The 55221-nt window shown below is 63.8% G+C and carries 56 protein-coding genes and 1 pseudogene (1 of these 57 only partly in view); 4 read left to right on the forward strand and 53 right to left on the reverse strand.

All coding sequences use genetic code 11. The features are described 5' to 3' along the window. Nucleotides 1-78: 78 nt before the first annotated feature. The 5 genes from ACVNHC_RS22025 to iolG are packed head-to-tail and all read right to left on the reverse strand — an operon-like array spanning nt 79 to nt 5432. Nucleotides 79-1203: a Gfo/Idh/MocA family protein gene (locus tag ACVNHC_RS22025; RefSeq protein WP_457169483.1), complete on the reverse strand. Its 1125-nt coding sequence runs from the start codon at nt 1201-1203 to the stop codon at nt 79-81. Further along, nucleotides 1193-2158, reverse strand: a complete 966-nt coding sequence (locus ACVNHC_RS22030; RefSeq protein ID WP_457169485.1) for a hydroxyacid dehydrogenase — start codon at nt 2156-2158, stop codon at nt 1193-1195. Before ACVNHC_RS22030 ends, ACVNHC_RS22025 begins: the two co-directional genes overlap by 11 nt. Then, a complete protein-coding gene (locus ACVNHC_RS22035; RefSeq protein WP_457169487.1) occupies nt 2158-2973 on the reverse strand; it encodes an HpcH/HpaI aldolase family protein in 816 nt (271 codons plus the stop codon). The genes ACVNHC_RS22030 and ACVNHC_RS22035 overlap by 1 nt, the downstream gene beginning before the upstream one ends. Nucleotides 2974-2983: 10 nt before the next feature. Beyond that, nucleotides 2984-4420 carry an NAD-dependent succinate-semialdehyde dehydrogenase gene (locus tag ACVNHC_RS22040; RefSeq protein ID WP_457169489.1) on the reverse strand — a complete coding sequence of 479 codons (1437 nt, stop codon included), beginning with the start codon at nt 4418-4420 and terminating at the stop codon, nt 2984-2986. Nucleotides 4421-4424: 4 nt separating this feature from the next. Then, nucleotides 4425-5432 (reverse strand): inositol 2-dehydrogenase, encoded by a 1008-nt coding sequence (gene iolG, locus ACVNHC_RS22045; protein WP_457169491.1) that lies wholly within the window; start codon nt 5430-5432, stop codon nt 4425-4427. 105 nt (nt 5433-5537) lie between these two features. On the opposite strand from iolG, the gene iolD reads away from it, so the two are divergent. Genes iolD through ACVNHC_RS22060 form a run of 3 tightly spaced genes read left to right on the forward strand, consistent with a single transcriptional unit; the run spans nt 5538 to nt 9119 of the window. Beyond that, entirely contained in the window at nt 5538-7397 is a 1860-nt protein-coding gene (gene iolD / locus ACVNHC_RS22050; RefSeq protein WP_457169493.1) for a 3D-(3,5/4)-trihydroxycyclohexane-1,2-dione acylhydrolase (decyclizing), read from the forward strand. A 5-nt stretch (nt 7398-7402) separates the two neighbouring features. Next, entirely contained in the window at nt 7403-8302 is a 900-nt protein-coding gene (iolE, locus tag ACVNHC_RS22055; protein ID WP_457169495.1) for a myo-inosose-2 dehydratase, read from the forward strand. A gap of 1 nt (nt 8303) precedes the next feature. Continuing rightward, nucleotides 8304-9119, forward strand: coding sequence for an SDR family oxidoreductase (locus ACVNHC_RS22060; RefSeq protein WP_457169497.1), 816 nt, complete (start codon nt 8304-8306; stop codon nt 9117-9119). A gap of 185 nt (nt 9120-9304) precedes the next feature. Here the strand turns inward: ACVNHC_RS22060 and ACVNHC_RS22065 are convergent, their stop codons facing one another. The 34 genes and pseudogenes from ACVNHC_RS22065 to ACVNHC_RS22230 all read right to left on the reverse strand — a co-directional run bounded on the left by ACVNHC_RS22065 (nt 9305) and on the right by ACVNHC_RS22230 (nt 38936). Beyond that, on the reverse strand, nt 9305-10138 hold the full coding sequence (locus ACVNHC_RS22065; RefSeq protein ID WP_457169499.1) for a TIM barrel protein: 834 nt from the start codon (nt 10136-10138) through the stop codon (nt 9305-9307). Between the two features lie 22 nt (nt 10139-10160). After that, nucleotides 10161-11372: a sugar ABC transporter permease gene (locus tag ACVNHC_RS22070; protein WP_457169501.1), complete on the reverse strand. Its 1212-nt coding sequence runs from the start codon at nt 11370-11372 to the stop codon at nt 10161-10163. 41 nt (nt 11373-11413) lie between these two features. After that, nucleotides 11414-12229 carry an ATP-binding cassette domain-containing protein gene (locus ACVNHC_RS22075; RefSeq protein WP_457169503.1) on the reverse strand — a complete coding sequence of 272 codons (816 nt, stop codon included), beginning with the start codon at nt 12227-12229 and terminating at the stop codon, nt 11414-11416. Nucleotides 12230-12296: 67 nt separating this feature from the next. Beyond that, a complete protein-coding gene (locus ACVNHC_RS22080; RefSeq protein WP_457169505.1) occupies nt 12297-13376 on the reverse strand; it encodes an ABC transporter substrate-binding protein in 1080 nt (359 codons plus the stop codon). Between the two features lie 269 nt (nt 13377-13645). Then, nucleotides 13646-14500 (reverse strand): MurR/RpiR family transcriptional regulator, encoded by an 855-nt coding sequence (locus ACVNHC_RS22085; protein WP_457169507.1) that lies wholly within the window; start codon nt 14498-14500, stop codon nt 13646-13648. A 212-nt stretch (nt 14501-14712) separates the two neighbouring features. Then, on the reverse strand, nt 14713-15663 hold the full coding sequence (locus ACVNHC_RS22090; RefSeq protein WP_457169509.1) for a substrate-binding domain-containing protein: 951 nt from the start codon (nt 15661-15663) through the stop codon (nt 14713-14715). Between the two features lie 38 nt (nt 15664-15701). Then, entirely contained in the window at nt 15702-16718 is a 1017-nt protein-coding gene (locus tag ACVNHC_RS22095) for an ABC transporter permease (protein WP_457169511.1), read from the reverse strand. Then, nucleotides 16711-18207, reverse strand: a complete 1497-nt coding sequence (locus tag ACVNHC_RS22100) for a sugar ABC transporter ATP-binding protein (protein WP_457169513.1) — start codon at nt 18205-18207, stop codon at nt 16711-16713. Before ACVNHC_RS22100 ends, ACVNHC_RS22095 begins: the two co-directional genes overlap by 8 nt. A 390-nt stretch (nt 18208-18597) precedes the next feature. Continuing rightward, nucleotides 18598-18858 carry a DUF2274 domain-containing protein gene (locus tag ACVNHC_RS22105; protein ID WP_457169515.1) on the reverse strand — a complete coding sequence of 87 codons (261 nt, stop codon included), beginning with the start codon at nt 18856-18858 and terminating at the stop codon, nt 18598-18600. Then, complete coding sequence (locus ACVNHC_RS22110) at nt 18846-19001, reverse strand: DUF2274 domain-containing protein (RefSeq protein WP_457169517.1); 156 nt, start codon at nt 18999-19001, stop codon at nt 18846-18848. Before ACVNHC_RS22110 ends, ACVNHC_RS22105 begins: the two co-directional genes overlap by 13 nt. 2 nt (nt 19002-19003) lie before the next feature. Further along, entirely contained in the window at nt 19004-20158 is a 1155-nt protein-coding gene (locus ACVNHC_RS22115) for a TrbI/VirB10 family protein (protein WP_457169519.1), read from the reverse strand. Then, nucleotides 20155-21219 (reverse strand): P-type conjugative transfer protein TrbG, encoded by a 1065-nt coding sequence (gene trbG, locus ACVNHC_RS22120; RefSeq protein WP_457169521.1) that lies wholly within the window; start codon nt 21217-21219, stop codon nt 20155-20157. The genes ACVNHC_RS22115 and trbG overlap by 4 nt, the downstream gene beginning before the upstream one ends. Next, nucleotides 21216-21905, reverse strand: coding sequence for a conjugal transfer protein TrbF (gene trbF, locus ACVNHC_RS22125; protein WP_457169523.1), 690 nt, complete (start codon nt 21903-21905; stop codon nt 21216-21218). Before trbF ends, trbG begins: the two co-directional genes overlap by 4 nt. After that, nucleotides 21902-23284, reverse strand: a complete 1383-nt coding sequence (trbL, locus tag ACVNHC_RS22130) for a P-type conjugative transfer protein TrbL (RefSeq protein WP_457169525.1) — start codon at nt 23282-23284, stop codon at nt 21902-21904. The genes trbF and trbL overlap by 4 nt, the downstream gene beginning before the upstream one ends. A gap of 3 nt (nt 23285-23287) precedes the next feature. After that, nucleotides 23288-23575 (reverse strand): putative entry exclusion protein TrbK-alt, encoded by a 288-nt coding sequence (trbK-alt, locus tag ACVNHC_RS22135; RefSeq protein ID WP_457169527.1) that lies wholly within the window; start codon nt 23573-23575, stop codon nt 23288-23290. Between the two features lie 10 nt (nt 23576-23585). Then, nucleotides 23586-24350 (reverse strand): P-type conjugative transfer protein TrbJ, encoded by a 765-nt coding sequence (gene trbJ, locus ACVNHC_RS22140; protein ID WP_457169529.1) that lies wholly within the window; start codon nt 24348-24350, stop codon nt 23586-23588. After that, nucleotides 24347-26803: a conjugal transfer protein TrbE gene (gene trbE, locus ACVNHC_RS22145; protein ID WP_457169531.1), complete on the reverse strand. Its 2457-nt coding sequence runs from the start codon at nt 26801-26803 to the stop codon at nt 24347-24349. The genes trbJ and trbE overlap by 4 nt, the downstream gene beginning before the upstream one ends. A 13-nt stretch (nt 26804-26816) precedes the next feature. Then, on the reverse strand, nt 26817-27098 hold the full coding sequence (locus ACVNHC_RS22150; protein WP_457169533.1) for a VirB3 family type IV secretion system protein: 282 nt from the start codon (nt 27096-27098) through the stop codon (nt 26817-26819). Further along, nucleotides 27098-27444, reverse strand: a pseudogene (locus tag ACVNHC_RS22155) (TrbC/VirB2 family protein). The gene ACVNHC_RS22150 and the pseudogene ACVNHC_RS22155 overlap by 1 nt, the downstream one beginning before the upstream one ends. After that, nucleotides 27441-28421, reverse strand: a complete 981-nt coding sequence (trbB, locus tag ACVNHC_RS22160; RefSeq protein WP_457169535.1) for a P-type conjugative transfer ATPase TrbB — start codon at nt 28419-28421, stop codon at nt 27441-27443. Before trbB ends, ACVNHC_RS22155 begins: the two are co-directional and overlap by 4 nt. 187 nt (nt 28422-28608) lie before the next feature. Beyond that, a complete protein-coding gene (locus tag ACVNHC_RS22165) occupies nt 28609-29037 on the reverse strand; it encodes a CopG family transcriptional regulator (protein WP_457169537.1) in 429 nt (142 codons plus the stop codon). A 5-nt stretch (nt 29038-29042) separates the two neighbouring features. Then, a complete protein-coding gene (locus tag ACVNHC_RS22170; protein WP_457169539.1) occupies nt 29043-31028 on the reverse strand; it encodes a conjugal transfer protein TraG in 1986 nt (661 codons plus the stop codon). A gap of 24 nt (nt 31029-31052) precedes the next feature. Further along, a complete protein-coding gene (locus tag ACVNHC_RS22175; protein ID WP_457169541.1) occupies nt 31053-32792 on the reverse strand; it encodes a relaxase/mobilization nuclease domain-containing protein in 1740 nt (579 codons plus the stop codon). Between the two features lie 243 nt (nt 32793-33035). Beyond that, on the reverse strand, nt 33036-33803 hold the full coding sequence (locus ACVNHC_RS22180) for a lytic transglycosylase domain-containing protein (protein WP_457169542.1): 768 nt from the start codon (nt 33801-33803) through the stop codon (nt 33036-33038). Nucleotides 33804-33805: 2 nt separating this feature from the next. Further along, complete coding sequence (locus ACVNHC_RS22185; RefSeq protein ID WP_457169544.1) at nt 33806-34192, reverse strand: DUF736 domain-containing protein; 387 nt, start codon at nt 34190-34192, stop codon at nt 33806-33808. Further along, nucleotides 34189-34734 carry a S26 family signal peptidase gene (locus ACVNHC_RS22190; protein ID WP_457169546.1) on the reverse strand — a complete coding sequence of 182 codons (546 nt, stop codon included), beginning with the start codon at nt 34732-34734 and terminating at the stop codon, nt 34189-34191. The genes ACVNHC_RS22185 and ACVNHC_RS22190 overlap by 4 nt, the downstream gene beginning before the upstream one ends. Continuing rightward, nucleotides 34731-35252: a DUF2840 domain-containing protein gene (locus ACVNHC_RS22195; RefSeq protein ID WP_457169548.1), complete on the reverse strand. Its 522-nt coding sequence runs from the start codon at nt 35250-35252 to the stop codon at nt 34731-34733. The genes ACVNHC_RS22190 and ACVNHC_RS22195 overlap by 4 nt, the downstream gene beginning before the upstream one ends. Continuing rightward, nucleotides 35249-35503 carry a hypothetical protein gene (locus ACVNHC_RS22200; RefSeq protein WP_457169550.1) on the reverse strand — a complete coding sequence of 85 codons (255 nt, stop codon included), beginning with the start codon at nt 35501-35503 and terminating at the stop codon, nt 35249-35251. The genes ACVNHC_RS22195 and ACVNHC_RS22200 overlap by 4 nt, the downstream gene beginning before the upstream one ends. Next, the gene (gene parA, locus ACVNHC_RS22205) at nt 35500-36153 is read right to left on the reverse strand and encodes a ParA family partition ATPase (protein ID WP_457169552.1); all 654 of its coding nucleotides are present in this window, start codon (nt 36151-36153) and stop codon (nt 35500-35502) included. Before parA ends, ACVNHC_RS22200 begins: the two co-directional genes overlap by 4 nt. Beyond that, nucleotides 36150-37331 (reverse strand): replication initiator protein A, encoded by a 1182-nt coding sequence (locus ACVNHC_RS22210; RefSeq protein ID WP_457169554.1) that lies wholly within the window; start codon nt 37329-37331, stop codon nt 36150-36152. Before ACVNHC_RS22210 ends, parA begins: the two co-directional genes overlap by 4 nt. 18 nt (nt 37332-37349) lie before the next feature. Beyond that, nucleotides 37350-37631 (reverse strand): helix-turn-helix transcriptional regulator, encoded by a 282-nt coding sequence (locus tag ACVNHC_RS22215; protein ID WP_457169556.1) that lies wholly within the window; start codon nt 37629-37631, stop codon nt 37350-37352. Nucleotides 37632-37772: 141 nt separating this feature from the next. Next, nucleotides 37773-38099, reverse strand: coding sequence for a DUF2285 domain-containing protein (locus ACVNHC_RS22220; RefSeq protein ID WP_457169558.1), 327 nt, complete (start codon nt 38097-38099; stop codon nt 37773-37775). A 205-nt stretch (nt 38100-38304) separates the two neighbouring features. Continuing rightward, entirely contained in the window at nt 38305-38655 is a 351-nt protein-coding gene (locus tag ACVNHC_RS22225) for a transcriptional regulator domain-containing protein (protein WP_457169560.1), read from the reverse strand. Then, a complete protein-coding gene (locus ACVNHC_RS22230; protein WP_457169562.1) occupies nt 38655-38936 on the reverse strand; it encodes a DNA -binding domain-containing protein in 282 nt (93 codons plus the stop codon). The genes ACVNHC_RS22225 and ACVNHC_RS22230 overlap by 1 nt, the downstream gene beginning before the upstream one ends. A gap of 190 nt (nt 38937-39126) precedes the next feature. Between ACVNHC_RS22230 and ACVNHC_RS22235 the strand changes: the two genes are divergently transcribed. Then, complete coding sequence (locus tag ACVNHC_RS22235; RefSeq protein WP_457169564.1) at nt 39127-39378, forward strand: helix-turn-helix domain-containing protein; 252 nt, start codon at nt 39127-39129, stop codon at nt 39376-39378. Nucleotides 39379-39509: 131 nt separating this feature from the next. Here ACVNHC_RS22235 and ACVNHC_RS22240 read toward each other — a convergent pair whose 3' ends face one another. The 14 genes from ACVNHC_RS22240 to ACVNHC_RS22305 form a co-directional block, all read right to left on the reverse strand. Further along, a complete protein-coding gene (locus ACVNHC_RS22240; RefSeq protein WP_457169566.1) occupies nt 39510-39911 on the reverse strand; it encodes a single-stranded DNA-binding protein in 402 nt (133 codons plus the stop codon). An 802-nt stretch (nt 39912-40713) separates the two neighbouring features. After that, nucleotides 40714-41841: a hypothetical protein gene (locus tag ACVNHC_RS22245; protein WP_457169568.1), complete on the reverse strand. Its 1128-nt coding sequence runs from the start codon at nt 41839-41841 to the stop codon at nt 40714-40716. A gap of 254 nt (nt 41842-42095) precedes the next feature. After that, complete coding sequence (locus ACVNHC_RS22250; RefSeq protein WP_457169570.1) at nt 42096-42512, reverse strand: hypothetical protein; 417 nt, start codon at nt 42510-42512, stop codon at nt 42096-42098. Between the two features lie 165 nt (nt 42513-42677). Then, on the reverse strand, nt 42678-43613 hold the full coding sequence (locus tag ACVNHC_RS22255; protein WP_457169572.1) for a DUF2493 domain-containing protein: 936 nt from the start codon (nt 43611-43613) through the stop codon (nt 42678-42680). 329 nt (nt 43614-43942) lie between these two features. Continuing rightward, nucleotides 43943-44986 (reverse strand): DUF7146 domain-containing protein, encoded by a 1044-nt coding sequence (locus ACVNHC_RS22260; protein ID WP_457169574.1) that lies wholly within the window; start codon nt 44984-44986, stop codon nt 43943-43945. Further along, on the reverse strand, nt 44986-49344 hold the full coding sequence (locus tag ACVNHC_RS22265) for a strawberry notch-like NTP hydrolase domain-containing protein (protein ID WP_457169576.1): 4359 nt from the start codon (nt 49342-49344) through the stop codon (nt 44986-44988). The genes ACVNHC_RS22260 and ACVNHC_RS22265 overlap by 1 nt, the downstream gene beginning before the upstream one ends. A gap of 147 nt (nt 49345-49491) precedes the next feature. Further along, a complete protein-coding gene (locus tag ACVNHC_RS22270) occupies nt 49492-49899 on the reverse strand; it encodes a hypothetical protein (RefSeq protein ID WP_457169578.1) in 408 nt (135 codons plus the stop codon). 67 nt (nt 49900-49966) lie between these two features. Next, entirely contained in the window at nt 49967-50239 is a 273-nt protein-coding gene (locus ACVNHC_RS22275; RefSeq protein WP_457169580.1) for a hypothetical protein, read from the reverse strand. Between the two features lie 10 nt (nt 50240-50249). Beyond that, nucleotides 50250-50798 (reverse strand): hypothetical protein, encoded by a 549-nt coding sequence (locus ACVNHC_RS22280; RefSeq protein ID WP_457169582.1) that lies wholly within the window; start codon nt 50796-50798, stop codon nt 50250-50252. A 198-nt stretch (nt 50799-50996) separates the two neighbouring features. Continuing rightward, complete coding sequence (locus tag ACVNHC_RS22285; RefSeq protein WP_457169584.1) at nt 50997-51161, reverse strand: hypothetical protein; 165 nt, start codon at nt 51159-51161, stop codon at nt 50997-50999. A gap of 510 nt (nt 51162-51671) precedes the next feature. After that, the gene (locus ACVNHC_RS22290; RefSeq protein WP_457169586.1) at nt 51672-51941 is read right to left on the reverse strand and encodes a DUF6117 family protein; all 270 of its coding nucleotides are present in this window, start codon (nt 51939-51941) and stop codon (nt 51672-51674) included. A gap of 71 nt (nt 51942-52012) precedes the next feature. After that, on the reverse strand, nt 52013-52489 hold the full coding sequence (locus tag ACVNHC_RS22295; RefSeq protein WP_457169588.1) for a hypothetical protein: 477 nt from the start codon (nt 52487-52489) through the stop codon (nt 52013-52015). A 102-nt stretch (nt 52490-52591) separates the two neighbouring features. Next, entirely contained in the window at nt 52592-54739 is a 2148-nt protein-coding gene (locus ACVNHC_RS22300; RefSeq protein WP_457169590.1) for a ParB/RepB/Spo0J family partition protein, read from the reverse strand. Nucleotides 54740-54918: 179 nt separating this feature from the next. Beyond that, nucleotides 54919-55221 carry the 3' portion of a JAB domain-containing protein gene (locus ACVNHC_RS22305; RefSeq protein ID WP_457169592.1) on the reverse strand. Its footprint extends 186 nt past the window's final position, so 303 of the gene's 489 nt are visible here — the last part of the coding sequence; the start codon falls outside the window, past its right edge; its stop codon occupies nt 54919-54921.

Genomic DNA, 55221 nt, shown 5'->3' on the forward strand with positions numbered 1-55221 from the left:
TATGACCGCAAGCGATCCGGAGCACCTGCGAACTTAAACCTTGCGACCACGGGGCCGTCCACATATGGATCCCCGGTATCACTCGACGCTAGTCCACCTACCTTCGTCGGCCGAACGGTGGATTGTCTCCACAAGTTGCTGAACGCGAAAACCGGCACGGAAATTAAATGGCTCCGCGTGTTTGCCAGCGATTGCTTCCACGAAACGCGCGACCTCAATCGCCTTCAGGTCGTTGAAGCCGAGCTGATGGCCGGGGGCGACACAGAACAGGCCGTAAGGGTCATGATCCGGCCCCGCCTCGATACGGCGGAAGCCACGTCGGCCACTTGCGTCGGCGGTGCTGTAGAAATGCAGTTCGTTGAAGCGCTCTTGAGTGAAGACGAGCGCACCCTTGGTGCCATAGACCTCGAAGTCATGCTGCATCTTTCGGCCGGTTGCGATCCAGCTGGCTTCGATCGTCCCGGAGGCGCCGTTGGCGAACCGCAGGAACGCGCGGCCGATATCGTCAACCTCGACGGAGCGGCGTCCGCCCTTGCCGTCGGGACGGCTCTTGATCGCGGTGACAACGTCGCCCATCACCCGTTCGATGGGTCCAAGCAGGAATTCCGCTGTGGCGAGAGCATGGCTGCCCAAATCAGCAAGCGCACCGCCGCCCGCCGGATCATGACGGAAGGTGAAGGGGCTCGCGGCATCCATCATGTAGTCTTCGGCATGAACACCGCGATAGCTGCGGATTTCGCCGAGTTCACCGCTCGCGATCATCTCGCGCGCAAGCGCGAACATGGGATTGCAAAGATAGTTGAAGCCTACCTGGGTCTTGACGCCCTTGGCCTCTGCCGCGTCTGTCATCTGTCGCGCATCGACGGCCAGTGGGGCGAGAGGCTTCTCGCAATAAACATGTTTTCCTGCGGCGATGGCCGCCAGCGCCATTTCCTTGTGGAGGGCATTTGGAGCCGTGATATCGATCACGTCGACCTCTGGATCCTCGATCAGGCTCCTCCAATCGCCACTTGAGCGGGCGAAACCGAGCATGCGCGCCGCTTGAGCCGCGAGCGCCTCGGTCTGGTCGGCAACAGTATGCAGGATCAGGTCGTAGGGCAGATCAAAAACACGTTGGGCCGCCGCAAATCCGAACACATGAGTCTTGCCCATGAAGCCGGTGCCGATCAGGCCGATCTTGAGTTGAGGCTTATTACTTGCCATTCAGTTGGGCTCCATTGACCACGAGCGCCGGGTCGATCCTGCCGGCGAAGAAATCCAGAACGTTCTGTACCGAGGAGACCGCCATCCGCTCACCGCACTCGGCAGTCAGGCCGGCGATGTGTGGACTCAGGATCACTTGATCCAGGGCAAAGAAGGGATTGTCAGCCGCCGGCGGTTCCTCGTCGAAGACGTCAATACCAGCCGCAGCGATGCGACCGTCCTGCAGCGCCGAAATCAGCGCAGCCTCATCCACGACGCCACCGCGCGCGGTGTTCACAAGGATGGCGGTCGGCTTCATCACCGCAAGCTCCTCCGCGCCGATCACCGGCCGCTCAGCTTTCGGCACGTTGACGGAAACCGCATCGGCCCAGCCAAGCCCTTCGCGTAGGTCCCTCGCCGGCGCAACCGGACCCTCAGGCCAGCCCTGCTTTTCGAGAAACGGATCATGCGCTCGCACTTCCATGCCGAACGCTGCGGCCATGCGTGCGAGGTGTCGTCCTATGCGGCCATACCCGATGACCAGAAGCCGTCCGCCCGAGAGTTCACAAGCCTCCAAGCCGTTCCGCCAGCTCCAATTGCCTACACGCACAGAACGATCAGCGCGGACCGCCCGCTTGGCCGCAGCCAAAAGCAGCATCATCGCGTGTTCGGCCACGGAAACCGAATTCACGTCGCCGACGATAGCGAGCGCGATCTTGCGGCTGTTGAGCGAGGCGAGATCCACAGCGTCATAACCGACCCCGTGGCGGGAAACGATCTTCAGCCTTTCCGCCTGCGCAATAGTCTGTGCGGACAGCGGCTGGGTGCGGATGACGAGGCCATCGGCCCTGCCGATCAGCGGAGCATAGCTCTCCTCGGACACCTCCTCGACATAGTCAAAAGTAATGCCAGGCGCAGAGCTAAGAAGTTCGATCCCGCTGGGGTGGAGCTTTCCAGCAATCAGGACATGAGGCATCAATAACCTCCTTTGCCGGCTTCAGCAGCGAGTGCCTCGGCGCTCGTTAGCTCGCGAAAGCGGGCCACACTGGCCTGAGCCGCCGCGGCAAGCAGACGCGAATCCCCTGAAACCGTCGTCATGTCGAAGCCCCATTTTATCGCGCGTGCCGCATAGTCGGCCGTACCGCAATGGAGCGCGGCGCGAATGCCAACCTTCTTGCAAGCTGCGACGATCCGTTGAAGCGCCTCGATCATTTCCGGCTCCTCTCGGTCAAAGCCCGGCGCGAGCCGACCTTGTGCCAGTCCCAGCGTCAGATCGGCCGGACCGACATAGATGCCGTCCAACCCCGGCGTGGCGGCGATGGCGTCAAGATTGGCCATGCCATCGGCTGTTTCGATCATGGCGAAGGCAAGAATCTCGTCGTTGGCATCGAGACCGTATATGCCGCCATGGGCGAAGGACGCTCGCGTGGGACCGAAACTGCGCTGTCCCATTGGGGGGTAACGGAGGAAGCTGACGAATTCCGCGGCCTGCTCCGCCGTGTTGACCATCGGGCAAATGATGCCCATCGCGCCAGCATCCAGCGCCTTCATGATGATGCCGGGCTCACGCCAGGGCACACGGGCCATCGGCACGACGCCGGAGGCGCGCATCGCTTGGAACATCGGCAACAGCATGGAGTAATCGAGCGCACCATGCTGGACGTCGATGGTGATGCTGTCATAACCCTGCGCCGCCATGATCTCGGCCGTGAAGGGATTGCCGATGGAGAGCCAGCCGTTGATCGTCGGCCTGCCCTCGGACCATATCTGCTTGAGCTTGTTCTTGATCAACGTTGCCTCCTCACATCACAATCTGGGCGAGCTTGGTGTCGAGATAGTCGCCGATTCCTTCGATGCCGCCCTCCCGGCCCATCCCGGAATATTTGGTGCCGCCGAATGGAGCCTCGGACGCGGCCAACGCGAAGCTGTTGATGCCCACCATGCCCGCCTTCAGCTCGGCGACGACGCGCCGGGCTCGCGCCGGGTTGCGCGTGAAGGCATAGGCGGAAAGCCCCATCTCGGAGGCGTTGGCCCGAGCGAGGGCCTCGTCGTCAGAAGAGAAGCGGGTGATGGCGGCGATGGGGCCGAAGTTCTCGTCCGAGAACACGCGCATGTCGTCAGTGATGTCGGTCAAAACCGTAGGCTCGAAGAAATGGCCGGCATTGAAGGCGCTCGCACGCCGTCCGCCCGCGACGAGCCTCGCACCAGCCTTTTCCGCTTCCGCGACGATGCGCTCGATCTCCGCGAGACGGCCCGCGTTGATCAACGGCCCCATCTCGACCGACGGGTCCAAGCCGTCTCCGAGCTTCAGCGCCCTGGCGCGGGCGGCGAAGCCCTCGACGAAGGCGTCGTGCAGGCTTTCATGGACGAAGAAACGGTCCGGCGTCACGCAGACCTGCCCCGCATTGGCGTATTTGGTCGGAACGGAAACATTGAGCGCGGTCTCAAGGTCGGCATCGTCGAAGACGATCAGCGGCGCATTGCCGCCGAGTTCCATCGAGACCTTCTTCACCGTGTCGGCCGCGTCACGGATCATCTGCTGGCCGACGCGAGTGGAGCCGGTAAGCGAGACCTTGCGCACAGCGGGTGACGCCATGATCGGCGTATAGGTCGTGCTCGTCGGCCCCACGACGAGATTGACCGCGCCTGCCGGCAGATTGCCGGCGCGCATGCAGTCGACCATCACCATGGCCACGCCTGGCGTCTGACTCGATGGGCGGATGATGATCGAGCAACCGGCGGCAAGAGCCGGTGCGACCTTGCGGGCAACCAATGCAGCAGGAAAATTCCAGGCGGTGAAGGCCGCGGCGATGCCGACAGGCTCGTGCAACACCTCGAACCGGCCGCCCGGCACCCGGGATTCGATGACACGACCATAGATACGGCGCGCCTCCTCCGCGCACCAGCGGAACTGATCGATCGCGAGCCCCCATTCGCGCTCAGACTGGGCGAGCGGCTTGCCCGTCTCGCTCGAGATCATCCGCATCGCCTCGTCCTTGCGGCGAAACATCTCATCGGCGATCGCGTGCAGAGCGTCCGCGCGCTCGAAGGCGCCCCTTGATTTCCAGGCGGCAAAGCCGCGTGCTGCACTTGCCAGCGCCTCTTCCGTGTCGGGCGACGCGGCGACCGGAGCCTCCCCGAGCGGTTTCTCCGTTACCGGACTTATTACCGGCGAGGTTCCGCCGTCCGACGCGCCGCGCCACTTGCCATCAATGAACAATCCGAAGTTCTGGTACATCGCCCTATCCGATCTCGCTGATTTTTACGAAGCGGCCCTCGACCGCCGATTTCATGGCGGCTTCGGCCAGCACCAGCGCCTGGCGCCCGTCCTCGAAGCCGACCTGCGGTGCTTCGCCCTTCTCAATGCAGTCGACAAAGGCATGGATTTCCGCGTCGAACGCTTCACGGTAACGCTCGATGAAGAAATTGAGATAGGGTTCAGCCGCGTCGACACTGACGGCACCGTATCGCCGCAGTTCATGCGGCTTGCGGTTGCCGCTGATCACCATACCGGCGGTACCCAGAAGCTCGACCCGCTGGTCGTAGCCATAGGTTGAGGTGCGCGAATTGTTGATGTGGCACTGCTTGCCGCTTGCCGTTCGCATGATGACCATGACGCTGTCATAGTCATTGAGTTCGTCCATCAAGGTCGGGTCGATCAGGCGCCCGCCGACGGCGAACACCTCCTCCGGCTCCTCGCCCAGCATGAAGCGGGCAAGATCGAAATCATGGATGGTCATGTCCCTGAACAATCCACCGGCCGTCTCGTAGTAGGAGCGCGGCGGCATGCCGGGATCGCGGGAACTGATGATGACCTGGTGCAGCTCGCCGATCTCGCCAGACCGGACGGCATTCCATGCCGCACGGTGGCCGGGATCGAAGCGCCGATTGAAGCCGATCTGCACCGGGACGTCTTTGGACCTAATCGCGTCGGCACATCTGTTGACCCGATCCAGACTGAGGTCGATCGGCTTTTCGCATAGTACCGGCTTGCCGGCGGCCACCGCCTTCTCGATATAGTCGGCATGTGTCTCAGTAACCGTAGCTACCAGAACAGCATCGACAGCGGTTGAGGCGAATACCTCGTCCGCCGATTCAGCCGCGACAACACCGTAGTGGGCCGCAACCTGCTCAGCCGATGCACGATGGATGTCAAATACGGCAGCCAATTCAGCGCGCGGATGGGCGGCGATGTTCGCGGCATGCATTCGGCCAATCCGCCCGCAGCCGAGTACGGCGATCTTCAACATGAGCTCCTCCCAAGGAAATTTCTGCAATGTTCATTGCATATCTATTGATTTGTCAATACGCATTTCGTAAGATTTGGGAAATGCATCAGCAAGGGAGGAGTCACGATGGGCCAAGGCACCATCCGATTGACCATGGCACAGGCGCTCGTGCGCTATCTGTGCAACCAATTCACCGAAATCGACGGCGACCGTGTTCCGCTGTTTGCCGGGGTATTCGGCATATTCGGACACGGCAATGTCAGTTGCCTTTCCGAGGCGCTAGAAGCCGTTCAGGACCAGTTGCCCACCTGGCGCGGCCAGAATGAGCAATCCATGGCACTCGCGGCAATTGGCTTTGCGAAAGCGAAAAGGCGCCGACAGCTTATGGTTGCGGCGTCATCCATCGGGCCGGGCGCGCTCAATATGGTTACGGCTGCGGGTGTGGCGCATGCCAATCGCTTGCCTGTCCTTTTGCTGGCGGGCGACACCTTTGCCAACCGTGTGCCAGATCCGGTGCTCCAGCAGGTAGAGCATTTCGGGGATCCGACCGTAACGGTCAATGACGCCTTCAAGGCTGTCAGCCGCTATTGGGACCGCATCACGCTGCCTGAACAGATCATCTCCTCTCTCCCCCAGGCGGTTGCGGCAATGCTGGACCCCGCCGATTGCGGCCCGGCCTTTATCAGCCTCTGCCAGGACACGCAGGAAAGGGCATGCGACTACCCGGAGGCATTCTTCAAGCCGAACGTCTGGTCCGTACCGCGCCCGCGCGCCGACCGCCAGAAGATCGCCGAGGCCGCGGAATTGCTGAAGACGGCGAAAAAGCCGCTCATCATCTCCGGCGGCGGTGTCCGCTATTCGCTGGCGGAAGAGACCGTAGCCGAATTTGCGACTCGACACGGCATTCCGGTCGTGGAAACCATCGCCGGCAAGGGCACTCTTACCCACGACCACGCGGCTCACGCCGGGCCGATCGGGATCATCGGCTCGACATCCGCCAACGCACTCGCGGCCGAGGCGGATGTGATACTTGCCATCGGAACGCGGCTTCAGGACTTCACGACCGGTTCATGGACGGCCTTTGACAGGCTGGCCAAGTTCATTTCGATCAATACCGCACGCTTCGATGCGACAAAGCACCGGGCGCTTTCGGTCGTCGGCGACGCGCTGGAGACGGTCGGAGAACTCGACGCGGCGCTTGGTGACTGGACGGCCGATCCGGCCCATATGAAGCAGGCACAAACCCTCTTTGCCGAATGGAACAAGCTGCTCGACAAGCATCAGGCGCCGACCAACGCGCCCGTGCCCACCTATGCGCAGGTCGTCCATGTCGTGAATGAAGCAGCCAAGCCGGCCGATACGCTGATTACCGCCGCTGGCGGCTTGCCCGGAGAAGTCACTAAGGGCTGGCGGGTCAAGAACCCTGGCACCTTCGACTGCGAGTTCGGTTTCTCCTGCATGGGCTATGAGATCGCAGCCGGCTGGGGCCATGCCATGGCCAAAGCAGGCGACGGCACCCCGATCGTCATGGTGGGCGACGGCACTTACATGATGATGAACTCCGACATCTATTCGACGGTCCTGACCGGCCACAAGATGATCGTCGTGGTTTGCGACAATGGCGGTTTTGCCGTCATCAACCGCCTGCAGAACTTCAAGGGCGTACCTGGCTTCAACAACCTGCTCACGGATTGCCGGATCAAGGACAGGCAAAACCCTCTCCATGTCGACTTCGCCAAGCACGCCGAAGCCATGGGCGCGCTGACACGGCACTGCGAAAGCCTTGCTGAGTTGAAAGCCGCGATGGAATGGGCGCAGACGACTGACCGTACCACGGTGATCTCTATTGTCACTCACGCTTTCGAATGGGTGCCGGGCGATGCCGACTGGGATGTCGGCGTTCCAGAAGTCTCCAACCGCGAGAGCGTCCAGAAGGCGCGCGCGCATCAACTGGAAATCCGCAGCAAACAGCGTATCGGGGTCTAATTTACATGAAAGCCAAACTTGGTATTGCGCCGATCGCATGGTGGAATGACGATCTGCCGGAACTGAGCGACGATGTCTCGCTTGAAGAATGCTTGCGCCAAGCCCGCGAGGCGGGCTTTACCGGCATGGAGACCGGGCGGCGCTTCCCCATGGATGCGGCCGAGTTGCAGCCGGTCCTGGCGCGCCACGGCATGAGCGTCTGCGGCGGCTGGTTCTCCGGCCTGCTGCTCGATGGCGATATCGAAGCAGAAAAAGATCGCATCGCCCAGCAAATGGCGCTCTTCAAAGCGGTGGGTGCACCCTGCATCGTCTATGGTGAAACGGCCGGCACGATCCAGGGGGATCGCTCCGCCCCACTCGCCACCAAGCGCCGCCTCACCGAGGATGAGATCAAGACCTACGGCCGTAAGATGACCGCTTTCGGCGAATGGTGCGTCGATCAGGGCATGCCGATCGCCTATCACCACCATATGGCCGCGCCCATCGAGACCGAGGACGAACTCGACCTTTTGATGAAGCACTCCGGCGAAGGCCTGCCGCTTCTCTATGACGCCGGCCACATGGCCTTCGCCGGGGGCGACGTGCTGCGGGTGATCGACAAGCACCATGCCCGCATTTCCCATGTCCACACCAAGGATGTGCGGATGGGCGTTATCGACGGACTCGACCGCATACGCGAAAGCTTCCTTGACGCAGTGATCAAGGGCGCTTTCACGGTTCCCGGTGACGGCTCGCTCGATTTCGAGGCCATCGTAAAGCGGCTGGCTTCCTACGGTTACGAAGGCTGGTTCGTCGTCGAAGCCGAACAGGATCCGAAACCTAACCCGCCGCTCGAAATGGCCAAGGTTGGTCACAGGGAGCTCCTGCGGGTCATGGCGGCGGCCGGTTATACGGTGGAGAATTGACATGAACCGCATGGATGGAAAGGTCTGCGTGGTCACCGGCTCAACCCAAGGTCTCGGCGCCGCCATCGCCCGTCGCCTGGCGGAGGCGGGGGCCGCTGGCATCGTGACGCTCGGCCGCAATGAGGCCAAGGGCCAACAGGTTGCCGACGCCATCACGCGTGATACCGGCATCAAAGTGCATTTCGTGCGCGCCGATTTGGGGAGCGTCGAGGATTGCCGCCATGTCATGGCGGAAGCCGAGCGGGTCTTCGCGAAGATTCACGTGCTGGTGAACGCGGGCGCGCTCACGGATCGCGGTACAATCCTCGACACCTCGCCAGAGCTGTTCGACCGGTTGTTCGCCATCAACGTGCGCGGACCCTATTTCCTGATGCAGGAAGCTATCCGCCGCATGATCCGTGACGGCATCGAAGGAGCGATCTGCAATATCGGCTCAATCTCCGAACATGCCGGGCAGCCCTTCATCAATGCCTACTGCGCTTCCAAGGGCGCCCTGTCGACACTGACCCGCAATACGGCATTCTCGGTGATGAAGAACCGTATCCGCGTCAACCAGCTGAATGTGGGCTGGATGGCCTCCGACCACGAACGGGAGCTACAGGCGGCCGAAACGGGCGATCCGGAGTGGGAGGCCAAGGCGGCCGCCCAGCTTCCCTTCGGCCGTCTCGTGGACCCGGAGGAGGCCGCCCGCGCCGTCAATTTCCTCGTGTCCGATGACGCCGGGTTGATGACCGGTTCGGTGGTCAATTTCGACCAGACCGTCTGGGGTGCGGCGGCCGGTGGAATGCCGGTACCCGACGAACCGCTCACCCTTTGAACTCAGCCGCGAACCTTATCGCAGTTCAACGCCCTGCTTTCCATTCAACGGGACGCAGGGCGTTATCTTGTGCGAAAAACGATCTCTTCGCTCGTCGACCGGCGGTATGACTTGGAATCGGAACGACGCAGTACAATTGGACAGAGCGCACATCCTGATCGTACCGGTAGCATGCGTTAAGGCGTTCAGGCCGTCGCAGGAAGGCCACAGGCGTCGGACACGTGGTCGATGCTGGCTTTCAGGTGAGCGGTGATCTCGGGATCTAGTTGAACGTCAGGATTGAAGGGTTCGACAGAGATGTATCCCTGATAGCCACCTTCGATAAGCGTGCGGAGCTGCCCGATGTTGCCTGCGCGGTCACCGGCAAAGACGAACCCGCGATCGGGCTCCGTCAATTCGTGGGGCGGGAGGTCCTCCCGTGCGATCCCGGAAATGTGGACGAGCCCGATATGTTCGGGAAACATCCGTGTGTCGCCGCAACGGTAGAACTGAAACGTATCGTGGCAAATCTGGAAAGCATCCCAGCCGCCGATATCGCTCACGGCCGCCACCGCTGCTTCTTGCATTTTCATCGTGCTGTCCTTCATGCCAAGGGGCTCGACAAAGCCGATGACGCCATGGTCCAGGAACATGGGCCGTAGCGCGCGAAGGGACTGACGCAGCTTTCGCTCAAGGTCCGCCTCGGACCAGCCATGGTCAGCCTCGATGACGGGGCACATGACGATTCCCGGCGCACCAAGAGCAGCCGCGTATCGGATCAATTGCAGCGCTTCTTCAGCGCGGGCATCGGTCCAGTCGTTGAAGCGTTGCAGCGCGTTGATCGACGCGAGCTTTAAACCGGCGTCCGAAAGAATCGCCCGCAAGCTTAGCGCGTCCATGCCGTTGGCGAATTCGCGCCCGGCGATGTCATTGCGGACCTCGACGGCCTCAACGCCAACCGCATGCGCGAGGGCAACAAACTGCTCGAGCGTCATCTGTGGCGAGCAGGTTCGATTGAGGGAAAAGCGGATGGCGCTCATCGATCACTCCAAAACTTGGAACTCAGAAACTTTGCTGCCCGGTCGCCTTTTCGATCAGCTTATCGATGGAGACGGCAAGCACGAGAAGAAGGCCTGTCACGATCAGGCGAACTTCGTTTTCGACGCCCATCAGATTGAGACCGTTTTGCACGGTGCCGATGACAAGCGCTCCAAGCAGTGCGGCATGGATTGAACCACGACCTCCGAAGAGACTAACACCGCCAATGACCGCTGCTGCGATGGATTCAAGCAGCAGGGTACCACCGCCGACACCACCACCGGAGAAAACGCCGACACCGAGGGTGCGCGATGCCGCGATCACGCCCGCAAGCGCGGCTACGCCGCCGGCAATGGCGAAGGCAGCCATCTTGATGCGCGGCACCTTGACCCCTGCTCTACGCGCGGCCTCGTCATTGTTGCCAACGGCATAGAGGTAAAGTCCGAATTGCGTTTCCTTCAGGACATAACCACCGACACCCAGGAGAATCGCAAAGACCAGCACGACCAAAGGAATACCCTGATGCGCATTGAGGAGTGCGACCACGACAGCTCCGAAGACAGCGGCACCGCCCAGCGGCAGGACCAGGCCCGTTGCCATCGAGACCTCAAGTCCATGGCGCTTGCGGCGAGCCAGGCCAGAGAGAACCAAGGCAGCAAAACAAACCATGCCGATTATATAGACACCCCAAGCCGCCGCTCCGGCAATCTTGATCTGGGCAATATTTTCAATCCCCGTTCCCAACAGGCCGTAGCGGGCAGTCTGCGGCAGCAAAATGAGCTGCAATCCGTTGAGAGCCAAACCGAGACCAAGGGTCACCACAAAGGACGGAACCCCGACAAAGGTTACCCATCGCGCCGACAGGCTGCCGATCACACTACCAACTACAATAGCGACCGGGACCGCCAGCCAGGGCGAAAAACCGAACTCCACGATGAGCTTGGCCATGAGCACCGCCGTGATGCCGTTGATCGCGGCAATGGACAGATCGATCTCCTTGACCAGCAGAACAAACATGATGCCCAGCGCCATGATGCCGACCACGGTGCTTTGCACCAGCAGGTTGGACAGGTTGCGCGGTGTGAGGAACACATCGTTTTGTGCCGCGAAAAACACAAACAAGGCGATGAGACCGATGACGATGGGAAGCGCGCGCAAGTCGGTCGACAGCAGTTCGCCAAAGCTGCGCTTGGGCGCAGGCGATGGAGCTGAGATATTTGAAGCGATATCAGACATTTTGCGAATTCCGGATACTGGGATTGAAGGGGCACATGGATTCAACCTGCAAGGTTGACATCTTCATTGCCGCCGACCATCGCGTTGACCACTTGCTCTCCGGTAACTTCTCGGGACTTGAAGCTGGCGACATTCGATCCCAGACGCATAACTTCAATCCGGTCCGTCGAATTTACGACGAAATGATGAATGTCATGGCTCACGACCACGATACCGAGACCATCGTCAGCCAGAGACCGGATCAACGAAGCAACCTGCTCGGCGGCCGAATGGCTGAGCGCTGCTGTCGGCTCATCGAAGATCACCACCTCGGGTTTCCATAGAATGGAACGGGCTATGGCAATGTTCTGGCGCTGGCCGCCTGACATGGCGCCAACGGGTCTTGTCAGTGAAAGATTGCCCAGCCGCATGCGTGTGAGAACCTCACGGGCACGAACCTCGCATTCAGCGCGCTGAATGCGCCGTCCGAACCAACTGGAACCGGTAAGCTCGCGTCCAAGAAAGAGGTTCTGAACCGCGTCGAGGTTGTTGCAGAGAGCGAGATCCTGATAGACCGTCTGAATGCCACGCGCCGTCGCGTCGGACGGAGTGCTGATGTTGGCAGCCTTACCCTTGAACAAATACTCGCCGGAATCGAAGCTGTGCACGCCCGCCATGACCTTCACGAGCGTGGATTTGCCAGCACCGTTGTCGCCTACAAGCGCCACGACCTCGCCCGCATGCACGTCGATCGACGCGCCGCGCAGTGCATGAAGCGATCCGAACGATTTGTGAATATTGCGCATGGAAATCAGGGGGGCGCCGCTTGCTTCCACCCGCGCATTTCGGACCGGTTGATCCGTCACCGTAGCAGTCATGATTCCTCCCAGTCGAACGTGAATGGGGGCAGCGCCTCCTGCCGCCCCCATCCCGGTCGAACTCCGCTTACATGTTTTTCTTGCAGACTTCCGTGTCTTCGATGCCTTGGCAAATTTCTGCCCAAGTCCACACGCCGGCCTTGACCACATCCTGGAGATTGTCGAGCGTGATGTTGGAGACGGGCAGGAAAACGGCTGGAACATCCATGTACTGGTTGTTGACCGTGCCGTTGACAAGCTCCTTCGGCACCCCTTTTCCATCAAGGATCGAAGCGACCACATCGGCGGCATAGGTGGCTTCGACCTTGAGGTCTTTCAGGACCGAATTGTCCTGCCAGCCCTGCGCAACATAGCGCAACGCCTCGACTGTGGCATCCTGCCCACCGGTGACCAGCTTGTCGCCGGGCTTGTAACCCTGGCTGATCAAGGCGGCGACAGAGCCGCCGGTCGTGCCGTCATTCATGCCAAGAAAAACATCGACATCACCCCCGGTTTTGGTCAGGCAGTCTTCGGCAAATGACTGGGCCAGTACGGGATCCCAGTTCTGGGTGTACTGCTCACAGACGACCTCAACCTTGCCGGAATCGATCAACGGCTGAAGGAATTCATTCTGGCCTTTCTCGTATTGGCCGGTGCCATATTCGCCCTGATTGCCCTTGACGCGAGCAACCTTGACCGGCGACTTGTCCATCGCTTCGATCAACTCAGCGGCGCGCTTGCCTTGGGCTTGCCCAACGGAGAGCGAGTCAAAGACCACGTGCGCCTCAGCTTTGCCGCCAACCGCATCATGGTCGTAGAGCACGACCGGAACGCCGGCTTCTTCGGCGGCCTTCAGACTTCCGGCTGCGAGGTTTGCATCAGAAGAAGTGTACAGAATCAGATCGGCACCTTGGGCGATTGCATCCTCGACCAGCCGCTGTTGGCGAGCGGGGTCGCCTTGACCGTTCTGAACGATCACCTCAACATCGGGCGCCTTCTCCTTCATCGCCTCTACGAAGAAGGGTGCATCACGGCTTTCGAAGCGGATGGTCGTGGAATTCGGCAGCAAAAAGAAGACCTTCTTGCCGTCATCGGCAAGCGCGGGCGCAGGCGCCGCAACGGCGCCAACAATGGCGGTGGTCGCTAGTAGTGCAAAAAGTCGCTCCATTTTCTCCTCCCATGGAACCATCGGACCGATGTGCGCGACAAGCGTCACACAGGGAGAGCTGCCGCTTTCAAGCGCAACGACCTATGCAATGCTTATTGCAGGACGACCATGGTCTGCAATTTGCCTTGAGTCAATAGAGAAGTTAATGATTTTTGCGTCACCCAAATTGCGCAATTTTCATTGCAACACCAGCTGTGGCGCGGGCGAGGGCCGTCGCACTGGGCGGCGGCGCGCTTTTTGCTTCATGCCCTTTCCGGCCTCATACACCTTCATGGTTGAGTCACGGTGGGAATCCGCGGCTCGTCAGCTTTCTGCAGTTTCGCAGCCAAAGCCACTGTAAGTGCCTGCGCCAGGCACATTGGTGCAGCGAGCGAGCGTGAGAAGGTATATTGATGCTCCGGGACGGCGAACAGCACATTCGCGTTCTTCGCGAGCGGCGACAGCGTTGAGTCGGATATGGCAATAATCGGTATGCTATTGGCCGCGGTCTGCTCGACCACATTGACCACCTCGGTAGCATAGAACCTGAAGGAAACCGCGAACAGCAGATCCGTTTGCCGGATTGCGTGCGCCATATGCGTGGCGAGTCCGCCGCTGGCGTCCAGCAAAACCACCCGTTTGCCGAGCATCGTCAGAATATAGCGCATGAGCTCCACGATGGGGGCAGAACGAAGCTGGCCGATCAGGTAAATTGTGTCCGCCGCCTCCATCATGTCGACCGCTTTGTCGATGGTTTCGGCGGAGATGCTGCTCAGCAGTTCCTGCAATGAAGCTATATCTCGCGAAACGAGATCATGGAGAAACGCCCCACCGCCCGCGTTACCTCGATCGCTCAATTCTGTCTCGAGCGCCTTGACACGGGCCTCGAATCCAGGGGCAGCCGTCGAAAGACGTTTCTGAAAGAGCGCCTGAAGTTCCTTGAACCCGTTATAGCCGAGCATTTGGGCGAAACGCACGAAGCTTGACGCGTGTATGCCGCATGCGTCGGCGATCGCATTCAGGGACATGACGGCAACATCGTTGGGATTCTGCGTAAGATAGACCGCGATCCGCTGATACGACTTGCTCATCTCGTCGTACCGTTCGTGAATGATGCGGATGAGCGCTTCGTAGTCCTTCGGCATTTCTTGACCTTGCATCGACTGTCCCTAGGCAATTTTCGTTGCATATTGCGCGGGAATTTCAGCAGTAGCCAGAGCAAATTGGCAAATTGGCAATTTCGCCATCGCGCCGCTCCACAATCGAAAAAAGTCAAGCCGCGCGAATAGGCGTTTGCGCGGCTTGACGATCTGCATCATAGGACAGCGAACATTTTTGGCGGCATTCGCCGCCAGACTCAGTAGGGGCTGTCCGGATTGTAGTAGTCGGCTGCGTTCGCCTTGGTGACCAGTGGGCTGGCGAGTTGATACGTGCCGCTAATCGGCGCTCCGGTGGCGTATTTCATGGTGGTCAATTCGATGGCCGGCACGATGAGGCTCGGGTGATAGAGCACATCGGCATCGATCATGTCGTGATCGCCGTCCATGACCGCCTTGACGATATCTTTCATGCCCCCACCGCCAAGCACTGTGATGTTCTCGCGTCCGGCCTGTCGGATGGCTTCCATCGCGCCAAGCGCCGGATCGTCGTCACCCGCCCACACCGCGTCGATTTCGGGGAAGCGTTGAAGGAAATCCTGCATCACCTCGAACCCCTTGTCCGGGTTCCAATTGGCGTATTGCATATCCAGAATCTCGATCTTGCTTCCCTTAAGCGTTTCCGTGAAGGCGTCGATGCGGATGTTGTCGATTGCGGTCGGGATGCCGCGCAGGACGACGATTTTCGCTCCGTCTGGAAACTTGTCCAGGAAGTACTGCGCGGAGGTCACGCCATATTGGCGATTGTTCCCGGCAACATAAAGATCCTCGATGCCCTCTTCGGCGAGCCCGCGGTCAATGACCGTAACGAACGCCCCCTTCGCCTTGACGGCCTTGACGGGTTCGGTCAACGGATCGGATTCGAAAGGCAGGATCACAAGCGCATCGATGTTGCGTGCCGCGAGATCTTCCACGTCGTTGACCTGATCCGTCGCATCGGATGCGGTCGCCAGAACGAATTCGATATTTGGAAATGCCTCCTTCATGCGTTCGATTGTGTCCTGGGCATAGTAGTTGAGGCCGCCGGTCCAGCCATGGGTTGCGGCAGGAATGGAGACGCCGATCGTGGCATCGGCCGCCAGCGCTGGCCCACACCAACCTGCAAGGGCAAGAGCGCCCGCGGCAACAACCGATTTCAGTCGATGGAACATCCGATTTACCTCCCTGGTTGAATGAAGCACTTGGCGCGTCAGCCTTGCGAGCGGTCACTCTGCAGCAGAACCGCAATGATGATGATCGCGCCTTGAAATGCGCCGTTGAGATGAGGGCTCACGACCCCCGTCAGATTCAGGATGTTGCTGATGAAGCCGAGGATCAGCACCCCGGCGACGGTGCCCCAGATGCGGCCGAACCCACCGCCGAGAGCGGTTCCGCCGATGATGACAGCGGCGATTGCCTCCAGTTCCCACATCAGCCCCGTGGAGGGCGTTGCGGTGCCGAGACGCGGGACGTAGATGGCGGTCGCTGCAGCGACTGCAACGCCCTGGATCACATAGGTAAGAATGCGTATCCGGTTGACCGGGATGGCGGAGTAGAGCGCGACATCGCGGCTGGACCCGATTGCCGCGACGTGGCGCCCGAAACGCAGCCGTCGCAACGCGACCTCGCTGACAACCGCCATAGCGGTAAAAAGTATGATGGGTACAGTGATACCGGCGATTTCACCGTAATAGATGGGGCGCGCGACAGAGCGCAAAGAGAAGTCAAGCGAGATCGAGCCGCCATCCGAAATCCAGGTCAGGACGGAGCGGAAGATGCCCATGGCGCCGAGCGTCACGATGAAGGCCTCGACCCGGCCCTTAACAATCATGACACCGTTGAGCAGCCCGGTAATTGCGCCGAATACAAGAGCAAACAGAATTCCGGCGGCAACCACGAACCAGCCGCCACCCAAATAGGCAGCCGCATTGTTCATCACGATGATCGTGACACCGGCCACCAAGGCCGATAGCGAGCCCACGGATAAATCAAGGCCACCCGCCGTGATCACGAAGGTCGCTCCGATGGCGATGATGCCGATGATGGCGCTGCGCGTGAAGACGTTCGAGAGGTTTTCCGCGCTCAGGAAGCTGTCGCTCATCAGGGCGCCGATGATCATCAGCAGAACGAGCGCCGCTAGCGGACCGGCCGCCTCCAGCACGCGGAAAGGAGACCGCGCAGCCGTTGTCTTGTCGCTCTGCGTCCCGCCTACGGCGATGTCAGACATGGTTTACCTCCTCCTGCAGGCCCATTGCGAAACGAATGATCTCGCATTCCCTGATGTCGTCACCGGTCAGTTCCCCGGCGACACGGCCCCGCCTCATGACCAGAACCCGGTCCGCCAGACCGACGATCTCCTGCATCTCGGAAGAGATGACCACGACGCTTTTTCCGGCGTCCGCTAACCGGGTGATGATCTCGTAAATTTGCTGCTTGGCTCCGATGTCGACGCCACGGGTCGGTTCGTCGAACACGACAAGTTCAGGGTCCGTGGCAAGCGTCTTGGCGATCAGGACCTTTTGCTGGTTACCGCCGCTTAACGCGCCTGCGTGTACATCAAGATTGCCCGCCCTTATGTCATAGGCCCGGACCGCCGCTTTAAGGTCACCGACCTCGGCGCGAAAGTCGATCCACGCACCGCCGCGTACCGCCCCCTTGGTCAGGGCGACATTTTCGGCGAGCCGCTTGCCGAGGAGCAGACCCTTGCCTTTCCGGTCCTCCGTCAGATAGGCGAGTTTCAGCCGCCACGCCTCGCGTGCCGAAGGCAGGCGCGTTTTGACGCCTTCTATCACGATGGATCGGCAGCTTGCCGGCCTCAGTCCGAGCAGTGCTTCAAAGAGTTCCGTGCGCCCTGAGCCGACAAGGCCGGCGATACCTAGGATCTCTCCTCTGCGAAGCTCGAGGCTTGCGTCCTGCACGGCGCCGGGCGCCGCGAGCCCGGCAACGCTGATCAGCGTCTCGCCATGCGAACGATTACCGCGTGCCGGATAAATCTCGGAAAGCGGGCGGCCCACCATCGCCTCGGCCATTTCCCCTTCGGAAATGCGATCGGCCTTTTCCACCCTCGCGATCTGGCCGTCGCGGAGCACGGCCACGCGGTCGGCTATCTCCTTCACCTCGTCTAGGCGATGAGACGTGAATATGACCGAGCCGCCGGCATCCCGGAACAAGCGAATCCGCACAAACAGCCGCTCGGCCTCACTCGCCGAAAGGACAGCGGTGGGCTCATCCATGAGGATGATCTTCGGCTCTCGGGCGAATGCCTTGGCGAGTTCGATCATCTGCCAGTCCGAAACCGGGAGATCGCGAAGCCGTGCACCCACCGGAACGTTGGAGCCAAGTTGCGCCAGCATGGCCCCGGAGGCCCGTTCCATCGCTTTGCGGTCCGTAAACAACCCGCGCTTCAGCTCACGTCCGAGGAAGACATTCTCTGCAACGGTCAAATGCGGCGCCAGGCAAAACTCCTGATGCACCATGACAATGCCGGCGCGCTCTGCCTCAACGAGCGAGGCTGGAGCCGAAGCGTCGTCGAACTGCAGCGATCCCAATGTCGGCACCGCGAGCCCGGCGGCGATCCGCATCAAGGTGGATTTCCCAGCCCCGTTTTCTCCAACCAGCGCGAGGACCTCACCTGGGTTGACCACAAGATCAATGCCCTTGAGCACTTCGATGGGCCCGTAGGACTTCGCGACTTGCTTGAAGGTGAGCAGAGGCATCCTTAGCGCCCCTCGCTGGTCGATCTTTTGGTGTCGCCCTGAATGTTCGGATATTCGTGGGGTCTTCGACCCGAGACAGCGGACATTGCCATTGCTCCTCCCAAAGCGCTTCATGCAATGAGAATTGCAATAGCTTAAATTTGTCAACCACTATTTCTCAACAAAAATTGCAACATTGTACGGCTGCAATGCCAAGATAGCTGGCGCGCGAGTTGAGGAACCTCGCCAGGTCACTCGGGCGGCAGGGCTCCGCTTGGTTTCCGAAAGCCCCGATCTCCTGCGATAAACTTTTGTACCATCGGACAGTCAGCCTATCCGGAGAAAACGGGAAGCTGACCGAGGGATTTCGCCAGAAGCTCGGCATTATCCAGAACCTACGAGGGCGTCTCATCACTTCGCGTCGAGCCGCTGGCCCGGAAGAGCCGCGCCACGCTGGCGGGCGCTGCTGGCTTTGCGGCTGCGCCAGCCGCGATCAGAGCGGAGAAACGCCTCCAGCATGTGCGGGATCAATGCAGCAGTTTCCACCGGCTCATAGAGACGGCTGTGCTCGGCCGCATATTGGTCGAGTTCCTCCTTGAGCGGTTCCGGCAGCGCGATCGTCAAACGCGCCACACCCACCTTCGGTAAGCGGCCAAGCTTCAATTCCGGCATGATTCACCTCCCGTCCATAAGAAATGGACATATTGACTGTTCAGATAATCGACATGGGCGATCAGATTGCGATGAAGCTGCGCGGGCAGTTCCACCGTCACCTTGACGAGCTTGTCCTCGACGAGGGGACGGAGCTTTGCCATGGTCAACTCCTGTAGGGTTCGAGCATTAGGTCGCGGGTGACGATAATCCTGACCGGAAAGCCCGGCCGGATCGTCAGCGTCGGCGCGACCTGCAACTGACGCTGGATGATTTGCTGGCCGGCCTGATTGATGGTGTCCTGCGCCCCGTCGCGGATGGCCTGGATCAGACGATCCTCGTCGCTGGTCGCGAGTTCGGTGCCGACCGCGAGCAGCGTCGAGAGGCCGGCGGCCTTGGCGAGATCCCACCAGTGATAATCGACGCCGTCCTCGAGACCGGCATAGCCCTGCGTGTCGGCGCCCGGCTGACGCTCCAGCACGAGGGAGCGGCCGTTGGGCAGAATGAGTCGGTTCCAGACGAGCAGCACGCGGCGTTGGCCGAACTGAACGCTGCTGTCGTACTGGCCGATGATGCGGGTGCCCTGGGGCACGAGAAGGAACCGGCCGCTCGGGCTGTCGTAGATGTTCTCTGTTACCTGCGCAGTGATCTGACCGGGCAAATCGGACCGGATGCCGGTGATGAGCGCGGCCGGTATGACGGCACCGGCCTGAAGCACATAGGGCGAGGCCGGCGGCATGACGCGATCCGAAGACGTCGTCCGGCGATCGACAGGGGCATTGAGGAACGCGAGTTGCCGGTCCTGCGCGATCTGCTGGACGGGCTGGCCGTTCAGGCCTGCCAGATCGGTACCCGAAACATTCGCTGTATTCACGCCTCCGGGTGAGGCCGCCGTCCCTGGTCCGGTCTGGAAGAAGACACGACTGGTTCGTGCAGCTTCCTCCTCTGCCAGCCGGCGTTGTTCCGCTTCGTCCACGGTGGGAGTCGTGATGGTCGGCGGCACGACGGGCTGGCCCCGGTTTTGAGCGTCGAGGATGGGACGGCCGAGGTCGCCGGGCAGCGCCGGACCGAGAACCGGGCCGGTATAGTCGCGCGGCAGGCCCGCAAGACCATCGGCGGTAGGCCGGTTCTCGGTCGAGTAGAGTTCTTCGCCGCCGGTACCGGCGTCACGGGACTGGAGCGCATAGATCAGCGCGCCGCCGATGCCTACCAGGGCGACTGCGCCCACGCTGGCGAGCACCTTGCGCGACAGGCGGGTGACGCGCGGGGGCTCTGCGCGAAGCCGCATCGGCGTGGCGGTGTTGGTTTCGTTCCCGCTCATGTCTCCTGCCCTCCGCTATGGCTCCGGGCGTTCGTCGCTTGCGAAGCTCCACTGGAGCTTCGCATCCACGAGAGTGGACCGCTCCTCACCCTCCCGTCCGTGCGGACAATTCTGACGGTCTGCTGGCGGTCGCCGCTGCCAAGGCGCAGCTCGGCCGCGCCGAACAGGCGGTCCACGATCAGGATGTGTCGATGGATGCGACTGTTGATGATCTGCGCTTCGCCGTTCGCGCCGAGGACGAAGATCGGCGGCATTTCGCCCTGCACGATGCCGCGCGGGAACTCGACATAGACCCTGCGGCCATCGTCATAGACGGCGACCGGCTTCCACGGCGGATTGTCACCCGCAAGGCCGTAGCGGTAGTTGCGCGCGGCCACAACCGGAATGACCGGCATGTCAGGGACGTTCCGGCGCTGGCTTGCCGGTGGCTGCGGATAGGCCCAGGCTACGGCTGGCATATAGGGTTTCTCGCCGGAGCGCAGCTCGATCATGTAAACGCGCCTGTCGGTCGTCACGACGAGATTGGTCGTGATGTCGGGCCGGGTCGGCTTGACGAGGATATGGACGCGGCGGGTCGTGCCGCTTCCGCTTTCCGTGTCGCCGATGATCCAGCGGGCGGTGTCGCCAGCCGCAATCGGCCCCGAGCCGGTCAGGCTTTCACCAGGCTCCAGCGCGATATTGGTGATCTGGCCCGGCGCGGCATAGACCTGATAGAGCGCGCCTTCCGACCAGGGATAAATCTGGATCGAGTTGTAATAGCCCTCGCGGCGCGGCTCGACACGGGCGGCGGCATTGGCATTCTCGACGCGCGCGGTCGGCGTGCCGGCGGCGTTGCCACCGCGAGCGACCGTCCAGGCCGGGGGCGTGTGCAGCGGCCGCGGCCGATCGTCAGTCACGGAAGCGGGTACTGCCGGTAAGGGTGGCACATTGGCGTCGTAGCTGATTTCCGGCGGCTTATAGGTGGCGCAACCCGCCAGCATCGTGGCAGAAAGCAGCAAAGCCGCGATTGCGGGTTTACGGAAAACCGGAACGGCGGGGTTGCGGATCATCGGCCGGCTCATTGGCTCATCTCCCGCGACCAGGAAATTGCATTGATGTAGATCCCGAGCGGATTGGCCCGGAGCCGTTCGGCGTCACGCGGCGGCTGGATCACGACGGTCAGGATCGCGGTCCAGCGTTCGGTGGTGGAGAGCTGGCCGTTCTCGAAATGCCGCTCGGTCCAGGCGACGCGGAAGCTGTCCGGCGATGCCCGGATGACGCTGGAGACTTCGACGGCGACCTGCTGGCGGCCGACGCGGGTGAACGGGTCATTGGCGCGGGCATAGTCATTGAGCGCCGCCGCGCCGCGATCGGTGGTCCACTCGTAGGCACGCAGCCAGTTCTGCCGCACAATGATCGGATCGGCCGGGATGGAGCGGACCTGTTCGATGAAGCGGCCGAGATGCCAGGCCACCTGCGGGTCGGTCGGACGATAGTCGGCCATGGCTGGAGCGACAGTCTGCGCCTGGCCGAGATTATCGACCTGCACCACCCAGGGAACGATGGTCCCGCGTGCCGATTGCCAGACAAGCGCGGCGGCGAAGCCGGCCGAAAGAACCAGGCTGCCGAAGGCCATCAGCCGCCAGTTCTTCGCCTGGACCCGGGCAGAGCCGATGCGCTCGTCCCAGACTTGTGCGGCCTTCTGATAAGGGGTCTCAGGTTCCGGCGTCTTGCCATAGTGGGTTGCCGGTCGTTTGAAGATGTTCATGTGCGGTCACTTGTCTGAAGGTTGACGGAGGAGCCGGAGCCGTGGCTGTCGCCGGAGCGGATCGCATGCGCGGCCGTGCTGACGCCGTGGCTCATCGCCTGGTTGCGTTTCATGCGCTTCGCCCAGTCGGGTGGGCCTTCACGGGCGGGCGCCGATCCAGCCGTCGAGGCAATGCTGCCGGAGGTGTCGCCGGTCGCGTCACCTCCGACCGTACCCATGGTCGAGGAGCCGCCGGTTGCCCCGAAGCCACCCTTCACGCCGTCCGAGAAGCTGGATCTGACGCTCTCGCTGGCTCGCGTGGCGGCCCGACGGAGCGGTGAACTGGCTGCCGATCCGGCAGCGCGGGCAACGCCGCCAAGACCGGAGGCGACGCCGGAAGCGCCGGTCTGCCCCATGGAGCCGAGGGTGTAGGCGGAAGAAGCCGCGCCGGCGGCGGCCGCCCCACCACGGACGGCGGCGGCGCCACCAGACAAGGCAGCAGCCCCTCCCTTCGCGGCGAGCCCGGCCGCTCCACCCGCAGCAAGAGCCGCGCCACCGACCGCGAGGCCGGTGCCAACCGCGGCGCCTGCGCTGAGTTGCGGCCCACCGGAAACAAGACCGCTCGCGACACCAGGTCCGAATATGCCGAGGCCGAGAAGGGAGAGAGCGGCCAGGACGACAGCCATGGCGTCATTGATGGTCGGGGTCTGACCGCCGAAACCGGCCGTGAACTGGCTGAAGAGCGTGGAGCCGATGCCGATGATGACGGCGAGCACCAGCACTTTGATGCCACTCGAAATCACATTGCCAAGCACACGCTCGGCCATGAAGGCGGTCTTCCCGAACAGGCCGAAGGGGATCAGCACGAAGCCGGCGAGCGTCGACAGCTTGAACTCGATCAGCGTCACGAAGAGCTGTACGGCCAGAATGAAGAAGGCGAGGATGACTAGCGCCCAGGCGAAGAGCAGGCATGCGATCTGGATGAAATTCTCGAAGAATGCGACCCAGCCCATCAGATCGGAAATGGACTCCAGCAGTGGCCGGGCGGCGTCGAGGCCGGTTTGCGCCACCTTGCCGGGGCGCATCAGATCCTGCGCGGAGAAGCCCGTGCCAGAGGCTTTCAAGCCCAGGCCGGAAAAGCTCTCGAAGACGATCTTTGCGAGGTTGTTCCAGTTGGAGATGAGATAGGCGAAGACGCCGACGAACAGCGTCTTCTTGACGAGCCGTGCGATGATGTCGTCATCGGCGCCCCAGCTCCAGAACAGGGCGGCAAGCGTCACGTCGATGACGATGAGCGTGGTGGCGATGAACGCCACCTCGCCGCCGAGCAGGCCAAAGCCCGAGTCGATGTAGCGGGTGAAGACCCCGAGAAAATTATCAATGACACCCGCGCCGCCCATGCTTCATCGCCCTTCTGTCGATTGCGGAGCGGCAGGTGCGGGCGAGCGACCGAGGAAGCGATCACGGGTTTCGGCCCAGACGCGCAGGCATTCTGCATCGCTGGCCGCCCGCTGCCCGAGCTGCTGGCAACGGCGCTGGCTCTCGCGCAGCAGATCGCGTTCAGGCTCGACGAGGCGCGCCGGCGGAGACGACGGCACCTCGTCTTTGCGGGTCATCTCGATGACCGCGGCCGTGAGGGCCGCGGCCACGAACACGACAGCGCCCAGCCGGGCCAGCATCTTGCCGTCCATAGCGGTGCCCTCAGTTTCCGTTGAACATCTGCGCATTGCCGGGCTGGTAGCCGGCGCCTGGCGTCAGGAAGCGCTCCCGCTGGACACGCCCCTGCTCGGCAGCCGCCGTGCGTTCGGCCTCGGTGAGCGCGCCCGCACGGCCGTTGGCGGCAAGCAACGCGACCAGGTCGGAGAGCTGCTGCGACTGGAGCGCCAGAAGCTGGTTGCCGGCCTGCGTCGCCTGAAGCGCGCCGGTGGCGCTCTGGCTCCGGCCAACGAGTGCCGACATCTGAGTGCGATTGGTGTCGATGTTGCCGACGACGCCTGCCTGCACGCGCATGGCATCCTGCAAGCCTCCCACCGTGTTCTGCCAGCGGGTACGGGCATCGGCGACGAGCTGCTGGTCCGTCGCCGACATCGACACATTGCCGTATTGCTGCTGGAACGCCTGGTCGATGCGCTGCACGTCGAAGGCGATGTTCTGCGCCTGGCTCAAGAGTTGCTGCGTGCGCTGGACGTTCTGCTGCAACTGCTGGAGCGAGGAGAATGGCAGGCTCGCCAGATTGCGGGCCTGGTTCATCAGCATGGTCGCCTCGTTCTGAAGCGAGGTGATCTGGTGGTTGATCTGCTCCAGCGTCCGGGCGGCGGTCAGCACGTTCTGCGCGTAGTTGCTGGGATCGAAGACGATCCGCCACGCATGAGCCGGCGAGGTCAGGGCCGGCGAAAGCGCAAGTGGCGCAGCAAGGAAGGTGGCGGCCAGGAGAACGGCGCGCGAGCGGAAACGGCGGATGGTCATGGTTGTGGGTCCTTTTCGGGCTGGGGGATGAACGTCGGGAAGTTGGGAACGAGATCGACCGCCCAGCCGACGTCGCGGGCTTTGAGCCAGGCGGCAAGGAATCCGTCGGGACCGTGTTCGGCGACGAGGCTGGCGATCAGCGATTGGTCGGTCTTGGACGATGCGGCGCAGAGCGCGAGCCCGACTTCGGACAGGCCGAGCTCGAACAGGCGGTTGCCGCGCCGGGACTGGCAGTAGTAGTCGCGCTTGGGCGTCGCCCGGGCGAGGATTTCTATCTGGCGGTCATTGAGGCCGAAGCGCCGATAGATCGCAGTGATCTGCGGCTCGACGGCGCGTTCGTTCGGAAGCAGGAGCCGCGTCGGGCAGCTCTCGATGATGGCCGGTGCGATGTCGGAATTGTCGATGTCGCTGAGCGATTGCGTAGCGAAGACGACCGAAGCGTTCTTCTTGCGCAGGGTTTTCAGCCATTCGCGGAGCTGACCGGCAAAGCCCTCATCGTCCAGCGCAAGCCAGCCTTCGTCGATGATCAGCAGTGTCGGCCGCCCGTCGAGCCGGTCGCCGATGCGATGGAAGAGATAGGCGAGCACGGCGGGCGCGGCCCCGGTCCCGACAAGGCCCTCGATCTCGAAGGCCTGCACGTCGGCGGAACCGAGATGTTCCGCTTCGGCGTCGAGCAGCCGGCCATAGGTGCCGCCCACGCAGTAGGGCCGCAGCGCCTGCTTGATGTCGTTGGATTGGAGCAGGACCGCAAGGCCGGTGATAGTGCGTTCTTCGACCGGCGCGGAGGCGAGTGAGGTCAGCGCCGTCCAGAGATGCTCCTTCACCTCCGGCGTGATCGTGATGCCTTCGCGCATGAGGATCGCCACGATCCAGTCGGCAGCCCAGGCGCGCTCAAACGTGTCGTGAATGCCCGAGAGCGGCTGGAGCGAGACGGAAGAATCCGAGCCTTCGGTCAGTCCGCCGCCGAGGTCGTGCCAGTCGCCGCCCATGGCGAGCGACGCAGCGCGGATGCTGCCGCCGAAATCGAACGCGAAGACCTGGCTGCGTTCGTAGCGGCGGAACTGGAGCGCCATGAGGGCGAGCAACACGCTCTTGCCGGCACCGGTCGGGCCGACGACAAGGGTGTGGCCTACGTCGCCGACATGCAAAGAAAACCGGAACGGGGTCGAGCCTTCGGTCCTGCCGTAAAGCAGCGGGGGCGCGCCGAAGTGCTCGTCCCGTTCCGGCCCCGCCCACACGGCGGAGAGGGGGATCATGTGGGCGAGATTCAATGTGCTGATTGGCGGCTGGCGGACGTTGGCGTAGGCGTGGCCGGGGAGCGAGCCGAGCCAGGCGTCCACCGCGTTGACCGTCTCGATCATGGCCGTGAAGTCGCGGCCTTGCATGATCTTCTCGACGAGCCGCAGCTTCTCGTCGGCCAGGCGCGGATCGGCATCCCAGACGGAGACGGTGGCCGTGACGTAGGCCATGCCGGCCACGTCCGCGCCGAGTTCCTGCAGCGCCATGTCGGCGTCGGCGGCCTTGTTCGCCGCATCTGTGTCCACGAGCGCTGATTGCTCGTTGGTCATCACCTCTTTCAGGATCGCGGCGATGCTCTTGCGCTTGGCAAACCACTGGCGACGAATCTTGGTGAGCAGGCGCGTCGCATCGGTCTTGTCGAGCAGGATCGCGCGCGTCCTCCACCGATAGGGGAACGGCAGCCGGTTCATCTCGTCGAGCAGGCCGGGCGTCGTGACGGTTGGGAATCCCGTGACGGTCAGAACTCGGATATGCCGGTCGCCCAAGCGCGGCTCCAGCCCGCCGGTCAGCGGTTGGTCGGCGAGCAGCGCGTCGAGATGCATCGGGACTTCCGGTACCCGCACGCGATGCCGGTTGGTCGAGATGGTGGAGTGCAGGTAGGTCAGCGTCCCGGCGTCATCGAGCCAGGCGCATTCCGGCATGAAGCCGTCGAGCAACGCCAGCACGCGGTCGGTGCGGTCAATGAAGCCGCGCAGGACTTCCCACGGATTCACGCCGGATTGTTCGCGGCCCTCGTAGAGCCAGGTTTCCGCACGGGCAGCGTCCTCGGCGGGCGGTAGATAGAGAAACGTGAGGAAATAGCCGGACACGAAGTGCGTGCCGGCTTCCTCGAACTCGGCCTTGCGCTCGGCATCGACCAGCGCCGATGCCGCTTCGGGAAAGGTGCTTTCGGGATAGGTCGCGGCCTCGCTCCGCTGCGCCTCGACGAAAATGCTCCAGCCGGAGCCGAGACGGCGGAAGGCGTTGTTGATGCGGTCGGCGACCGCGACCAGTTCGGCCGCGACAGCGGAATCCAGATCGGGCCCGCGAAACTTCGCGGTGCGCTGGAACGAGCCATCCTTGTTGAGCACGACGCCCTGCCCGACCAGGGCGGCCCAGGGCAGATAGTCGGCAAGCCGGCTACAGGTGCGGCGATATTCGGCGAGATTCATCATTGCGACGCCTCCCTCACACCGACAGATGACCGGGAATGCGCAGGTGTCGCCGCCCGACTTCGACGAAGAGCGGATCGCGCTTCGCTGCCCACACGGCCGCGAAATGGCCGACGGCCCAGATGGCGAGGCCGACCAGCCAGAGGCGCAGGCCGAGGCCCACGGCCCCGGCCAGAGTGCCGTTCATGATTGCGATGGAGCGTGGTGCGCCACCGAGCAGGATGTGCTCGGTCAGCGCCCGGTGGACCGGGACCGTGAATCCCGGCACCGCGTCGAGTTGTTCAAACGCGATCGCCATCAGACGAGCGCTCCGCCGCCAAACGAAAAGAAGGACAGGAAGAAGCTCGACGCTGCAAAGGCGATGGACAGGCCGAACACAATCTGGATCAATCGCCTGAAGCCTCCGCTCGTATCACCGAAAGCGAGTCACCGAAAGCGAGCGCGAGGCCGGTCGCGATGATGATGATCACTGCGACGATCTTAGCGACAGGCCCCTCAATGGACTGGAGGATCTGCTGAAGCGGTTGTTCCCACGGCATCGACGAGCCAGAGGCATGCGCGGCCGGGGCGAGCATGACGCTGATGGAAACGGTAGTGACTGCGGTCGCCATGGTGCGGCAACCGCGCGAGAGCGCGCGAATCATTCGGATTCTCCTGTGTTCGGGGTGGCAGGGGTGATGCGGTAGTCGCCGTCTGGACCGAGGCCATCAACACGGGCGAGTTCGGCGAGCCGGCGCGCGGAACCCCGCCCGGAAAGCACGGCAACAAGGTCGATGGTCTCGGCGATCAGCGCACGCGGGACTGTGACGACGGCTTCCTGGATAAGCTGCTCGAGGCGCCGGAGCGCGCCCATGCCGGAGCCGGCATGGATGGTGCCGATGCCGCCCGGATGACCGGTTCCCCAAGCCTTCAAAAGATCGAGGGCTTCGGAGCCGCGCACCTCGCCGATAGGGATGCGATCGGGACGCAGGCGAAGCGAGGAGCGCACCAGATCGGAGAGCGTGGCAACGCCATCCTTCGTCCGCATCGCGACGAGGTTGGGGGCAGCGCATTGCAGCTCGCGGGTGTCCTCGATGATGACGACGCGATCCGCACCCTTCGCCACCTCGGCCAGCAACGCGTTGGTCAGCGTCGTCTTGCCGGTCGAGGTGCCGCCGGCGACCAGGATGTTGGCACGGGATTGAACAGCCGCGCTCAGCGTTGCGGCCTGATCGGCGGTCATGATGCCGGCGGCCACGTAGTCATCGAGCGTGAAGACAGCGACGGCCGGCTTGCGGATGGCAAAGGCGGGCGCGGCGACGACGGGCGGCAACAGCCCCTCGAAGCGTTCGCCGGTCTCGGGAAGCTCGGCCGAGACACGCGGGGCTCGCGCATGGACCTCCGCGCCGACATGGTGAGCGACGAGGCGGACGATGCGCTCGCCATCGGCGGCTAACATTATCTCGCCCGTATCGGCCAGACCCTCCGACAGCCGATCAACCCAGATGCGGCCATCCGGGTTCAGCATGACCTCGACCACAGCGGGATCTTCCAGAAACCGCGCGATAGCCGGTCCGAGCGCGGTGCGCAGCATGCGCGCGCCGCGCCGGATCGCTTCCTGTCTCTGGTGAGTGGCTGCCATTTCGTCCCCGTTTCTCGCGGGGACGCAACAGATGATCCCCGGATCGGGGATGATTAAAAGAGCCCGAAATCAAGCCGGTTCAACAAGATTTGGTCGTAGTAGTAGTGTGGCGTGCAAATACAGGAGAACGGCGGTGACGCGCCGATCTTGATCGAGAGTCACGCGATCCCATGGCAGGCTCCTGCCGTCATGCCTGCGATTCGCCTACGTCCTCGGAAATCTCCTGCCGGAGCTTCGGACCATGTGCGAGGCGGCGTCCGAGGGCGCTCACGAATCGCTCGTAACGTTTGCCCGCCTCGGCGCGCGCAGCCTGGGCGGCAGGTTCCGGCAGGGCCGGCGTCGTGCTCAGCCAGAACCGGATGAACACCGCCAGGCTCTCGACCGCGATCCCGACGTCGCGCTCCATCCGGGTCATGCGGCGGTCGAGCTGGTCGAGGCGCTTCGTAATCAGCGCCTCCCTACGCTCGGCGTCATCCGGCGACAGGAAGGACGCGACGGCGGCCTCGGCGATCATGGATTGCGATTGCTCCCGGCGCGCGGCGTAGTCAGCCAGACTCCTCATGATATCCGGGTCGAGATAGACGGAGACCTTCCGTTTCTTCATACGAGCCGTCATGGCGCCTACAACTCCATGCCGTCATTGGGGTCGAGCGAAACCTGGCGGGCGACACCCTGCACGAGCCGGGTCAGGCGCTGGTTACGTGTTGCGTCCTCGTCAATATCGTCGGGCGGTTCGATCTCGAACTCGTTGTCGATCGGCTGCTTTTTCTCGAGAGGTTTCACGCGGCTGAGTTCGGGCTGCTGCCGGCGTTCGGATTCGGTCGGATCTTCATCCTGCGTTGCGGCCGCCGCGGGCGCTTCTATCTCCTCCCGCCGCGCCGGGATCGGCAAGCTGCTCCAGTCGTCTGGATGGGCAAGCTCGGACCGGGTCAGCTCGGGCGGCGGCAGAACGCGCTCCGTGAAGCGGTCGTCCTCGTAGTAGCGAGCCTTCTTCGCCCGGATCGGCGGCGTGCCAGCGACCATGACAATCTCGTCGGTTGGCGGAAGCTGCATGATCTCGCCCGGCGTCAGCAACTGGCGGGCCGTCTCGGAGCGCGACACCATCAGGTGGCCAAGCCAAGGCGAGAGCCGATGCCCGGCATAGTTCTTCATCGCCCGCATTTCCGTTGCGGTGCCGAGCGCGTCGCTGACCCTTTTCGCGGTCCGCTCGTCGTTGGTGGCGAAGCTGACGCGCACATGGCAGTTGTCGAGGATCGAGTTGTTCGGACCATAGGCTTTCTCGATCTGGTTCAGCGACTGTGCGATGAGGAAGCTCTTGAGCCCGTAGCCGGCCATGAAAGCCAAAGCGCTCTCGAAGAAGTCGAGCCTGCCGAGCGCCGGGAACTCGTCCAGCATGAGCAGCAGCCGGTGTCTGCCGGCCTTTGCCTGCAGGTCCTCGGTCAGCCGCCTGCCGATCTGGTTGAGGATCAGGCGGATCAGCGGTTTGGTCCGGTTGATGTCGGAGGGCGGAACGACGAGGTAGAGCGTCGTCGGCCGCTCGCCGCCCACGATGTCGGTGATGCGCCAGTCGCAGCGGCGCGTGACCTCGGCGACGACCGGATCGCGGTAGAGGCCCAGGAACGACATGGCGGTGGAGAGCACGCCCGAACGCTCGTTGTCGGATTTGTTGAGCAGCTCGCGCGCGGCGCTGGCGATGACCGGGTGCGGTCCGCTCGGCCCGAGATGCGCGGTCTTCATCATCGCGGCCAGCGTCGACTCGATCGGCCGCTTCGGATCGGAGAGGAAGGCGGCAACGCCCGCGAGCGTCTTGTCCTTCTCGGCGTAGAGGACGTGCAGGATCGCGCCGACGAGCAGGGCATGGCTGGTCTTCTCCCAGTGATTCCGCTTTTCCAGTGATCCCTCGGGATCGACCAGGATGTCGGCGATGTTCTGAACGTCCCGGACTTCCCATTCGCCGCGGCGGACCTCGAGCAGCGGGTTGTAGGCCGATGACTTCGGATTGGTCGGGTCGAACAGCAGCACCCTGCCGTAGCGTGAACGGAAGCCGGCTGTAAGCTGCCAGTTCTCGCCCTTGATGTCGTGAACAATGGCCGAGCCCGGCCAGGTCAGGAGCGAGGGTACGACCAGGCCGACGCCCTTGCCGGATCGTGTCGGCGCGAAACACAGCACATGTTCCGGCCCATCATGGCGAAGATAGTCACGCTCGTAGCGGCCGAGCACCACGCCATCGGGATCGAGCAAGCCGGCGGCCTTGACCTCTTCCTTTTCCGCCCAACGGGCCGAGCCATAGGTGGCGACGTTCTTTGCTTCCCGCGCGCGCCAGACCGACATGCCGATCGCGACGGCGATGGCGATGAACCCGCCCGACGCGGCAATGATCCCGCCCGTGGCGAAGATCCCCGGCGCATAGGCGTCGTAAAAGTACCACCACCACATGATGGCCGGCGGATAGTAGACCGGCATTCCGAACAACCGGAACCACGGCTCACCGAGCTGCGCCTGAAACCCGAGGCTCCACGCGACATACTGCGTCGCGCCCCAGGTGGTGGAGAGGATGATGAGGAAGACCACGATGATCTGCCCCCAGAGGATTTTCGTCCCGGACATTGCGGCGGTCCTTTCTGGTCGAGGTTAGAGCCCAAGTCCGCGTTTGCGGCCGAAGCTCCAGTCGATACCGCCGTCATCGCGGGCGACGCCGGAGACGTGTCGACCGAGCTGCTTTTCGAGCGAGAGCGACCAGGGCACGAGTTGGAAGCCGAGGCCGTCATCGATCATCGCGAAGCGGCCGGAGGCGAGCGTGAAGCGCTGGCGATAGGAACCGGCGACATATTCGCCGCCGCCGGCGCGGTTGAACGGCATTCCGGTCTCGACGGCGAGCTTCTCGCCGAGGGTGTCCAGCTCGCGGCGACGAAGTGTGTCAATCAGCCGGCGTGCGAAGACGGTGCGCCCGCCCTGACGCTCGGCAAGACCTTCGCCGACCAGATGATCCGCCCGCTGTTCGAGAGCCTCTCGCACTTCCGCGCCGAAACCGCCTTCGGAGAGCGCCACGGGATCGCGGGCGACCGCCTGCCGGTCGAGCCAGGTCGCGCCCGACGCGGAGACCTGCTGTTGAAGGTCGAGATCGGAGCGAAGGGCGAGCGCAACGCGGCGCTCGCCACGCGCATCCTCGTAGGTGCGAAGCTCGACGATCGAGCCGGGCGCGCTGTCGCCGGCGGCGTCGAGATGCGGAAACTTCATATGGTGGGTGCGCCCGTCCACGCCGTCGACCACGGCATAGGCCGTTCCCTTCAGTTCGTCATCGAGGCCGCGCTCCACCAGACGCCCGATTACAGGAACGTCGAGGCTCTCCGCCGCGAGCACATAGCTGGCCGAGCCGCGCTCGATGCCGCGTTCGCTCAAGGCGCGGTGCATGCGCTTGATGATGTCGCCGCGTTCGCCGAGTCCCCGCAGGACGGTTTCGGCCTCGTTCTTGATGAACCACTGCGCCGGGCCGACCTGGCCGGCCAGCCCAAGGACTTCCAGGGTACGCAGCCGCCCGACCTTGAGCGCATGGAATTCGTCCGGCTGGCGGTCGGCGAGCGGGGCGAGATCGATAATTCCGGACTTGCCAGCGTCGCGGACGAGCTGCCGGTCAAGCTGGGTCCAGCGTTCCGCCTCGACCTGGCTTTCGAGAGTGCGACGGATGTCCAGATCGGTACGCGGCCCCAGCTCCATCGTGGCGAGATCCTGCGCGCGGGCACGCATGCCCTCCTTGATGTAGTCTCGCGAGATCACGAGGTCCTGACCATCATCGGTGCGGCCGCGCAGGATGATGTGGACGTGGGGATTGTCGGTGTTCCAGTGATCGACGCCGACCCAGTCGAGCTTTGTGCCGAGGTCCTTTTCTGCTCGAGCCATCAGATCGCGGGCGAAGGACTTGAGGTCAGCCATGTCCACCGCATCCTCCGGGGATACGATGAAGCGGAAATGATGGCGGTCATCCTCGACTCGCGCGGCGAAGGCACGGGCGTCCATGTCGTCGCTCTCCGGGCCGAACATCCGCGCCTTCTCCCCGTCACGGGTCACGCCGTCGCGGCCCAGGTAGTTCAGATGTGCGCCAAGGGGAGCGGAGCGCGCGCTGTGACGCACGACGCGGGTCTTGATGACGACGACGCGAGAGCGCCCGGTGAGCAGGCGATTGGCCTGGATGGCGGCGCGCTGGCCGCGTCCGAAGCGCGAGCGATTGCCGGGGGTGATCCTGCCGGAGCGCGAGACGCGACCGCCGGCCTTCTGCGCCGCCGCCAGCGCCTGCGCGATGAAGGGCCGTGCCTGTTGCGCGCGGGTCGAGCGGATGCGCCCGGGACGGATGCGGAACTCTCGCTCATCGGACATGGCGCAATTCCGCGACGTTCAAAATACCAGGAAAATTCAAGGGCATGGGCTTTCGGCGCACGGTGCGCAAAAACCCTGCAACGTGAAAAACGTGCCAAAAACCCAAGCAAAAACAACCGCCCGACCGACGCGCAACGTGCGCCCTTTTATCTCGCCATCCTCCGGTCGTGCCGCCTGCTTCCACCCTCGGCGCCCTCCATGATGCGCCGGGGTACGACAGGATGCGAATGCGCCGGGATGCCTTCATTGCTGGCTCCCGATGTCGTCGCGGGCGAGGAAAATGGGAGCGGCCCGCGCTCCGGCGGCGTCATCGCCTTGCGCCGGAACGGGAGAGCGGCGGTCACCCGATGCACCGCCGTTTGCAGGGAGATTGGCGGGATGGCTGTCGCCCGAGCGCACGACGAAGAGCGGTGCGTCGCGCCAATTGGTCTGCCGTTGCGGTGTCGTCGCAAGGTGGAGCGACGGCGATTTAACACCGAGCTGCGGTGCGAGAAGAGCGACATAGGCGCGCGTTTCGGCAGGGAGCGGGCGGCCGGTCGAGCGATACTCGTCGTAGCGCGCCGGACCCGCATTGTAGGCGGCGAGCATCGCGGCGACGTCGCCGTAGCGGCCCCACATCTCGCGCAGATATGCTGTGCCGGCGAGGATATTGCCGCGCGGCTCGTAGGGATCGCGGCCGAGACCGTAGCGGGTGCGAAGTTCGGCCCAGGTATCCGGCATCACCTGCATCAACCCCATTGCGCCGGCGGAGGACACGGCGCGCACATCGCCCGCGCTTTCGGCGCGCATGACGGCGACGATCCATGCTTCCGGGATGCCGAAGCGCTGCGACGCCTCGGTGATGTGCGCGGCATGTGGATCGACGGACGCGGCGCGTACCGGCGGCGCGGATTGCGCCAGAGCCGGGGGCGTTGCGGCCGTGATGAAAGTCAGGCCGGAAAGGAGAAGGAGGATCGCTGAATGCCGGACGGTGAATGACCGTCCGGCGCCGGCATGATCGTGGAGCGCCACGCTCAATCCCCCTTGCGCTGTTTCGCAGGGCGGTTGGTGTGCAGGCCCCAGACGGTGCCATCGCCGCCGGAGCGGAAGAGATTGGCGCGAAGCGGCCGCGCGAAGAGCGGGCTTTCGAGCTCGATGGAGACGTATTCGCCGGCGCGGTCGCCGACATGCGTCCAGCCCGCTCCTATGTCGAAGCCCTCCTCGTCGCCGAGCAGAACGCGATAGTCGGGAGCGTTCTCGGATTCCGAAGGCTCGGCCGGAACGAGCGTGAGTTCAGCGTCAAGGCCGAGCGCCTTCAGGTGCCCCTCGAAACCGCGTTCGGTGCGGATGAATTGGCCGATCTGCGCCATGGTGGTGGTCTCCTGTTTTTCGCAGTGGGAACGGGATGGACGCGCCGTCACCGCCTCGGCGCGCGCCAGACGAAACGACCGTCGCCGCCTTCGTCGGTGTAAAGAGGGGTGGCCCGGCCGATGACCGCCGAGGCAGGAAGCGGGCCGAAGTAGCGCCCGTCGAGGCTGTCGCGGACTTCCGGGTTCATGAGGAAGACTTCGCCGTCCGCGACGCGTCGGCAGCCCTGCCAGACAGGCAGATCGCGGCCACGGCTGTCGCGGTCGAACGCCTCGCCGAGCGGCACGCCGTCGACGGTGACGGCGCGACTGTGGCGGCAGATGCGCTGCCCAGGCAGCGCCATGACGCGCTTGAGGAGGGGTACATCAGGCCCGACATAACCGCGCTCGACCATGAAGGCGGCGAGCGGCTCGGGCGGCATGACGGCGACCAGGTCGGTAACGTCGAGACGGTCGGCGGGCGCGATTCCGTATAAGCCGATCGGCACGCTGGCAGAGGCGTTCCAGACCAGCTTGAGCGAGGTCGGAACGACAGCGGCAATGGCGACGCCGATCACGGCGGCCGTCGTCACCATGGCGTAGCGGAGGCGGGTCATCCTTCGATCTCCCGCCGCAGAAGCCACGCGCGATGGCGCTCCATCGAATACGGGCGCGGCGCTTCGCCGGTCCTCATCCGGTGGGCGACATGGCGCCAGTGATCGGGCGCGACGTCACAAGGGTCGATGTGGGTGGCCTCGATGGCATCGATGTGCCGCAGCACGTCTTCGACCTTCGGCCAGCTTTCGACTTTCAGCAGGATTTCGCCGCCGGGGCGCACGAAGGGCAGCGTCTGATAGGCATCACTTGGTGCGACCGTCTGCACGATGTCGATGCGCGAGATGACGGTGCCGAAGTCGTTTGCCGCCCAACGGACGAAGGCGAAGACGGTGTTCGGCCGGAACGAGACGATGCGCCTGCGACGGTCGAGGACCTGCTCCCGCGCCGTGCGGCCAAACCTGATCCAGTATTCGATCTTCTTCTCGATCCACGTCAGTTCGACATGGGTCAGGTCGTCCTGGGATTGCACGGCCGGCGCCGGGCCGCCGCGCATGCGAGGGGGCGCGGTGCCGGTCATAGCGTGTCTCCTTTGGTGGGTGGGAATTCGCGCGCGAACAGATCGCGCAGCATGTCGGCGGCGGTCACACCGCGCCGGAAGGCGGCGATCTTGATGCGGCCGCGCAGCTCTGGCGTGATGTCGATGGTCAGCCTTGCCGTATACGCGGCGGCCGCATCCCTGCCGCCCGGCGGTGTATCGCCGGCTTTGATCCAGCCTTCCGGATCAACCGGTCGGGAGGCGAAGCCTCGGCGGGTCCGGCGCTCGCTCATGGCACGATCCTCCCGATACCGAGCCGCGAGATCTCGCTCACCAGCGCGGCGATCTCGCGGGCGGCATGGCTGTCGCCAGCGATTTCCGAGGCGAGCCGCCCGGTCTGCGCCGCGTCCGCGAAGACGACGCGTTGGCCGATGGTGGAGCTAAGCACCGGCGGATCGTGATCGGCCAGCGTCTCGGCCGTTTCGCGGGCGATGACGGTGCGTGCGGCGCAGCGATTGAGGACGAAACGGGCGGCGAGCTGGGGCCGGTAGATGCGGGCCTCCGTGAGGAGGGAGAGCATTTCTGCCGAGGCCCAGCCGTCGAGCGGCGACGGTTGCACCGGGATCAGGACGAGATCGGCGGCGAGAAGCGCGGAGCGCATGAGACCGGCGACGCGCGGTGGTCCGTCGATCACTATCATGTCGGCGTTACGGGCGAGTTCGGGCGCTTCCCGATGGAGCGTATCGCGCGCAAGTCCGACGACGCCGAAGGCGCGTGGGAGGCCCTCGCGCGAGCGCTGCTGGGACCAGTCGAGCGCCGAACCTTGCGGGTCGGCGTCGATCAGGGTGACGCGCCTTCCCCGCCGGGCGAGTTCGCCGGCAAGGTGGAGCGCAAGCGTCGTCTTGCCGACGCCGCCCTTTTGATTGAGGAGGGCGACGATCATCGGCGTCCTCCCCGGGGATCGAGAGGAAGGCGGGATGCATCGCGATCTGCGGGTGCCTCAGAGCCGTCTTCACGGAAAGACGTGGCCGGATCAGGCTTCGGCTCCTGTCGTGCGGAGCTCTTCCTGGCGGCAATGCTGAGGCTTCTGGCGGTGTCGCGGATGCGGTTTTCCACATCGCGCGCGCGCTCTTCAAGGTTAGAGTCTTTGTTAGACTCTAAGTTAAGGGCGCGATTCCGCTTTTGATTTCCGCGCGTTACAACCTGTTTGGGTTCCCGATAGCACGATAGCCGGGTTCCTGATGGCACGATAGCTGGGGTTCCTGATAGCACGAGGCCACCCACAGGTTTTCCACAGGGCGGCATCGGCTCGAAGGCGAGCAGCATGCGGCCGCCAATCTCCGCCTCGAGGAAAAGGGTGTAGCCGGGCAGAGGCTGGCGGCGGATGATGTCGCGCAGTTCGAAGGCGAAGCGCTTGTATGGCGACAGGCTGCCGGATTTCTGGTGGAGATGGCGGAAGTCGAACCGCCAGCCGTCGCGCTGACGTCCGCCATGTTTTCGCACCAGTCGGTAGAGCCAGCGATCAAGCCCGCCCGTCAGATCGAAATATGCCCGATCGATGGTGAGTACGAGGGCGTCGTCGAGAACAGCCTGGTAGAACCAGTCCGGCACGATCAGCTCGACGCCGTCGGGACGGCCGTTTCGGTCGGTCCGTTCCTGCCATTCGTTGATCCACGAGAAGCGATGGCGACGGCCTTCTGCTGGCTGGCGGATCGTGGTGGAAACGGTGGTCGATTGCAGTCTGTCGAGCGCGGCCTTCAGGCGCTGATAGTCGCGCGAGCCGGTGCCTCGCCCGACGTAGGTAAGGATTTCGTATGGGGTGGCGGCCATCAGCCGAGAGGTGCGAAGCCCGGTATCGCGGGCTTCGATGATCTGGCTTGCGGCCCAGATCAGGATATCGGCGTCCCAGATGGTCGCCATGCCGTGATCGGGGACCGCCTCGACCCGGATCGTCACATTGCCCGCAACGAAATCGATTGGGGCGACGCGATGGGTCTTGGAAAGGGAGAAGAAGGGATAGGCCATGAGATCCTGCGCGTCTCGTGGCGCGAAGTCGCCGGGGAGCGCCCGGAACAGGTCGAGCTGCCCGCGCTCCGAAAGGGATCGACGTCGCACCGTCATGAACGGAACTGCCCGCAATCAGCGTGCGTGGCGGCCGGGTTGCGGACCGCCGGGGAGAACCTGACGCTTCGCTGGCGACACCTGCCCGCGCGGATCGGAGGTCGAGGTGACGGCACCGCGGGCGGCCCAGGCTTCGAGATCATCGACCGCGTAGACGACGCGGCCGCCGAGCTTGCGGTAGCTGGGGCCGGTCCCGTAGGTCCGGTGCTTTTCGAGCGTCCGGGCGGACAGGCTGAGGAATTCGGCAGCTTCCTTGGTGCGCAGAAAGCGCGGCGGCAGAACGGCGAGATCGGGTCGCATGGGTCGGCCTTTCGTGGTCTTCGTTGGGGCCGCCGGAGAACGGCGGCGGACGAGGGCCACGATGGCGAAGCGGAACCGGCGAGTTGCAGGGCGAATTTGGGGGGTATCGAAATCGCCCACCGGGCGAGCCGATGCGTTCGGCTAGGATGGTCGGCGATGACGAAGCAATCGACGATAGCCGCCGGCGATCATGGCGCGGGCGTCCCGCAACAGCGACTTGACCGCATGGCGGGCCGACGACGCCTGCCATTCATCGCGGTCGAGGCGACCACTATTGAAAATGACTTGCGCGATTTCCTGCTGGGTCGCGCCCGCGCGTCGGCCATCGAAGGCCTGCAGCATTCGTCGGGCGCGTGCTTTCTGCTGCTCCGTGAGTCGTGTATCCGGGGGCACAACACGGCCGTGGAGGCTGGCGAGGAGACGGTAGATCGCTTCCAGCCGGTCGAAGCCATCGAGCCCGAGCGGCACGAGAGCTGCACTGGCCGAGATGTCGAACCGACCATTCAGGGAGAAGAGCTGAAGGCGCTCCCCATTGGTGAGCGTGAAGAGCAGATTGCCGTCGTTGGCCGCGCCATCGCTGGAGGACCGTGTGTCGGCGGTCTCGCGAGATCTATCGGTGTCCGGCTCAAGCGACGGAGGAATCCTGTCGAGAACGACGACACTGGTATCTTCCTCAGGCAGCCAGAGTACACACGCTTCTGGGGACGCTTGCAGAGGATCGAGCGGGATAAAATAACCTCCAGTGCTGCCGGATCTTTTCCGTCAGCGATTGAACGTGAGCCTCGGTTGCGGCCAGGGCTTGGTAATCACGATCGTACGCCTCGTTGCGGCGCAGCCATTCCCAGGCGAGGTCAGAAGAGGTCAGGTCTTCGGCATAGTCGTATTCCGCCGAAGCATCCCAGTTTGACGGATCTGGCAACACCGCGACTCCCTCTCCATAAAGTTGATAACAGGGAGAAGGATTTCCGGAAAGGTTGCCGATCGGAAGTGTGTTTCCCGGCACCAGGTGATGCGCCGGCGGCATCACCTCGGCTTCTGGCGCTGACTTTCGCGGACGAGTTCCCGATAGCCGTGCTCGGTCATCCAGCGGGCCCGGGCGAGATGGCTGTCATAAATCTTACGACAGCGTTCTGAATCCTGCTCAGGGTCGAGATCGAACAGGATGCGGACGACCTCCCGCCAGTCCGCCCCATCCCGGTCCGCATCAAGGATGCGCAGATACAGCACCATGTGCTCCCGATCGTAGCTCGTCAGCTGCAGCTCGGGGGGTGGCGCGTCCAGAAAGGTCAGTTTGGCTTTCCCCATCAGAATTGCATTCTCTCATACGCGTCCGTGCCCCGCCAAGCGGCCGTCCTGCAAGGCGCACGGGTGTGTCCCTGAGACCCGGTCGAGCGCTCCCCACCTCTTGGCGGAAACACCGTCTCATACCACGGCGAGTACCTTTGTCGAGAATACTCCGTGGTGAAATACTCTACAAGGCGTCGAACTCTCGTTCATGGAGATTCGAGAGGTATTTGCGCGAAACCTACGTGCTGCCCGGCAGGCCAAAGGGCTGTCACAGGAGGAGCTTGCGCACCGGGCGGAGATTGACCGCACCTATATCAGTTCTCTGGAACGCAGCGTCTACAACGCCAGCATCGATGTTGTCGATCGCTTGGCGACCGTCTTGGGTATTGAAGCTTCGGACCTGCTGAAACGATCCGCGAATGAACAAACCACATCACCAGCGGAGCATGACGAACAGTGAGGTCGGTCATCCATACGCGGGTGCTGGCGGGTTGGAGTTGTATGCATCGTTCATTGCGAAGCTGTTTTTGACCACCGTCACGAGCACGCAAGAACCCGGCGGCTTGCGCCGCCGGGCCTTCGGCATCCCGCTCAGAACGGGATGTCATCGTCGTCGATGAACTTGCCGTCGTCATTTTCGGTCTGCTTCGCCCGGCTCAGGAAATCGACCGTCTCGGCAATAATCTCGCAGCCGTAGCGGTCGTTGCCCTGCTGGTCGGTCCACTTCGTGTAGTGGATGCGGCCGCGAACCAGAACCTTCATGCCCTTCTCGCAATATTGCTGGATCGTCTTGCCGAGGCCATTGAAGGCGGTGATGCGGTGCCATTCGGTGTCCTGGACCCGGTAGCCGTTCTCGTCCCGGAGAACCCTGCCTTCCGAGTAGCGGGGGCGCGAGGTGGCCAGCGTGAAGTGGGTGATGCTGGTGCCGCCCTGGGTGGTGCGGGTTTCAGGGGCCTGACCGATATTGCCGGCGAGAATGACGATGTTCTGCATTTTCAAGTCTCCGTTGCTTCTCGGAGGGACCATCCCTCCGACGAGACCCGAAAAAGGACGTCTGGAGGCTCCCGCACTGACGCCAACGGCGGCAGCTTGACCCCCAAGGCCCGGAGTGGTGCGGGCAGGCGCGTTTGCGCGCCAACACGGTCCGGAGCGGCGGGGGTTGCTGGAGAAAGCGGAACGGACTTAGGGGATCAGTCAGTCGGAGGGATTGGTGCTTCTGAGAGCACAAACGGCGACGAGCAGCAGAACGCTGCGTCCTTGTCGGCATCATCGTTCCGGCGGGCTCCCAAAACCCCCACCGCCCCGAGCGCGTGCCTGCAAGGATCCCGTTCAGCCGCTACCTGTGCCGCCGTCCGGACAGGCAGGCCGGGAAAAGAGGAACACGGCTATCGGGCTCCAGCGAATGGTATCGCTCCCGCTTCGATGGCTGAAGGCGCGGTTCAGCAGCATTGCAAGAGAGGCAGATGAAGAGGCTCGCGGCGTGCTTCCATTTCATGAAGTGGCCCGCACAGGGCGTCGAGCGCGCGCGGCCTGCGTGATTCATGCCTGATGACGATTTCCCAAGCCGGATGAGGCGGGCCGGACACGCCGGCAAGCACAGCGATGCCATGACTGCTTCTTCTGTGCGCCGAAGGGCCGGCGGCGCAAGCCGCCGTTGTCAGATCACAAATGAAGTGGCGGGCGCAGAAGAAAACTGGAATGAGACGAGCAGCGCACCCCTCAATCGCAAACCGTCACGGTCGCGAGAGGGTGTAAAGCGGACGGAGGGGCAAAACGACAATGGCTGCCCGTTCACCTAACTTTCTGCCGCATTATTTATCTCGATACCGATCTCCATAAATGGAATTTCGAGCAGACTGTCAAAATCGGCAGGCTCGGTGAGATATCGGAAGCCCCACGGGCTTAAGAGGAGCAGATTCTTTTGAGCCGGTTGCTCGAAACGATCGTCCCATAAACCGTCACGCTCGATTTGTTCCAAGAGTTGGGCCATTCGATCCTCGGGTAAGACGATCTCGTTAGGCGCAAAGCCAGCGTCCCACATGTAATTAAGAAATTCCGTTGGCTGTCCGGCGGTTTGAGCCGAGAACGCCGCCAAAACTTTTCCGCCAAGCTGACCGTTGATCGCTTCCTGTCGCTGAAATTCCGGTGTTGTTATTGGAGCTGGCGCCGAACCTGATATCGAGAACGAGTGCCGTTCGGGATCGGCATGGATCGTCCAGGGCGCGGGGAAATTCGCACTAAAACGGCCGATGACTGTTCGTGCGGGATGAAAAGAGAGGATGGCTTCAGATATATACGCTTTATGGATGTCAAAGAAGCCAACGCCTTTTGTGAGAGCTACGTTTACCTCGTCATAAGTCAACCGAGACGCTTGGCCGCCATTACGACGCCTGAGACGCAAGCCGTCCTCCCAGATAACGTAGTCGGCATGGCAGATGCCATTACGAATGTCGTCCCTGAAAGCCTCTTCCAGCACCGATGCAAGACCTGGCATACCAATCGCATGCGCGGTTTTAGCAAGATCTCTGAATGTCGCATTCGCATTCGGTCCTATGACTCGGGTAGGCTGCTGCCGTACTCGAACAAGATCTTGGAAGGGCCAAAGGAGATAGGGCTTGAGCGTGATGATCCCCATCATATTCTTGAGCGTCTCGTAGACGCCCCCTGCCTCAGCGAGCTGACAATAGAGAAACAGCAGGACACGAATTTCGGCCTTCGACCGCGGGCGGCCGCGCGCGGTGTGGGTGGAGATTTCTTCGAACACTTCGTGCGCTGTGATTGTGGTAGCCCAGCCGGCGTCCTGCATTCCACGGAATTCTCCGCTGAGCGAAGCGGCAAAGTCGAGTTCGTTGATCTGCCGAGCGAACGCCAACAGATACGAAAGCTGCCGGGACAATTTTTGGAGGTAAATTTGCGCAGTCATGCATAAGTCTCGGCAGTTTCGTGCCTGCCGCCGGGATTTTTCAATTGGAAAGTCTCCTTCCGGTTGGTTCGAGCCATAGGCTGTTTAGCAAATTTACTTCGGCTGACTTTCGATGGCTAGCGATCTGCTCCGGTTCGCTTCGGCACTCTCAATGCCCAACAATCGTGAGCTCGCGGGACTACAGCGCTCCGATTCACCCCTGCATTTGACGGCTTTGATATTCTTCGCGGTAGAGGCGGATCGTGGCGACCGCATCAGCGCGAGAGGGTGAATATCCCGAGAGCGTTGAGATTGACCATGGCCGCGATGCCGATGAAGAACCCGCCAGTGCCGCAGAGGATGTTGAGCGCAACGGCCGAGCCGATGGCGTTCTTCGCGACCCCATGAACGAGCGCATAGCCGGCAATCGCGGCAGGCACGGCGAAGACAGCGAGCGCGATGAGACGCAGAACCGGGTTCTTCGCAAAGCCGAGGACGGCGATCACCAGCCCAATGGAAAGGAGCGCCGCGCCGATCGCGGCAAGCCCCGACATCAGGACGCCGGCTCCAGCGCCGTATAAATATTGAGCGGCCGACAGGCCGGCCATGAAAGGCAAGGCGTAGATCGCGAAATTATAGGCAATGATGTAAAGTGCGATCGACAGGGAGAGAGCGAGCAGGATCAGGGTCATGGAAGCCTCCACGTGAATGGTTGAGGATCACGACAGGCTGCCCGAAGATATGCTCCGCCTGCGACTATGCTGCTTCGCCGGTTCTGCAAGTATGCTTCATCAAAGCCATCAACCTGTTGCGCAGTCAAGTATTCGCGGCTGAAGCAGCCGCCCGAAGCGGCGCTTTTACGCGCCGCCGTCGAACTTCATGACCGGGATGCCGAGCTTGCGGGCCTTGTCGCCGAGGTTTTCCTGAATCCCGGTTCCGGGGAAGACGAGGACGCCGACCGGCAGGACGTCGAGCATGGCGTCGTTGCGCTTGAAGGGGGCGGCCTTGCCGTGCTTCGTCCAGTCGGGCTTGAAGGCGACCTGCGGCACCTTGCGATTGTCCGCCCATTTCGCGGCGATCAATTCGGCGCCCTTCGGCGAACCGCCGTGCAGCAGCACCATGTCCGGGTGTTTGGCATGGACCTGATCGAGCTTCGCCCAGATCAGGCGATGATCGTTGAAGTCGAGACCGCCGGTCAGGGCGACCCTGGGGCCGGAGGGCAGCATCACCTCGGTCTCGGCGCGGTGCTTAGCGGCGAGGAAATCCCGGCTGTCGATCATCGCGGCGGTCAGGTTGCGGTGGTTGACCATCGAGCCGGTGCGCGGCCGCCAGGCGGTGCCGGTGTGCTGCTCGAAGGCTTCGGCGGAGAGATCGCGGAAGAGTTCCATGCTGTTGCGCCGCTCGATCATGGTCTGACCCTCGGCCGTGAGGCGCTCCAGCTCGACCGACTTCACCTCGCTGCCGTCCTGTTCGCGCTGGAGGCGGCGCTGCGCCTGCTCGTTGTCGTCGAGCTCGCGCTCCACACGGCCGGCGGCGCGGTGGAAGAGATTGACGGTCGACCAGAGCAACTCGTCGAGGTCCGGTTCGATGCGGGTGTCGCCAAGCGTGGCGACGAGGGCGTCAAAGATGTCTGCGACCGCGGCGGCGACTTGATTGCCCTCCGGCAGCGGCCTCGGATCGGCTTCATCCTGAAACGGACGCCAGCCATAGAGCTGGAGTTCGTTGAGGACATGATCGGTGGGGGACGAGGTGTGGTCCGGCTCGAGCCTCGAGTTATCGTCTTCGTTCATCATCGGGAGCGTCCTTGTCTGGAGACCGCGCCCATCGCGGCCTTCGCAGGCGTCGAAAGCCACGGGCGGGACGGACTGGCACCCTCGCGCTCCCGCGAGGGCTTTGATGGCGGGGCTCGGGCTATTTTGTTTCGCGCTGCAAAGCGCCCGCAGGGCGCGGCGGAAAATAGCGCGAACGCGGCCATTGCCCGGCCGTCCCGCTTGTGGGCCGATCGCCCTCTCGGAAGGCCGTGGGCGCCGGACTCTTTCGACAACAAAGGATGTTCCCGATGATGAGCGGAGGCGACAGGTGGAGACGCCTGGGGACCGCGCCTCATCCCCCGCCGATCTCCTCACCCTTCCATGAACCGGCTGACGTCTTCGGGATGAAGCTGCTCCTTCAGGGCCGCCCGGAGGGCATCGATGCCGCGCCAGCACAGATCCTCGTTGAAGTCCCCGCGCACCGGCGACACCGCGATCGCCTCGATCCCGACGCTCGTTGCTCTGGCGATCAGGCTGTCTCTCGCGCCGTCCCCGGCCGGGTCGCGATCGCGGATGACATAGAGCCTGCGCAGCATCGCCGGGAACAGGATGGCGGAAAGGTGAGCGGCCGAGAGCGCCGCCAGCATCGGCATATGGGGCAGGACCAAGCGGGGCGACAGCACGGTCTCGATGCCTTCGCCGGCCGCGAGCACCTCACCGGCCACCCCGAAGCGGACGGCGTGCCCGAGAAGGTCGCCCATCGCCCGCCGCGGTGTCTCGACAGGCGCCTTGCCCGAACCGTCGGGGCTGAGCCAGGTGCGGTGCGCCCCCATCTGCCGTCCGGCGAGGTCGGTGACGGAAGCGACCATCGCCGGCCAGATCTCGGTGGGCGAATGCGCGTCGGGCCTGTAATAGCAGCGCAGGTGAAAGCGCAGGCTTCCGGTTCCGTGCAAAGCCGTAATGCCGCGATTACGCAAATACGTTTCTGCGAGCGTGCCACCGATCGGCCGCGACATGGCAAAGAGCCGCCGCGATGCTTCGGGGGAACCGACGGTGATGCCCGGCACCCTGCCGGTCGGCGTCCTCGTCTTTTCCGGCTCGGAATGCGGCAGAGACAGGAACCTGCGCGCCTCCTCGGCCACGTCCTTGAAGTCGACAAGGCCGAGCGCCTCGCGGATCACATCGAGGAGATCGCCATATTCGGCCGTTGCGGCATCGGTCCAATGCCCGGCGGCGCCGGGACCGGATTCCGGTCCGCTGAGCCGGACGAACATCGACCGGCCGGGCGTATTGCGAACGTCGCCCACCGTCCAGTAGCGGCCCTGGCGCCGCCCGTTGGACAGGTAATGGCGGCAAACCGCCTCGGCATTGCGGCCGAGACGGATTGCCAGTTCGGAGGCGTCGTGATGGGCCATCAGGCAGCCTCCCGCTCGCCGATCCGCTCGACCGGCCAGCGGTCGAGGAGCTTGCCGAGCACGGCCGGCCCGCTGGCGTCGACCGGAACGAACATGCGCAGCGTCCACGAGATGATTTCGTGGAAGAGGCCATAGGCGGTGAGGCGCTCGCGCATCGTGTCGGTGAAACCCGACAGCTCGATACGGTTGGCACCCATCACGCGGGTCCGGCGAAGCTGGAGACCCTCGGAAAGATCAAGGATCGTCCGGCCGCCCATCAGCGCCATAAAGGCGTCCTCCGGCGTGAGCGCGGCCGTGCCGGTCGTGGTCGCGATGGCGGCCCAGGCGGGCGAGACCTTGCGGCCAATGATCCGCTCGCCCGCGTCGGTCTGGAGCCGATAGACGCGGGTGGACTCGTTCGGCAGCCGCTTCCAGATGGGCAGGAGCAGACCCGTGACCATGTGCAATGTGGAGTCGGAGAACTCCGGCACCTCCGCGATCTCGGCCTCCCAGGCAGACGCGAAGGCTGTCCGGTCGGCCTCGACCCAATGGGTTTCGCCCATCAGCCTGACCGGAACGTTGTGCGCCCCCATCGGCCGGATCAGCCGGACGCGGCGCTCGATCTCGCCGTCGTCGAGCATCACGCTGCTCGCCTGGATCTGCACGGCGGCACGGCGAGACCGTTCGTTGACGAGAAGCTTCGCTTGGCGGTTGTCGAGTTCAGCGAGGGCGTCGGCGAGCGTCACCGGCCGGTTTCGCTTGCGCTCGGTGATGGTCAGCAGGCTGGTCTCCGCGCCGGTGCGCGGATGGGTGTAGATCGTCTGGCGATCGGTGACGACAAAGCTCTCGGCGCGCAGGGTCTCCAGCCCCGCATCATAGGTGCCCGAGGCGATGGCGCCTTCGATCCGGGCGGTCAGAAGCTGCTCGAATGCCGTGAAGAGGACGTTCTGAAGCTCGATGGTGAGCGCCAGCAGCCGATTGAGGAAGGTGGTGATCGGCGGCAACTCGTCCCTGATGCCGTTGGAATCCACCAGCTTCAGGCCGGTTGCGGTCTCGAAGCGCTTCAGCGAGCAACCCTCGACCTTGCCGCGAACCAGCAGGAGATAGAGCTGGCGCAGCGCGTCGCGGGCGTAGTGGCTTTCGAGATTGTCCTCGGGCCGGAACAGCCCCTGGCCGCCGGCCTGGCGCTGGCCGCGCGTGATCGCGCCCAGCGTATCGAGGCGGCGGGCGATGGTCGAGAGGAAGCGCTTCTCGGCTTTCACATTGGTCGAGATCGGGCGGAAGAGCGGCGGCTGCTTCTGGTTGGTCCGGTGGGTGCGGCCGAGGCCCTGAATGGCGGCGTCCGCCTTCCAGCCCGCCTCGAGCAGGTAGTGGACGCGCAGCCGTGTGTTCTTCGCCGACAGCTCGGCGTGATAGGAACGGCCGGTGCCGCCGGCATCCGAGAAGATGAGCGCACGCTTCTGGTCATCCATGAAGGCTTGCGTCTCGGCGAGGTTGGCGGCCCCGGCGCGCGTTTCGACGACAAGCCGATCGATGGTGACGCTGCCGCCCCGCTTGCGGACGATGCGGCGCGAGCGACCTGTGACTTCGGCCACGACATCGGTGCCGAAGTGCTGAATAATCTGGTCGAGTGCTCCGGGCACCGGCGGCAGGCTGGCGAGCTTTGCAATCAGCGCGTCGCGGCAGGCCACCGCTTCGCGGCTTTCGACCGGCTGTCCGTCGCGGAAGACCGGGCGCGACGACAGATTGCCCTCGCTGTCCGTGAAGGGCTCGTAGAGCTGCACCGGGAAGGAATGGGCGAGGTAGTCCAGGACGTATTCGCGCGGCGTGATGTCCATGCGGACGTCGTTCCATTCCTCGGTCGGCAGTTCAGCAAGCCGGCGCTCCATCAGCGCCTCACCAGTCGATACGATCTGGATCACGGCCGAATTGCCTTCCTCCAGGTCGCGGGTGATCGACCGGATCAGGGTCGGTGTCTTCATTGACGTCAGGAGATGGCCGAAGAAGCGCTGCTTGGCGCTCTCGAAGGCCGAGCGGGCGGCGGACTTCGCCTGCCTGTTCAGAGTGCCCGAACCGCCTTCGCCGCCGCCGGTGATGTTCGCGGCCTGCATGGCGGCGTCGAGATTGTTATGGATGATCGCGAAGGCATCCGCGTAGGAATCGTAGATGCGGATCTGCTCCGGCGTAAGCTCATGCTCGACCAGCTCGTATTCGACGCCGTCGAAGGAGAGCGAGCGGGCGGTGTACAGGCCGAGCGCGCGAAGGTCGCGGGCCAGAACCTCCATCGCCGCGACGCCGCCGGCCTCGATCGCCTCCACGAACTCGGCCCGCGTCGAAAACGGGAAGTCCTCGCCGCCCCAGAGGCCGAGACGATGCGCATAGGCGAGATTGTGGACGGTGGTGGCGCCGGTCGCGGAGACATAGACGACGCGGGCGTCGGCAAGCGCATGCTGGAGGCGAAGCCCGGCGCGGCCCTGCTGTGAGGCGGCGACATCGCCATGTTCTCCCTTGCCGCCGGCGGCGTTCTGCATGGCGTGCGCCTCGTCGAAAATGATCACTCCATCGAAGTCGGAGCCCAACCATTCGACGATCTGCTTGACGCGCGAAACCTTCTCGCCGCGGTCGTCGGAGCGCAGCGTAGCGTAGGTTAGAAACAGGATGCCCTCGTTCAGCGTGATCGGCCTGCCTTGCGGAAAGCGCGACAGCGGCGTCACCAGCAGGCGCTCCATGCCGAGCGCGGACCAGTCGCGCTGCGCGTCCTCCAGGAGCTTGTCCGACTTCGATATCCAGACCGCCTTGCGGCGCCCCTGGAGCCAGTTGTCGAGGATGATGGCCGCGGATTCCCGGCCCTTGCCGACGCCAGTGCCGTCGCCGATCATGAAACCCTGGCGGAAGCGGACGGCGCCTTTGGAGCCTTCGGGCGCGACGGTCAGCGTGTCCAGCGTGTCGTTTACCGTCCATACGCCGGCGAGGTGGTCGGAATGGGCCTCGCCGGCATAGATAACGGTTTCGAGCTGCGCATCGGACAGCAGGGCGAGGATGTTCTTCGGCAGGCGCGGCCGGTAGCTCGGCTTCGGCGGCGCGACGCTCGCCATGGCCGCCGACTGCACGAGTTGGGTCGGATGCGCCTGAGAACCGGAAATACGGATCGCCTGAAGTCCGTATTCCTCATAGATGGCCTCGGAAATGCGGCCGCCCTCGGCAGCCTGCCAGTCGACGGTCTCGTATTCGAGCGGAACGCCTTCCGGCTCGGCAGGCGGCGCAGCTGGAACGACCTTTGTCGCCCGGTTCAGGTAGCCGCGCACGGTGCGGCGCGCGACCTGGGTGGCGACGGGCACGGCCGCGGTCGGATCGACCGGCAGCCGGGCAGGCAGATGCTCGGTCAGCCAGCCGATCAGCGTGGCGACATCAGGCGCGACGCCGGGAGACGCGGGAAACGCAGTCGGATCGTCGGCGGGCAGCTTGTCGATGACGGTGAGCCGTGTGTCGACGGTCGTGCCGTGCTTTGCATAGACCGAGCCGTCGATGGCGGCGGAGAAGACGACGCGGCCGCGCTCCTGCAGCCGGGCGAAGGCTGCGCACCAGGCCGGAGCGTCGGGAGCGAAGTTTGCGCCCGTGATGGTCACCAGACGGCCGCCGGGCGCAAGACGTGCCAGCGCCGAGGCGACATGGCGGAACGCGGCGTCGGGCATGCGGCCCTCGACATTCGCCATAACCGAGAACGGTGGGTTCATGAGCACGACGGATGGGACGACGCTGGTGTCGAGGTGATCGTCGATCTGGGCCGCGTCGAAGCGCGTGACGGCAAGGGCCGGAAAGAGGAGAGAAAGGAGGCCGGCGCGGGTCTCGGCAAGCTCGTTGAGCGCGAGCGAGCCGCCAGCGATCTCGCCGAGGATGGCCAGAAGCCCGGTGCCGGCCGAAGGCTCCAGCACACGATCCGCCGGGGTGATGGCGGCGGCTGTTGCGGCGGCTAGACCGAGCGGGATCGGCGTGGAGAACTGCTGGAAGGTCTGCGCCTCCTCGGAACGGCGCGTGTGCGTCGGCAGGAGGCCGGCGATTTTCGACAGCTGGACAAGCCGTGCAGCCGGAGATGCGGCTTTACGGAAAAGCGCACGCCCATATTTGCGGAGAAACAGGACGGTCGCGGCCTCGCTGGCGTCATAGGCCGTCTTCCAGTCCCAGGCGCCGGCCGCGTCGGATGCACCGAAGGCCGACTCCATCGCGCTACGCAGAATGGCGGCATCAACACGCTGGCCGCGCTCAAGATGCGGAAGGAGGAACTGCGCCGCCGCGAAGATCGCGGAGGAAGTGTCGGTATCGGAGACGAGCGGAAGCGACGTGGCAGCGGGCGCCGACGCCGACGCGGAAATCATGTTCATGGGGAAGACCTCGGGAGAGCGGGACAGGATCGAGCCGCGCAGCGCTCTCTCTCAACCGCACCGGCTCACATCCGTCCCGGCCGCTCTTTCCCTCTCACGCATCGGCCTTGACACATCGCCGGCAGGACATGGCTCGAGGTGGGAAGATCAGCGGGAGGGGCGGGGATCGCGCGCGCCGGCGATGATCGCCTCGCCGCAAGCGATTGCCCACGACGCCCTGTCGATCCATTCATGCGACGATGTGCGATGCGCAAGGAGATCTGCGACCAGCATCTTCAGGAGGCCGAGCAGGATTTCGAAATGCACAGCCTTGCGCTGGACCGTCTCCCCGAAATGCGAGGGGACGGGAATTGGCGGGCCTGAATAGGCCGCATCGACTCCCTGCCAAATTCCGGTGACGTAGTTCTCTCCTGCCGAGTCGTGATCGAACTTGCCGGTCATCCACTCATCGTCCTCGACAGCCAGGCGACAGGCGGCCGCGGACGTATCGGCGGAGTAATTGCGGTGCCGGTAAACCGGGAGGTGATAGGTGACCTCGATCGTGTATTCGGGCATGGAATGGCTCCTGAAACGACAAAGCCCGGCGCGAGGGCCGGGCTGGGTTGACTGAATGTTGCGGCGGTCAGGGCGTGAGCGTTGGGTGGATGCGGTCGCTGTCGAACTCGACGTCGTCCACGATGGCCTCGCGACCATCAGGGGTCACGCGGTCGATGAAGGCGATGATGCCCTCGCGCCGCTCCTCGATGTCGATGTGTTCGGGGTGAGCCATCCACTCCATGGCGGCTTTCGCCAGAACCTTCGCCTTCTCGATTGCTTCGGCGTCCGAGCCGGCCTCGACGGTGAAACCGTCATATGCGCGCAGCCAGAAGCCGATCTTGACGATGTATTCGCTCATGGCCGGTATCTCACGCGGCCTGGAGCAGCGCGGCGCGGGCCGCCTGCCGCCAATAGGCATCGACCAGCCGGCCCTCGAGTGCGCTCGCGCGGAAGCGAAGGCTGCGAGCGGTGCTGTGATTGTCCCATCCGGCCTCGAAGGAAGCTTCGCCGCGCAACTTGCTCGCCTTTTCGACGACAAGCCGGGCCTCGCCGTCCGAGGCGACGGGTTCGCACCATCTGACGCCGCGTTGCCACGGCTCGCCTGCGAGAACCAGGCATTGCTCGTCATCGCGGACGATGAACAGACGGGGCAGGAAGCCGAGGGCGTCATCCTCGCCGGTGGCGATCTCGTCCTGTCGGGCCAATCGTTCGACGCAGGCGATGGCCTCGGCGAGCGAAGCGCATTGCGCCAGCTCGACCGTGTGCGGAACGGTATAGGAGCCGTAGATCGGATCGTCTTCCGGGTACTCGATTTCGGCGAGGCAATCGATCCGCAGCGGGAACTTCCGAGCGGCCGTGAGGGCGGCGATGGCCCGCGCAACCGGAGCGGGAGCGGATATATGGGTGAACGTGTCCATGTCGTTTTCTCCGCGACGGGCGACGGAAGCCTCTCTCCCGCCTCATCCCGTCACGGCAAACCAGCCGGCCTCTCACTTTCTCTTGTGCCCCGGCTCCGACCCCGGCGCCGCCGCGGGTGGTGGGGCTGATTCCGCCGCACGCAATCGCGGCCCGGATGCGCTGTGCGTACCGGGCCGGGCAAGTGAGGCGCATCCGCCTCACTGCCAAGGGTCGAGTTCCAGTTTCACCATGTCTTCGTCGCCATCGAACTCGTTGGCAACCATGGTCGAGTGGGTTCCATCCCCTGCCTCGAAGACGACAATCGGGACCATCAGCGTGGCAGCGAGGCTGGCGGCGAAGGCGATGGCATCTGCATAGGACATCTCGTTCCGGCTCCTGTCTTGGAGGCGGGGGACCATCCCCCGCGCGACAGGCGCCCGAAGTGTCTGACCGGATCTGCAATCACCCTCGCGCGTTCGGGCAAACCCCGAATCCGCGAGGGCGGCACGCTCGCGTAAGCCGACCCCTCCGGGGTTGATTGACGAAGAGACGGTTCGGACCAAGGTTCGCGAATGGAAGCGGGGGTGGTGCATTGCCTCTGGCTTGAAGCCGGCACCCCTCGCAGGTGCCACCGCCTTCGCCGTCAGCCTTTCCCCCATGCCGGTTTTATCAGATCGGTGTTGCAGGCGGCGGAAACCGTCCCGCGCCCGGAGAGAACGATGGCGTCCCAAGCAAACCGGAACTCTGCCCTGGCAGGAAGGCCCGCATGTCGCCGGCCCAATGCGGCTTCGGCTCCACAACGACGGTGACGCCACCACGGGTTTCCACTCACGGAAGCGAGCGCTCCGGGGGAGGATTGCGGCGGTCCTCGGCGAAGATCTCCTCCACCGTCATCATGCTGCGCCCCCGTCTTCGCTGTTCGGGATAAAGCCGGTTGGATCGTCAGGGTCAGGCGGCAGGTAGGCGTCATAGGGATCGCCGTCTGCAAGATGGCCGAACGGCGTCATGACGTAATCGCCGTCGTCCGCGCGCCCCACGGCGCACAGGACATAGCGCGGCTCGCGGGTGACGGCATCCAGGCACTCCATGAGTGCGAGATTGCCGTCGCCTGCCGCGCGCAGCAGGGTGTTGAAGTTGGTGCGGGCGTAGTCGGGAATGGCCATGGATTCCTCCTGAAACAAAAATGGCCCGCGGTCATTCGACGGCGGGCCTGGTGAACGGGATTGGGCGACGGTCAGGCGGCGGCGCGGCCCTCGACGACATCGGCGCCGACCTGATCGGCCGTGACATCTTCCAAGCGAGCACGGCTGTATCCGGTTTTCGCCAGCCAGAGTTCGGCAGCTTCACGGTTCTCCGCCAGATGCAGCAGTTCGACGTTATCGCCGACATCCTGTACGACGCGGACCTGACCGACCCTCGGGCGCTCGACGACCCGGAAGGTCAGGTCGCTGTCGATGCCATAGGTGCGCATGACGGTGACGAGGATGATGCCGCTCTGACCGAAATTGCCTTCATGCAGGGTGAAGCATGGCGGGGTTGTGTACGTCGGGCGCTCGCGCGCGGGCTCCTTGCGCACGAGACGGCCGACACCATTGCGACGTTCCCAGGCTGCCAGCTTCTTCGTGAAGCGGGCGGGTGGCTTGGGCTCTCCGTCGGCATAGGCGATCAGCGAGCCGAGCGGAGCTATGTCGAGGACAAGAGAAGCGGACATTGTTGGTCTCCTGACCGAAAAGCGGCCCGGCGGGATGCCGGGCCTTGCGGGTGGAAGGTGAGGAAAAAAAGGGGGCGACCGGAGCCGCCCCGCAGATGCGTGTCACTCGGCGGCGACGAGAACCGCCGGCTCGTCGGTGGCGTCACCCGCATCGTGCTCGTCATCGCCGGCGAGGAAGTCGGGCAGCGCCTCGTCCTCCTCGTCGTGCTCGGCCGAAAGCTCCGCCGGCTCTTCCGCGACCAGGCGCAGCGGCTCGGGGAGCCAGCCTGTGTCGGCCAGCAGGCGTTCGGCCTCCCTGGCCATGTCGCCCTTCTTGAGATGGTCGATTAGCTCGGCGGCGCGCTCGCCTGCCCCCTCGCGCACGGCTTCGAGGATGCGAGGCTTGGTGACGCGGCCGAGATAGTTCTCGACCGTCGGCTTCCAGCCGGCTTCCACCATGTCGAGGTCGACAGCGCGCGCGAGACGATCGGCCTCGGCGAGACGCTGCTGGATGCCGTGCACGGTGACGGTGCCGCCACCGTAGCGATCGGCCTTCTCGTAGAGGGCGTTGACCCCGAATGCAGCGCAATGCGCGAAGAGCGCCGCCTGCTCGGTGCCTTCGAGAGAGACGAGCCAATCCCAGAGGGCGGCCTCGTCGGTCGGCATGCGCGCCTCCCATGCCTTGTGGCGTTCCTCGATGGCCTGCGCCGCCGGGGTGTCCTTCAGGCCCGGCGCTTGCAGGGAGAAGCTGGTGTTGCGCACCGAGACTTCCATGGCCGGGCTGTAGGAGATGTAGCGGGAGAAGACGTCTCGGCAGAACTTGTGCAGCACGGCCAGGAACGCGACGGACGGGTTGTTCGCCAGCCTGTCGCGCAGTGCAAGCGTCCGCTCGGCCGTCAGCTCCGTCACCAGGCGTTCCGGCAGCGGCTTGATGACGTCGCCTTCGTCGTCATCCGTATCCGTCGGCTGGCTGCCGATGGTGATGACGGCGCGCCGCGCCGAAGGATCAACATCGGTATCGGCGCGGTCGATGTCGGCCTCGTCACCGGTCCCGGAGCCGTTGCCCTCGACGGCGGCTTCGGGCTCATCCTCGGGACGGACATAGCCGCGGTCGACGACGAGTTGGCCGTCGCGGTCGATGCTGAGGAAGACGCCGGCGCGGGCGATCTCGCCCGGATCGAAGCTGACGGGGCGGTTCTCGAAGACCTCGAGCGCGACCTCGATCTCCGCGAGACGCCGATCCACCTCTGCGGGCAGATCGTCGGCCTCCGCGTATTCCGATTCGAGATCGTCATACTCGTTGCGGAGTGCCTCGCGGGCCGCCCGTTCCTCTTCGGTGAGGTCCTGCGTCGTGCCGGTCAGCTTGCGCAGGCCGTTGGCGTGGCCGTAGGGAAGTTCGACCGAAGCGTCGATCCATTTCCAGCCCTGGCCGGCAATCTCGTCGGCCATCACCTTCAGCTTCTCGTCGACCAGGCGGTCGAGCAGGGAGACATCCTGCAGCCAGCCGTCATTGTCGTGGGAGAAGAGATCGCGCAGGATCGCGCCGCCCGCTGCCTCATAGGCTTCAAGGCCGATGAAACGGGCGCGCTTGTCGGACGCCGGGACGGTGGTTTCGGTCAACATGCGCCGGATCTGCCACGGCTCCTTCTGCCAGGACTTGCGGATGCTCTCCCAGACCTGTTCCTGACGGGCATGGTCGGGATTGACGGTGAAGGCCATCAGCATCTCCAGCGTCATGCCGTCCTCGGCATAGACGTCGAGCAGCACGGGAGAGACGGCGGCGAGGCGAAGCCGCTGCCTGACGACCTGAACCGTGGTAAAGAAGGCCGCCGCGATCTCCTCTTCGGTCATGCCCTTGTTGCGCATGTCGAGGAAGGCGCGGAACTGGTCGAGCGGATGCAGCGCCACGCGCTGGGTGTTCTCGGCCAGGCTGTCGTCCTCGGCGAGGATGCTCGTCGAGGGATCGCGAACGACGCAGGGCACCGGCGCGGTTTTGGCGAGACGCTTCTGCTTCACGAGGATCGCCAGGGCCTGATAGCGGCGGCCGCCGGCCGGCACCTCGAACATGCCGGTCTCGTTGCCGTCGGCATCGAGCACAGGGCGGACATTGAGGCTCTGGAGGAGCGTGCCGCGGCGGGCGATGTCCTCAGCCAGTTCCTCGACCGAAACGCCGGCCTTTACGCGCCGGACGTTCGACTGGCTGAGAACGAGCTTGTTGAAGGGGATGTCGCGCGAGGGCGACAGGATGAGTTTCTGAGCGGCAGTAGCCATCAGGGTAGTCTCCGCGACGGGCGCCGAGAGCCTCTCTCTCCGCTTTCAACCCGTCGCGAAAATCCCCTCCCTCCTCTAACTCTCCGGGCAGAGCGGCCGGCTTCCCTTGACTGGAAGCCGCCGCTCCGGGAAACCGCGCACAGATGAAGCCGAGCACCGTCAGGCCATCCGACAAGCAATCAGATTTCGCCGCGGGCGCGCAGGCTGGTCTCCCGGCCGGCGCCGACGATGATGTGGTCGTGCAGCGTCACGCCCAGAACCTTGCAGGCCTTCTGGATCTCCTTCGTCATCGTGAGGTCGGCGGCCGAGGGTTCGGGATCGCCGGCCGGATGATTGTGGACGATGATCAGCGCGGTCGAGTTGAGCGCCAGGCTCCGCCGCAGCACTTCCCGGGGATAGACCGGGACATGATCGACCGTGCCGACGGCGAGGCATTCGTCCGAGATGAGCCGGTTCTTCCGGTCGAGATAAAGGACATGGAA

Source organism: Pannonibacter sp. Q-1, from assembly GCF_054073275.1.

Excerpts from the sequence above, each read along its gene's own strand:
- ACVNHC_RS22025 (WP_457169483.1), bottom strand. The coding sequence starts at position 1,203 with ATGGCAAGTAATAAGCCTCAACTCAAGATCGGCCTGATCGGCACCGGC.
- ACVNHC_RS22030 (WP_457169485.1), bottom strand. The coding sequence starts at position 2,158 with ATGCCTCATGTCCTGATTGCTGGAAAGCTCCACCCCAGCGGGATCGAA.
- ACVNHC_RS22040 (WP_457169489.1), bottom strand. The coding sequence starts at position 4,420 with ATGTACCAGAACTTCGGATTGTTCATTGATGGCAAGTGGCGCGGCGCG.
- iolG (WP_457169491.1), bottom strand. The coding sequence starts at position 5,432 with ATGTTGAAGATCGCCGTACTCGGCTGCGGGCGGATTGGCCGAATGCAT.
- iolD (WP_457169493.1), top strand. The coding sequence starts at position 5,538 with ATGGGCCAAGGCACCATCCGATTGACCATGGCACAGGCGCTCGTGCGC.
- iolE (WP_457169495.1), top strand. The coding sequence starts at position 7,403 with ATGAAAGCCAAACTTGGTATTGCGCCGATCGCATGGTGGAATGACGAT.
- ACVNHC_RS22060 (WP_457169497.1), top strand. The coding sequence starts at position 8,304 with ATGAACCGCATGGATGGAAAGGTCTGCGTGGTCACCGGCTCAACCCAA.
- ACVNHC_RS22065 (WP_457169499.1), bottom strand. The coding sequence starts at position 10,138 with ATGAGCGCCATCCGCTTTTCCCTCAATCGAACCTGCTCGCCACAGATG.
- ACVNHC_RS22070 (WP_457169501.1), bottom strand. The coding sequence starts at position 11,372 with ATGTCTGATATCGCTTCAAATATCTCAGCTCCATCGCCTGCGCCCAAG.
- ACVNHC_RS22075 (WP_457169503.1), bottom strand. The coding sequence starts at position 12,229 with ATGACTGCTACGGTGACGGATCAACCGGTCCGAAATGCGCGGGTGGAA.
- ACVNHC_RS22080 (WP_457169505.1), bottom strand. The coding sequence starts at position 13,376 with ATGGAGCGACTTTTTGCACTACTAGCGACCACCGCCATTGTTGGCGCC.
- ACVNHC_RS22085 (WP_457169507.1), bottom strand. The coding sequence starts at position 14,500 with ATGCCGAAGGACTACGAAGCGCTCATCCGCATCATTCACGAACGGTAC.
- ACVNHC_RS22090 (WP_457169509.1), bottom strand. The coding sequence starts at position 15,663 with ATGTTCCATCGACTGAAATCGGTTGTTGCCGCGGGCGCTCTTGCCCTT.
- ACVNHC_RS22095 (WP_457169511.1), bottom strand. The coding sequence starts at position 16,718 with ATGTCTGACATCGCCGTAGGCGGGACGCAGAGCGACAAGACAACGGCT.
- ACVNHC_RS22100 (WP_457169513.1), bottom strand. The coding sequence starts at position 18,207 with ATGCCTCTGCTCACCTTCAAGCAAGTCGCGAAGTCCTACGGGCCCATC.
- ACVNHC_RS22105 (WP_457169515.1), bottom strand. The coding sequence starts at position 18,858 with ATGCCGGAATTGAAGCTTGGCCGCTTACCGAAGGTGGGTGTGGCGCGT.
- ACVNHC_RS22110 (WP_457169517.1), bottom strand. The coding sequence starts at position 19,001 with ATGGCAAAGCTCCGTCCCCTCGTCGAGGACAAGCTCGTCAAGGTGACG.
- ACVNHC_RS22115 (WP_457169519.1), bottom strand. The coding sequence starts at position 20,158 with ATGAGCGGGAACGAAACCAACACCGCCACGCCGATGCGGCTTCGCGCA.
- trbG (WP_457169521.1), bottom strand. The coding sequence starts at position 21,219 with ATGAGCCGGCCGATGATCCGCAACCCCGCCGTTCCGGTTTTCCGTAAA.
- trbF (WP_457169523.1), bottom strand. The coding sequence starts at position 21,905 with ATGAACATCTTCAAACGACCGGCAACCCACTATGGCAAGACGCCGGAA.
- trbL (WP_457169525.1), bottom strand. The coding sequence starts at position 23,284 with ATGGGCGGCGCGGGTGTCATTGATAATTTTCTCGGGGTCTTCACCCGC.
- trbK-alt (WP_457169527.1), bottom strand. The coding sequence starts at position 23,575 with ATGGACGGCAAGATGCTGGCCCGGCTGGGCGCTGTCGTGTTCGTGGCC.
- trbJ (WP_457169529.1), bottom strand. The coding sequence starts at position 24,350 with ATGACCATCCGCCGTTTCCGCTCGCGCGCCGTTCTCCTGGCCGCCACC.
- trbE (WP_457169531.1), bottom strand. The coding sequence starts at position 26,803 with ATGATGAATCTCGCCGAATATCGCCGCACCTGTAGCCGGCTTGCCGAC.
- ACVNHC_RS22150 (WP_457169533.1), bottom strand. The coding sequence starts at position 27,098 with ATGGCGATCGCGTTTGAACAACTCGACGCGGTGCCGGGATTCACGGTC.
- trbB (WP_457169535.1), bottom strand. The coding sequence starts at position 28,421 with ATGGCAGCCACTCACCAGAGACAGGAAGCGATCCGGCGCGGCGCGCGC.
- ACVNHC_RS22165 (WP_457169537.1), bottom strand. The coding sequence starts at position 29,037 with ATGACGGCTCGTATGAAGAAACGGAAGGTCTCCGTCTATCTCGACCCG.
- ACVNHC_RS22170 (WP_457169539.1), bottom strand. The coding sequence starts at position 31,028 with ATGTCCGGGACGAAAATCCTCTGGGGGCAGATCATCGTGGTCTTCCTC.
- ACVNHC_RS22175 (WP_457169541.1), bottom strand. The coding sequence starts at position 32,792 with ATGTCCGATGAGCGAGAGTTCCGCATCCGTCCCGGGCGCATCCGCTCG.
- ACVNHC_RS22190 (WP_457169546.1), bottom strand. The coding sequence starts at position 34,734 with ATGACCCGCCTCCGCTACGCCATGGTGACGACGGCCGCCGTGATCGGC.
- ACVNHC_RS22195 (WP_457169548.1), bottom strand. The coding sequence starts at position 35,252 with ATGACCGGCACCGCGCCCCCTCGCATGCGCGGCGGCCCGGCGCCGGCC.
- ACVNHC_RS22200 (WP_457169550.1), bottom strand. The coding sequence starts at position 35,503 with ATGAGCGAGCGCCGGACCCGCCGAGGCTTCGCCTCCCGACCGGTTGAT.
- parA (WP_457169552.1), bottom strand. The coding sequence starts at position 36,153 with ATGATCGTCGCCCTCCTCAATCAAAAGGGCGGCGTCGGCAAGACGACG.
- ACVNHC_RS22210 (WP_457169554.1), bottom strand. The coding sequence starts at position 37,331 with ATGACGGTGCGACGTCGATCCCTTTCGGAGCGCGGGCAGCTCGACCTG.
- ACVNHC_RS22215 (WP_457169556.1), bottom strand. The coding sequence starts at position 37,631 with ATGCGACCCGATCTCGCCGTTCTGCCGCCGCGCTTTCTGCGCACCAAG.
- ACVNHC_RS22225 (WP_457169560.1), bottom strand. The coding sequence starts at position 38,655 with ATGCCGCCGGCGCATCACCTGGTGCCGGGAAACACACTTCCGATCGGC.
- ACVNHC_RS22230 (WP_457169562.1), bottom strand. The coding sequence starts at position 38,936 with ATGGGGAAAGCCAAACTGACCTTTCTGGACGCGCCACCCCCCGAGCTG.
- ACVNHC_RS22235 (WP_457169564.1), top strand. The coding sequence starts at position 39,127 with ATGGAGATTCGAGAGGTATTTGCGCGAAACCTACGTGCTGCCCGGCAG.
- ACVNHC_RS22240 (WP_457169566.1), bottom strand. The coding sequence starts at position 39,911 with ATGCAGAACATCGTCATTCTCGCCGGCAATATCGGTCAGGCCCCTGAA.
- ACVNHC_RS22245 (WP_457169568.1), bottom strand. The coding sequence starts at position 41,841 with ATGACTGCGCAAATTTACCTCCAAAAATTGTCCCGGCAGCTTTCGTAT.
- ACVNHC_RS22250 (WP_457169570.1), bottom strand. The coding sequence starts at position 42,512 with ATGACCCTGATCCTGCTCGCTCTCTCCCTGTCGATCGCACTTTACATC.
- ACVNHC_RS22255 (WP_457169572.1), bottom strand. The coding sequence starts at position 43,613 with ATGATGAACGAAGACGATAACTCGAGGCTCGAGCCGGACCACACCTCG.
- ACVNHC_RS22260 (WP_457169574.1), bottom strand. The coding sequence starts at position 44,986 with ATGGCCCATCACGACGCCTCCGAACTGGCAATCCGTCTCGGCCGCAAT.
- ACVNHC_RS22265 (WP_457169576.1), bottom strand. The coding sequence starts at position 49,344 with ATGAACATGATTTCCGCGTCGGCGTCGGCGCCCGCTGCCACGTCGCTT.
- ACVNHC_RS22270 (WP_457169578.1), bottom strand. The coding sequence starts at position 49,899 with ATGCCCGAATACACGATCGAGGTCACCTATCACCTCCCGGTTTACCGG.
- ACVNHC_RS22275 (WP_457169580.1), bottom strand. The coding sequence starts at position 50,239 with ATGAGCGAATACATCGTCAAGATCGGCTTCTGGCTGCGCGCATATGAC.
- ACVNHC_RS22280 (WP_457169582.1), bottom strand. The coding sequence starts at position 50,798 with ATGGACACGTTCACCCATATATCCGCTCCCGCTCCGGTTGCGCGGGCC.
- ACVNHC_RS22285 (WP_457169584.1), bottom strand. The coding sequence starts at position 51,161 with ATGTCCTATGCAGATGCCATCGCCTTCGCCGCCAGCCTCGCTGCCACG.
- ACVNHC_RS22290 (WP_457169586.1), bottom strand. The coding sequence starts at position 51,941 with ATGGCCATTCCCGACTACGCCCGCACCAACTTCAACACCCTGCTGCGC.
- ACVNHC_RS22295 (WP_457169588.1), bottom strand. The coding sequence starts at position 52,489 with ATGTCCGCTTCTCTTGTCCTCGACATAGCTCCGCTCGGCTCGCTGATC.
- ACVNHC_RS22300 (WP_457169590.1), bottom strand. The coding sequence starts at position 54,739 with ATGGCTACTGCCGCTCAGAAACTCATCCTGTCGCCCTCGCGCGACATC.